Annotated in this window: 57 protein-coding genes and 5 pseudogenes (2 of these 62 running past the window's edge); 32 read left to right on the forward strand and 30 right to left on the reverse strand. The window is 72.5% G+C overall.

Translation table 11 applies throughout. The annotated features are described in order from the left end of the window. Both ACPXCS_RS33900 and ACPXCS_RS33905 read left to right on the forward strand, forming a co-directional pair. Positions 1–188 carry the final stretch of a threonine/serine dehydratase gene (locus ACPXCS_RS33900; protein WP_425951352.1) on the forward strand. Its footprint begins 772 nt before the window's first position, so only the last 188 of its 960 coding nucleotides appear in the window; its start codon lies beyond the left edge, outside the window; it ends in the stop codon at positions 186–188. Positions 189–484: 296 nt separating this feature from the next. After that, positions 485–2134 carry a serine/threonine protein kinase gene (locus ACPXCS_RS33905; protein ID WP_425951353.1) on the forward strand — a complete coding sequence of 550 codons (1650 nt, stop codon included), beginning with the start codon at positions 485–487 and terminating at the stop codon, positions 2132–2134. Here ACPXCS_RS33905 and ACPXCS_RS33910 read toward each other — a convergent pair. Continuing rightward, complete coding sequence (locus ACPXCS_RS33910) at positions 2126–3568, reverse strand: serine hydrolase domain-containing protein (protein ID WP_425951354.1); 1443 nt, start codon at positions 3566–3568, stop codon at positions 2126–2128. The genes ACPXCS_RS33905 and ACPXCS_RS33910 overlap by 9 nt on opposite strands. Positions 3569–3641: 73 nt before the next feature. On the opposite strand from ACPXCS_RS33910, the gene ACPXCS_RS33915 reads away from it, so the two are divergent. The 3 genes from ACPXCS_RS33915 to ACPXCS_RS33925 all read left to right on the forward strand — a co-directional run bounded on the left by ACPXCS_RS33915 (position 3642) and on the right by ACPXCS_RS33925 (position 6431). Further along, entirely contained in the window at positions 3642–4613 is a 972-nt protein-coding gene (locus tag ACPXCS_RS33915; RefSeq protein ID WP_425951355.1) for an LLM class F420-dependent oxidoreductase, read from the forward strand. A 289-nt stretch (positions 4614–4902) separates the two neighbouring features. Further along, positions 4903–5943 carry a hypothetical protein gene (locus tag ACPXCS_RS33920; RefSeq protein WP_425951356.1) on the forward strand — a complete coding sequence of 347 codons (1041 nt, stop codon included), beginning with the start codon at positions 4903–4905 and terminating at the stop codon, positions 5941–5943. A 62-nt stretch (positions 5944–6005) separates the two neighbouring features. Next, a complete protein-coding gene (locus ACPXCS_RS33925) occupies positions 6006–6431 on the forward strand; it encodes an SsgA family sporulation/cell division regulator (protein ID WP_425951357.1) in 426 nt (141 codons plus the stop codon). 68 nt (positions 6432–6499) lie between these two features. Here the strand turns inward: ACPXCS_RS33925 and ACPXCS_RS33930 are convergent, their stop codons facing one another. Next, positions 6500–6925 (reverse strand): DUF6328 family protein, encoded by a 426-nt coding sequence (locus tag ACPXCS_RS33930; protein WP_425951415.1) that lies wholly within the window; start codon positions 6923–6925, stop codon positions 6500–6502. 218 nt (positions 6926–7143) lie between these two features. Between ACPXCS_RS33930 and ACPXCS_RS33935 the strand changes: the two genes are divergently transcribed. After that, the gene (locus tag ACPXCS_RS33935) at positions 7144–7491 is read left to right on the forward strand and encodes a hypothetical protein (protein ID WP_425951358.1); all 348 of its coding nucleotides are present in this window, start codon (positions 7144–7146) and stop codon (positions 7489–7491) included. A gap of 15 nt (positions 7492–7506) precedes the next feature. Here the strand turns inward: ACPXCS_RS33935 and ACPXCS_RS33940 are convergent, their stop codons facing one another. Further along, positions 7507–8490: an aldo/keto reductase gene (locus ACPXCS_RS33940; RefSeq protein ID WP_425951359.1), complete on the reverse strand. Its 984-nt coding sequence runs from the start codon at positions 8488–8490 to the stop codon at positions 7507–7509. 139 nt (positions 8491–8629) lie between these two features. On the opposite strand from ACPXCS_RS33940, the gene ACPXCS_RS33945 reads away from it, so the two are divergent. Beyond that, a complete protein-coding gene (locus ACPXCS_RS33945; RefSeq protein ID WP_425951360.1) occupies positions 8630–10369 on the forward strand; it encodes a cholesterol oxidase substrate-binding domain-containing protein in 1740 nt (579 codons plus the stop codon). Positions 10370–10514: 145 nt separating this feature from the next. Here ACPXCS_RS33945 and ACPXCS_RS33950 read toward each other — a convergent pair whose 3' ends face one another. Beyond that, positions 10515–11732, reverse strand: a complete 1218-nt coding sequence (locus ACPXCS_RS33950) for an FAD-dependent monooxygenase (protein WP_425951361.1) — start codon at positions 11730–11732, stop codon at positions 10515–10517. 339 nt (positions 11733–12071) lie between these two features. Between ACPXCS_RS33950 and melC1 the strand changes: the two genes are divergently transcribed. Further along, positions 12072–12443 carry an apotyrosinase chaperone MelC1 gene (gene melC1, locus ACPXCS_RS33955; protein WP_425951362.1) on the forward strand — a complete coding sequence of 124 codons (372 nt, stop codon included), beginning with the start codon at positions 12072–12074 and terminating at the stop codon, positions 12441–12443. 32 nt (positions 12444–12475) lie between these two features. Beyond that, complete coding sequence (melC2, locus tag ACPXCS_RS33960; RefSeq protein WP_425951363.1) at positions 12476–13297, forward strand: tyrosinase MelC2; 822 nt, start codon at positions 12476–12478, stop codon at positions 13295–13297. Here melC2 and ACPXCS_RS33965 read toward each other — a convergent pair whose 3' ends face one another. After that, positions 13298–14011 carry a ribonuclease H family protein gene (locus ACPXCS_RS33965; RefSeq protein WP_425951364.1) on the reverse strand — a complete coding sequence of 238 codons (714 nt, stop codon included), beginning with the start codon at positions 14009–14011 and terminating at the stop codon, positions 13298–13300. It abuts the gene before it with no gap. A 41-nt stretch (positions 14012–14052) separates the two neighbouring features. After that, positions 14053–14859 (reverse strand): VOC family protein, encoded by an 807-nt coding sequence (locus ACPXCS_RS33970; RefSeq protein WP_425951365.1) that lies wholly within the window; start codon positions 14857–14859, stop codon positions 14053–14055. Between the two features lie 198 nt (positions 14860–15057). Here ACPXCS_RS33970 and ACPXCS_RS33975 point away from each other — a divergent pair, with 198 nt between their 5' ends. Both ACPXCS_RS33975 and ACPXCS_RS33980 read left to right on the forward strand, forming a co-directional pair. After that, the gene (locus ACPXCS_RS33975) at positions 15058–15975 is read left to right on the forward strand and encodes an SGNH/GDSL hydrolase family protein (RefSeq protein WP_425951366.1); all 918 of its coding nucleotides are present in this window, start codon (positions 15058–15060) and stop codon (positions 15973–15975) included. 18 nt (positions 15976–15993) lie between these two features. Further along, the gene (locus ACPXCS_RS33980; RefSeq protein WP_425951367.1) at positions 15994–16884 is read left to right on the forward strand and encodes an aminoglycoside phosphotransferase family protein; all 891 of its coding nucleotides are present in this window, start codon (positions 15994–15996) and stop codon (positions 16882–16884) included. Positions 16885–16925: 41 nt separating this feature from the next. Here ACPXCS_RS33980 and ACPXCS_RS33985 read toward each other — a convergent pair whose 3' ends face one another. After that, positions 16926–17408, reverse strand: a complete 483-nt coding sequence (locus ACPXCS_RS33985; RefSeq protein WP_425951368.1) for a VOC family protein — start codon at positions 17406–17408, stop codon at positions 16926–16928. 119 nt (positions 17409–17527) lie between these two features. On the opposite strand from ACPXCS_RS33985, the pseudogene ACPXCS_RS33990 reads away from it, so the two are divergent. The 5 genes and pseudogenes from ACPXCS_RS33990 to ACPXCS_RS34010 form a co-directional block, all read left to right on the forward strand. Further along, a pseudogene (locus tag ACPXCS_RS33990) lies at positions 17528–18331 on the forward strand (epoxide hydrolase family protein); the annotation flags it as partial. Positions 18332–18877: 546 nt separating this feature from the next. Continuing rightward, positions 18878–19081, forward strand: coding sequence for a cold-shock protein (locus tag ACPXCS_RS33995; RefSeq protein WP_014145516.1), 204 nt, complete (start codon positions 18878–18880; stop codon positions 19079–19081). Positions 19082–19413: 332 nt separating this feature from the next. Then, complete coding sequence (locus tag ACPXCS_RS34000) at positions 19414–20901, forward strand: DEAD/DEAH box helicase (protein ID WP_425951369.1); 1488 nt, start codon at positions 19414–19416, stop codon at positions 20899–20901. Positions 20902–20948: 47 nt separating this feature from the next. After that, complete coding sequence (locus ACPXCS_RS34005; RefSeq protein WP_425951370.1) at positions 20949–21356, forward strand: CBS domain-containing protein; 408 nt, start codon at positions 20949–20951, stop codon at positions 21354–21356. A 41-nt stretch (positions 21357–21397) separates the two neighbouring features. Beyond that, positions 21398–21706, forward strand: coding sequence for an SCO5918 family protein (locus tag ACPXCS_RS34010; RefSeq protein ID WP_425951371.1), 309 nt, complete (start codon positions 21398–21400; stop codon positions 21704–21706). Positions 21707–21855: 149 nt separating this feature from the next. Here ACPXCS_RS34010 and trhA read toward each other — a convergent pair whose 3' ends face one another. From trhA to ACPXCS_RS34025, 3 genes and pseudogenes are all read right to left on the reverse strand, one after another. Then, the gene (gene trhA / locus ACPXCS_RS34015) at positions 21856–22632 is read right to left on the reverse strand and encodes a PAQR family membrane homeostasis protein TrhA (protein WP_425951372.1); all 777 of its coding nucleotides are present in this window, start codon (positions 22630–22632) and stop codon (positions 21856–21858) included. Positions 22633–23635: 1003 nt separating this feature from the next. Continuing rightward, positions 23636–24115 (reverse strand): annotated as a pseudogene (locus ACPXCS_RS34020) (ATP-binding protein). Between the two features lie 24 nt (positions 24116–24139). Beyond that, positions 24140–24393 (reverse strand): annotated as a pseudogene (locus tag ACPXCS_RS34025) (DUF305 domain-containing protein); the annotation flags it as partial. A 99-nt stretch (positions 24394–24492) separates the two neighbouring features. Here ACPXCS_RS34025 and ACPXCS_RS34030 point away from each other — a divergent pair. Continuing rightward, a complete protein-coding gene (locus tag ACPXCS_RS34030; protein WP_425951373.1) occupies positions 24493–25143 on the forward strand; it encodes a hypothetical protein in 651 nt (216 codons plus the stop codon). A gap of 330 nt (positions 25144–25473) precedes the next feature. Here the strand turns inward: ACPXCS_RS34030 and ACPXCS_RS34035 are convergent, their stop codons facing one another. From ACPXCS_RS34035 to ACPXCS_RS34050, 4 genes are all read right to left on the reverse strand, one after another. Then, positions 25474–25926, reverse strand: coding sequence for a hypothetical protein (locus ACPXCS_RS34035; RefSeq protein ID WP_425951374.1), 453 nt, complete (start codon positions 25924–25926; stop codon positions 25474–25476). Further along, positions 25893–26570: an aldo/keto reductase gene (locus ACPXCS_RS34040; RefSeq protein WP_425951375.1), complete on the reverse strand. Its 678-nt coding sequence runs from the start codon at positions 26568–26570 to the stop codon at positions 25893–25895. The genes ACPXCS_RS34035 and ACPXCS_RS34040 overlap by 34 nt, the downstream gene beginning before the upstream one ends. Beyond that, positions 26567–26737, reverse strand: coding sequence for a winged helix domain-containing protein (locus ACPXCS_RS34045; protein ID WP_425951376.1), 171 nt, complete (start codon positions 26735–26737; stop codon positions 26567–26569). The genes ACPXCS_RS34040 and ACPXCS_RS34045 overlap by 4 nt, the downstream gene beginning before the upstream one ends. Before the next feature lie 154 nt (positions 26738–26891). Next, positions 26892–28130 (reverse strand): PP2C family protein-serine/threonine phosphatase, encoded by a 1239-nt coding sequence (locus ACPXCS_RS34050; RefSeq protein ID WP_425951377.1) that lies wholly within the window; start codon positions 28128–28130, stop codon positions 26892–26894. A gap of 523 nt (positions 28131–28653) precedes the next feature. Here ACPXCS_RS34050 and ACPXCS_RS34055 point away from each other — a divergent pair. Next, a complete protein-coding gene (locus tag ACPXCS_RS34055; protein WP_425951378.1) occupies positions 28654–29307 on the forward strand; it encodes a hypothetical protein in 654 nt (217 codons plus the stop codon). 96 nt (positions 29308–29403) lie between these two features. Here ACPXCS_RS34055 and ACPXCS_RS34060 read toward each other — a convergent pair whose 3' ends face one another. The 5 genes from ACPXCS_RS34060 to ACPXCS_RS34080 all read right to left on the reverse strand — a co-directional run bounded on the left by ACPXCS_RS34060 (position 29404) and on the right by ACPXCS_RS34080 (position 32681). Further along, the gene (locus ACPXCS_RS34060; RefSeq protein WP_425951379.1) at positions 29404–30540 is read right to left on the reverse strand and encodes a hypothetical protein; all 1137 of its coding nucleotides are present in this window, start codon (positions 30538–30540) and stop codon (positions 29404–29406) included. Continuing rightward, a complete protein-coding gene (locus ACPXCS_RS34065) occupies positions 30423–31322 on the reverse strand; it encodes a hypothetical protein (RefSeq protein WP_425951380.1) in 900 nt (299 codons plus the stop codon). The genes ACPXCS_RS34060 and ACPXCS_RS34065 overlap by 118 nt, the downstream gene beginning before the upstream one ends. Before the next feature lie 77 nt (positions 31323–31399). Continuing rightward, on the reverse strand, positions 31400–32005 hold the full coding sequence (locus tag ACPXCS_RS34070) for a hypothetical protein (RefSeq protein WP_425951381.1): 606 nt from the start codon (positions 32003–32005) through the stop codon (positions 31400–31402). A gap of 5 nt (positions 32006–32010) precedes the next feature. After that, on the reverse strand, positions 32011–32313 hold the full coding sequence (locus tag ACPXCS_RS34075) for a hypothetical protein (protein WP_425951382.1): 303 nt from the start codon (positions 32311–32313) through the stop codon (positions 32011–32013). A gap of 29 nt (positions 32314–32342) precedes the next feature. Further along, complete coding sequence (locus ACPXCS_RS34080; RefSeq protein ID WP_425951383.1) at positions 32343–32681, reverse strand: winged helix-turn-helix transcriptional regulator; 339 nt, start codon at positions 32679–32681, stop codon at positions 32343–32345. A 239-nt stretch (positions 32682–32920) separates the two neighbouring features. On the opposite strand from ACPXCS_RS34080, the gene ACPXCS_RS34085 reads away from it, so the two are divergent. Beyond that, positions 32921–33649 carry an SDR family NAD(P)-dependent oxidoreductase gene (locus ACPXCS_RS34085; protein ID WP_425951384.1) on the forward strand — a complete coding sequence of 243 codons (729 nt, stop codon included), beginning with the start codon at positions 32921–32923 and terminating at the stop codon, positions 33647–33649. A 476-nt stretch (positions 33650–34125) separates the two neighbouring features. On the opposite strand, the gene ACPXCS_RS34090 is transcribed toward ACPXCS_RS34085, so the two are convergent. Then, on the reverse strand, positions 34126–34800 hold the full coding sequence (locus tag ACPXCS_RS34090; RefSeq protein WP_425951385.1) for a TetR family transcriptional regulator: 675 nt from the start codon (positions 34798–34800) through the stop codon (positions 34126–34128). 175 nt (positions 34801–34975) lie between these two features. On the opposite strand from ACPXCS_RS34090, the gene ACPXCS_RS34095 reads away from it, so the two are divergent. The 4 genes and pseudogenes from ACPXCS_RS34095 to ACPXCS_RS34110 form a co-directional block, all read left to right on the forward strand. Beyond that, entirely contained in the window at positions 34976–35827 is an 852-nt protein-coding gene (locus ACPXCS_RS34095) for an MBL fold metallo-hydrolase (protein WP_425951386.1), read from the forward strand. 586 nt (positions 35828–36413) lie between these two features. Next, positions 36414–36647: a transposase gene (locus ACPXCS_RS34100; protein ID WP_425951416.1), complete on the forward strand. Its 234-nt coding sequence runs from the start codon at positions 36414–36416 to the stop codon at positions 36645–36647. A gap of 23 nt (positions 36648–36670) precedes the next feature. Beyond that, a protein-coding gene (locus tag ACPXCS_RS34105; RefSeq protein ID WP_425951417.1) for an IS5 family transposase occupies positions 36671–37467 on the forward strand; the annotation gives its coding sequence in 2 pieces (ribosomal slippage) (positions 36671–37004 and positions 37004–37467; 798 coding nt in all). 2 nt (positions 37468–37469) lie between these two features. Further along, positions 37470–37751 (forward strand): annotated as a pseudogene (locus ACPXCS_RS34110) (transposase); the annotation flags it as partial. Between the two features lie 36 nt (positions 37752–37787). Here the strand turns inward: ACPXCS_RS34110 and ACPXCS_RS34115 are convergent. Beyond that, positions 37788–38201, reverse strand: a complete 414-nt coding sequence (locus ACPXCS_RS34115) for a MarR family winged helix-turn-helix transcriptional regulator (RefSeq protein ID WP_425951387.1) — start codon at positions 38199–38201, stop codon at positions 37788–37790. Between the two features lie 54 nt (positions 38202–38255). On the opposite strand from ACPXCS_RS34115, the gene ACPXCS_RS34120 reads away from it, so the two are divergent. Then, the gene (locus ACPXCS_RS34120) at positions 38256–39014 is read left to right on the forward strand and encodes an alpha/beta fold hydrolase (protein ID WP_425951388.1); all 759 of its coding nucleotides are present in this window, start codon (positions 38256–38258) and stop codon (positions 39012–39014) included. A gap of 290 nt (positions 39015–39304) precedes the next feature. Here ACPXCS_RS34120 and ACPXCS_RS34125 read toward each other — a convergent pair whose 3' ends face one another. Next, entirely contained in the window at positions 39305–40174 is an 870-nt protein-coding gene (locus ACPXCS_RS34125; protein WP_425951389.1) for a helix-turn-helix transcriptional regulator, read from the reverse strand. A 114-nt stretch (positions 40175–40288) separates the two neighbouring features. Between ACPXCS_RS34125 and ACPXCS_RS34130 the strand changes: the two genes are divergently transcribed. Continuing rightward, complete coding sequence (locus ACPXCS_RS34130) at positions 40289–40987, forward strand: SDR family NAD(P)-dependent oxidoreductase (protein WP_425951390.1); 699 nt, start codon at positions 40289–40291, stop codon at positions 40985–40987. A gap of 188 nt (positions 40988–41175) precedes the next feature. Next, positions 41176–41553, forward strand: a pseudogene (locus tag ACPXCS_RS34135) (ClpP family protease); the annotation flags it as partial. Between the two features lie 22 nt (positions 41554–41575). Here the strand turns inward: ACPXCS_RS34135 and ACPXCS_RS34140 are convergent. Next, a complete protein-coding gene (locus tag ACPXCS_RS34140) occupies positions 41576–42007 on the reverse strand; it encodes a helix-turn-helix domain-containing protein (protein ID WP_425951391.1) in 432 nt (143 codons plus the stop codon). Positions 42008–42153: 146 nt separating this feature from the next. Here ACPXCS_RS34140 and ACPXCS_RS34145 point away from each other — a divergent pair, with 146 nt between their 5' ends. After that, positions 42154–43041: an RNA polymerase sigma factor SigF gene (locus ACPXCS_RS34145; protein ID WP_425951392.1), complete on the forward strand. Its 888-nt coding sequence runs from the start codon at positions 42154–42156 to the stop codon at positions 43039–43041. Positions 43042–43287: 246 nt separating this feature from the next. Here ACPXCS_RS34145 and ACPXCS_RS34150 read toward each other — a convergent pair whose 3' ends face one another. Beyond that, entirely contained in the window at positions 43288–43743 is a 456-nt protein-coding gene (locus tag ACPXCS_RS34150; RefSeq protein WP_425951393.1) for an ATP-binding protein, read from the reverse strand. A 186-nt stretch (positions 43744–43929) separates the two neighbouring features. Here ACPXCS_RS34150 and ACPXCS_RS34155 point away from each other — a divergent pair, with 186 nt between their 5' ends. The 3 genes from ACPXCS_RS34155 to ACPXCS_RS34165 are packed head-to-tail and all read left to right on the forward strand — an operon-like array spanning position 43930 to position 45061. After that, positions 43930–44070 (forward strand): hypothetical protein, encoded by a 141-nt coding sequence (locus ACPXCS_RS34155; RefSeq protein ID WP_425951394.1) that lies wholly within the window; start codon positions 43930–43932, stop codon positions 44068–44070. Beyond that, positions 44067–44648 (forward strand): PRC-barrel domain-containing protein, encoded by a 582-nt coding sequence (locus tag ACPXCS_RS34160; RefSeq protein WP_425951395.1) that lies wholly within the window; start codon positions 44067–44069, stop codon positions 44646–44648. The genes ACPXCS_RS34155 and ACPXCS_RS34160 overlap by 4 nt, the downstream gene beginning before the upstream one ends. Before the next feature lie 2 nt (positions 44649–44650). Next, positions 44651–45061: a PRC-barrel domain-containing protein gene (locus tag ACPXCS_RS34165; RefSeq protein WP_425951418.1), complete on the forward strand. Its 411-nt coding sequence runs from the start codon at positions 44651–44653 to the stop codon at positions 45059–45061. 17 nt (positions 45062–45078) lie between these two features. Here ACPXCS_RS34165 and ACPXCS_RS34170 read toward each other — a convergent pair whose 3' ends face one another. After that, positions 45079–46299: a DUF6777 domain-containing protein gene (locus ACPXCS_RS34170; protein WP_425951396.1), complete on the reverse strand. Its 1221-nt coding sequence runs from the start codon at positions 46297–46299 to the stop codon at positions 45079–45081. A gap of 179 nt (positions 46300–46478) precedes the next feature. On the opposite strand from ACPXCS_RS34170, the gene ACPXCS_RS34175 reads away from it, so the two are divergent. Then, positions 46479–47798, forward strand: a complete 1320-nt coding sequence (locus tag ACPXCS_RS34175) for a streptophobe family protein (protein WP_425951397.1) — start codon at positions 46479–46481, stop codon at positions 47796–47798. Here the strand turns inward: ACPXCS_RS34175 and ACPXCS_RS34180 are convergent. From ACPXCS_RS34180 to ACPXCS_RS34195, 4 genes are read right to left on the reverse strand one after another with little or no spacing between them, the layout of a single operon-like run. Beyond that, on the reverse strand, positions 47795–48787 hold the full coding sequence (locus ACPXCS_RS34180) for a serine/threonine-protein kinase (RefSeq protein ID WP_425951398.1): 993 nt from the start codon (positions 48785–48787) through the stop codon (positions 47795–47797). The two genes, ACPXCS_RS34175 and ACPXCS_RS34180, sit on opposite strands and share 4 nt — an antisense overlap. Beyond that, positions 48784–50010 carry a hypothetical protein gene (locus tag ACPXCS_RS34185; protein WP_425951399.1) on the reverse strand — a complete coding sequence of 409 codons (1227 nt, stop codon included), beginning with the start codon at positions 50008–50010 and terminating at the stop codon, positions 48784–48786. Before ACPXCS_RS34185 ends, ACPXCS_RS34180 begins: the two co-directional genes overlap by 4 nt. 10 nt (positions 50011–50020) lie before the next feature. After that, positions 50021–52354: an FHA domain-containing protein gene (locus tag ACPXCS_RS34190; RefSeq protein WP_425951400.1), complete on the reverse strand. Its 2334-nt coding sequence runs from the start codon at positions 52352–52354 to the stop codon at positions 50021–50023. A 59-nt stretch (positions 52355–52413) separates the two neighbouring features. Next, on the reverse strand, positions 52414–52824 hold the full coding sequence (locus ACPXCS_RS34195; protein ID WP_425951401.1) for a hypothetical protein: 411 nt from the start codon (positions 52822–52824) through the stop codon (positions 52414–52416). A 374-nt stretch (positions 52825–53198) separates the two neighbouring features. Here ACPXCS_RS34195 and ACPXCS_RS34200 point away from each other — a divergent pair, with 374 nt between their 5' ends. Then, the gene (locus ACPXCS_RS34200) at positions 53199–53486 is read left to right on the forward strand and encodes a DUF1905 domain-containing protein (protein WP_425951402.1); all 288 of its coding nucleotides are present in this window, start codon (positions 53199–53201) and stop codon (positions 53484–53486) included. 92 nt (positions 53487–53578) lie between these two features. Here ACPXCS_RS34200 and mgrA read toward each other — a convergent pair whose 3' ends face one another. Then, a protein-coding gene (mgrA, locus tag ACPXCS_RS34205) for an L-glyceraldehyde 3-phosphate reductase (protein WP_425951403.1) crosses the window boundary here: on the reverse strand, positions 53579–53932 show its final stretch. The gene runs 639 nt beyond the window's last position; the window shows 354 of its 993 coding nt (coding positions 640–993); its start codon lies beyond the right edge, outside the window — the gene reads right to left on this strand; its stop codon occupies positions 53579–53581.

Below are 53932 nucleotides of genomic sequence, written 5' to 3' on the forward strand. Positions count from 1 at the left end.
GAGGCTCGCTCGACCTGGCCGACCACGCCAAGCTCTGGACCGAGCCGGCCGCCGGCTGTCTGCTGCCCGCGGCCCGGCGGGTGCTGGAACGGGTCGGTGACGGCGCCCGGCTCGGCCTCGTGGTGTGCGGGGGCAATGCCACCACCGGCGACATGATCGGCTGGGCCCGGCGCTTCGGCCTGCGCTGAGGATCGGCGCACGCGCGGGGATTCATCCGTTCGAATTCATCGGAGAGTGTCGAGTTCGATCGCCGGACACCTCGGCATTTACCGCCGGTTACGCCGAGGCCGGCGAGGCGAATGGGCGAACTGCCGAGGTGAACGTCCCTGCGGGGCCCGAAAGACTTTTTTCCTCGCACACTTGCTCCCCTGCCTTGAATAAAAGACAGGAATGGGCGGGGAGTTGCGATCCGTTTGAACGGAGGCGGCCCCGCTTCCCGTACCTCTGGAAAAGGTGAGAGCCAGGTTTCCAGCGAGGGATGGCCATGGGCAGGGCGCACGTCTCCAGACACCAGTTGGTCGCCGGCCGGTACCGGCTGCTCGAGATCATCCAGCGCGAGACCAACCGCATCTGCTGGTACGCCGAGGACCTCGGCGCCGGCGAGGTCTCCCGGCCGTGCCTGCTCACCCAGGTCGGGTTGCCCGACGACCCGTCCGGGAACGAGCGCCGCACCGCCGCCCGGCTGCTGCGCGCCTCCGAGAGCATGGCCCTGCTCCGCCCCGGCCGGATCGCCACGGTCGTCGACGCCATGGAGGAGGCCGGTGCCCTGTGGACCGTCAACGAGTGGATCGACGGCACACCGCTCAATGAACTCCTGTCGGAGCAGGGCACGTTCAACTACGTACGGGCCGCGCGCATCGGCCTCGGGGTGCTCGACGTGCTGGACGCGGCGCACGCCGAGGGCATCACGCACGGCGAGCTCAGCCCCGGCCAGGTGTTCGTCCGGGAGGACCAGTCGGTCGTCGTCACCGGCTTCGGCCTGGCCGGCGCCACCCTGGCCCCCCGCCTGACGGCACCCGCCTTCGCCTCTCCCGAGCAGGCGCGCGACGAACGCGTCGGGCCCGCGGCCGACCTGTGGGCGCTGGGCGCGATGCTCTACACGATGGTCGAGGGACGCCCGCCCTTCCGGGACCGGGGGCGCCCGGAGAACACCCTGAAGGGCGTGGACCGGCTGCCGCTGCGCACGCCGATGCGCGCCGGACCGCTCGCGCAGGTCGTGCAGGGACTGCTCCGCAAGGACTCGCGGGAGCGGCTGACCCGCCCGGTGGTCCGCGAGGCACTGACCCGGGCACTGAGCGAGGACCCCGAGACGGCGGCGCTGAGTTCGGTGTCCGTGCCGCGCCTGCGGGGCGTGTACACGTCCGTCCGCCCCGGGAGCACGGGCTGGAGCAGACGGACCATGGTCGTGGGCACCGCCCTGGCCGTCGTCACCGTCGCGGTCGCCGTGCTCGCCGCGACGCACGGGCTGCCCGGCGGCGACACCGGCAGCGACGCCGCCGACACACCGTCCCGGCCGCCCGCCTCCGCCGCCCCTCCGGGCGAGGACACCGGCCAGGACGGCCCCGAGCCGACCGCACCCCCGGGCCCGACCGGCTCCACCGGCCCCGCCCCCACTCCCACGCCGACGCCCACCGGCCCGTCCCCGTCCCCGACGCGGTCCGATCCGGCCGCTCTGCCGCCCGGCTTCCAGCGCTACCAGGCGCCGGAGGGCTTCTCCGTCGCCCTGCCCGAGGGCTGGAAACGGCTGGACACCGACCGTCAGGGCGATCTGGCCTACCGGGTCGTCTTCGGCACCGCCGACCGCACCCTGGCCGTCACCTTCAGCGCCCGCGTCGGCCCCGACCCCGTGGCCGTGTGGCGGGACGACGTCGAACCCGACCTGAAGCGGTCCGGACACTACGAGCGGATCGGCGAGATCAGGGCGACGACGTACCAGGGCCGCGAGGCCGCCGACATGGAGTGGACGTCGGACGACGGCGGGGACCGGGTGCGCACCTTCGGACGGGGCTTCCTGCTGGGCGGGGGCCGGAGCTTCTCGCTGCGCTGGACGGCCCCCGACGCCGACTGGAAGGACGACGCGAACCAGCGGGCGCTGCGCACCGTCCTGGCCACGTTCCGCCCGGGCTCAGCCTGAGCGGCGCGGCGCGCGCCGCGAGGTGAGCCCGCCCCGCTCCAGCGGCTGGGTGCGCCAGCGCGCGGTGACCGTGCCCTCCGCGAGGGAGCAGGTCAGCGCGAGGCGGTGCGGGGTCTCCAGGAACACCACGTCGACGGCGAGCATCCCGGCGTCGGTCCAGCCGCCGCTCACCGCGGTCGGCAGGGGCTCCTCGGCTACCGTCCAGCCCTCGGCCCCGACGCGCAGCCGGACGGGGTCCCCGTCCGGGCGCTCGCCGTCGGTGAGCGTCAGCGTCCAGCCGCCGGTGTCCCGGTCGAGCCGGGCCGCCCGGACGGGCCCGCCGCCCGAGGCCGTGAACGGGGCGGCGGCCCAGTCACCGGCCCGGTCCGGCGGTGCGGACGCGCCGGGGGCGGGCGGCAGGGTGAGCCGGTCGAGACGCTCGCGCAGGCTCGCGTCCGCGTCCTGCCGGCCGGGCAGCGGCTCCGGCCCGAAGGCGGGCAGCAGATGCTCCCAGACCAGGTTGAGGAGGTCCTGCATCCGCTCGGTCGCGGCAGTCGTGGCGATCACCGCGTCGTGCTCGGGCAGCACCAGGCAGAACTGGCCGTAGGCGCCGTCACCCCGGTAACCGTGCCGGGACATCCAGAACTGGTAGCCGTAGCCCCGGTCCCAGTCCTGCCGGTCCGTGTCGCCCATGGCGCCGGCGGTCGGCATGTGGGGCCGGGCGGCCCGGGCCACCCAGCCCTCGGGGAGCAGCCGCTTGCCCTCCCACACGCCGTCGCCGAGGTAGAGCTGGCCGAGCCGGGCGACGGCGTCGGTGGGGGCGTGCAGGCCGCTGAAGCCGATCTCGCGGCCGGTGCGGTCGCGCCGCCAGGACACCTCGCCGATGCCGAGCGGGTCCAGCAGCCGGGGCCGCAGGTAGTCCGAGAGCGACTGCCCGGTCACCCGCTGCACGATCGCGCCGAGGGTGTAGGTGGTGGGCTGGTTGTAGGCGAAGACCGTGCCGGGGTCGCGGTCGGGCGGCAGCAGCAGGAATCCCCGGACGGGCTCGGCGGGATCGCCTCCGAAGGCCTCCTCGACGGTCTCGCGCTCGTGGCCGCTCGCCATGGACGCCACGTGCCGGACCAGCATGGCCCGGCTGCGCGGGTCGGTGATGTCGGCCTCGAACTCGGGGAAGTACGACAGCACGGGCGCGTCGAAGTCCAGCAGCCCCTCGGCCTCGGCCAGGGCGGCGGCGGTCCCGGTGAAGCTCTTGCTGAGCGAGTACAGCAGATGGGGCCGGTGAGCCGCGTACGGCGCCCACCAGCCGGAGGCGACGAGACGGCCGTGCCGCATGATCATCAGGCTGTGGGGTTCGATCTCGGGGGCGGCTTCGAGGGCGTCGAGGAAGGCGTGGACACCGGTGGCGTCGACACCCTGGGCTGCGGGGCCGGAGGACGGCAGGGCGGAGGCACTCATGCGGGCATCCTGCCCCTGACCACCGGCCCTGATCGACCCGTTTCCGCGCCCGACGTCAGGGGACCCGGCGGTTATGGTGCAAATCGGATACACGATGACGACCGAGCAGGCCGGCCCCCGCGAGCTCGTCGACCACGTCGTGCGGGCCGAGGAGGTGGGCTTCGACTTCTCGGTGACCTCCGACCACTACTTCCCGTGGTTGCGCTCGCAGGGCCACTCGCCCTACGCGTGGGCGGTGCTCGGCGCGGCCGCCCAGGCCACGTCCCGTATCCCGCTGATGACGTACGTGACGTGCCCGACGTTCCGCTACCACCCGGCGGTGGTGGCGCAGAAGGCGGCGACGGTGCAGCTGCTGTCCGAGGGGCGCTTCCGGCTCGGCCTCGGCTCGGGCGAGAACCTCAACGAGCACGTGGTGGGCGGCGGCTGGCCGTCCGTGGACGTGCGGCACGAGATGTTCGAGGAGGCCGTGGAGATCATCCGCGCGCTCTTCGAGGGCGGCCACGTCAACCATCGCGGCACCCACTTCGACGTGGAGTCGGCCCGGCTGTGGGACCTGCCGGACGAGGCACCGCCCATCGGCATCGCCGTCTCCGGGGAGCGCTCCTGCCGGCTCGCGGGCCGGCTGGGCGACCTGGTCATCGCCACGGAACCCAAGGCGGGCCTGCTGGAGGCGTTCGACCGGCACGGCGGCGAGGGCAAGCCCCGCGTGGGCCAGTTGCCGGTGTCCTACGACCCCGACCGGGACACGGCCGTCAAGCGCGCGCACTCCCAGTTCCGCTGGTTCGGCAGCGGCTGGAAGGTCAACTCGGAGCTGCCGCACCCGGATTCCTTCGAGGCGGCGACCCAGTTCGTCACGCCGGACGACGTCGCCGCGTCCATCCCGTGCGGCGACGACCCGGACGCCTTCGTCGAGGCCGTCCGCCCGTACGCCGAGGCCGGGTTCACCGAGGTCGCCCTCGTCCAGATCGGCGGCGAGTCGCAGCCGGCGTTCCTGGACTGGTCGGAGAAGACGCTCCTGCCCGCTCTGCGCGAGGCGTTCGGCTGAGCTCCGCCACAGGCTGTTCTGCCAGAAGGGTCCTCCGCCGCGGAGGGCCCTTCTCCAGCCGCGCGCTCAGCCGCCGCGCCTCGGCGGTGGAAGGCAGGAACCCGGCCGGGTACGGCCACGACCCTCTCGGCCGGAGCCCGTTCCGCGTCGGCGAGCCATGCCGGGCCAGGCCCTCGGAACCGTCTCCGACCTGCGAGGAGTGCGTCAGCGCGGGTGCGGCGGCGGGGCCGGTAGGCTGCCGCCGGTACCTCGTGCCCGTCCGATCCGCACCGTCCCAGGAGAGTCGTCCGTGACCGTTGCCCTCACCCCGCCCGAGACGTCCCCCGCGTCCCCGGCACCCCTGTCCGACCTGGTCGCGCGGGACGCGCGGGAGTTCGGGGCGTACGCCCGGACCGGCGGGTGGGCCTTCGGGCTGAAGGTCGCGCGGAGCGTGCGGCCCGGCGGGCAGGGCGCGGACGAGACGCCGAAGATCTCCGCGAAGGAGTTCGCCGAACTGGCCGGGTGCTCCCCGGAGCGGGTCATGCGCTACTACAAGGCGTGGGACCGGGCGGCCGACGACGGGATGGTCCCGCACTTCGAGGCCCTGGCGCCGGGGCAGGAGGTGGACCTGCCGGACGCCGACGTGTGGCTCACCTACTACGTCTCCCGCAGCAGCGCGACGTCCGAGCGGGGCGCCGCGATCACGGAGGCCGCCGAGGCGGAGGGCATCCGGCCGACGAAGGCGCTGGAGGTCGCGGAGAACCCCACCGCGCTGCGCGCCGCGATCCTCGCCGACCCCGCCACCGCCCGAGCGGCCCGCCAGGCCCTGCTGGACCGCGTCCGCGAGGACCCCGGGCTCCAGTCGGAACTGGCCCGGGACGTGGTGCGCACCGATGAGCTGAAGAAAGCCGTCGCCGGCGAGAGCAGGGCGGCCGACCGCATCGGATACGTCCGCCAGATCGCCGAGTCCGGGCAGATCAAGACGCCCGCCGGGCAGACCGTGGACGCGCCCGCCGACCTCCGCCAGGAGGCCGAGCGGCACCTGTCGCTCCTCGACGAACTCGACGAGGGCGAGGACGCGGGCGAGTGGGCCACCGAGGCCTACGACACGATGAAGTCGCTGGTCGTCGAGGCCGTGGAGGCCGACCCGGGGCTGCGGGTGCGGGAGCGGCGCACGAAGTTCTACAGCAGCCTGCAGAAGGCCACGAAGGTGTTCGAGGAGCTGACCTTCGACGACGCCGGGGAGTTCTACGAGGACGACATGGTCGAGCGTCTGGAGGAGCTCCAGCGGGCCGTCGCGGTCTGCATCGCGTCGCTGCGCGGGGCCCGCGGGAATCACCCGGACAGCTGAGCATTTCGCGGGGATCGGGGGTACTAGAGGGCTCTACGTCGGTTCTTCCCGGAGGCCCCCTAGTGAACTCGTTCGTCCACAAGACCCTGGTGGTGCAGCTGCAGGCGGGCGACGCGGACCGTTTCTCCGTGCTCGCCCACCTGAGCTATGACACCGCGGACCCCTTCGCCGTCACGGTCGTCTTCAGCCACGACGGCCGGGTGCTCGCCCGGTGGCAGCTGGACCGGGAGATGCTCGGTGACGCCCTGCGGCGTCCGGTCGGGGTGGGCGACGTGCGGATGCGGCCCGAGTCGCGGGGCATGTGGCAGGAGCTACGCATGGAGTTCTTCGGCGACGCGCGCGCGGACGGCGGCCGCCACCACGCGGTGGTGTTCGCCTGGGCCCCGGCGTTCGCGGCGTTCCTGAGGGAGACGCACGAGCTGGTCCCGCCGGGCCGCGAGGAGGTCCGCGTCGACGACTTCCTGGCGAACGTCATCGCCGGGGGCTGACCGCCCGGGGGACACGGGTGCCCGGGCGCCCCGGCGCGTACGGCTTCCGCGCGCGGGGTGGACCGGCGTCACTGCGAGGTGTGGCGGTACCTGGTCCACAGCGGCAGGACGTACCAGCACAGCAGGTACCAGCCGACCACTCCGGCGACCAGGTAGGGCACAAAACCGTCGTGCGTGGCCACGCGCAGGATCAGCAGCAGTGACGACGTCGTCGTGGCGAGCAGCAGCACCAGGCCGAGCAGGGTCATACGGGAGGCCAGCCGTACCGCCTGCGGCTTGACGCGCCGGCCCGAGACCAGGCGGTGCAGCGACACCGGGCCGATCAGCGCCCCGGTCGCGCACGCGCCGAGCACGACCGTCACCAGGTAGATCGTCTGGTCCGTGCTGGTCAGATCGTCGTACTTCTCGGTGAACACCACGGTCAGCAGGAAGCCGAACAGGATCTGCACGCCCATCTGGGCGACGCGGACCTCCTGGATGAGCTCCTGCCACATCCGGTCCGCTCTCTCGTCCTCCGTCTCGTTGCGCCCCCGGCGCACCGCCCCGCCCTCTGCCGTGTTCGCCACTGCGTCCTCCCGTGGGTGATGCCCTGCCCTCTGCCGTTCCGAGTGCCCCGGAAAAGGCCGTCCTCCCGCGCGCGGCGGTTTGAGCGATCAGCGGACGGTTACACGGACGACTCGAAGGACGCACAGCGCGAGGAGGTCGTGGACGTATGTCCGGTACGCAGCTCACCGTGACGCTCAGCGGCGGAGGCGCCGGCGACGCACGAGCGGTCGTGCGGGCGCTGGAAGGCACGTTCGGCGCGCCGGACGAGTTTCCCGCCGACGAGAACGCGACGGTGCACACGGCGACCTTCGACGGCGACGCGCCGTCGGGTCGCGCGGGAAGCGACGGGGAAGACGGAGGGAGCCTGTCGGCGCCGGTGACGGTGACCGTGCAGGGCTCCCCGGAGGCGGTGCGGCGGGCGAGCGACACGCTCGCCCGGGCCTTCACGGCACGCGACGACGGTGCCGCCTCCGGCGACCAGGAGCAGGAGAGGCAGCTGCTCCTGGAGCCGTGAGCACCCTCCGGTCCGCTACCAGCGGGATTCCACCTGGTCCTTGATCCGCCGCTCGTACAGGTCCCGGACGGCCTCCAGCGTCTCGGCCGGCGGCGTGGGCAGCCGTGCGGCGTCCGCGTTGGCCCGGGCCTGCTCGGGCGAGCGGGCACCGGGGATCACGGTCGTGACGCCGGGCTGCTCGATGATCCAGCGCAGGGCCAGCTGGGCGGGGGTGTACCCCTCGGGGGCGAGCGCCGCGAACTCGGCGGCGGCCTCGACCCCGGTGACGTAGTCCACGCCGGAGAAGGTCTCGCCCACGTCGAAGGACTCGCCGTGCCGGTTGTAGGTGCGGTGGTCGTTCTCCGGGAAGACCGTGTCCCGGGTGTACTTGCCCGACAGAAGGCCGGAGGCGAGCGGTACGCGGGCGATGATGCCGACGCCGGCCTCGCGGGCGGCCGGGAGCACCTCGCGCAGGGGCTTCATGCGGAACGGGTTGAGGATGATCTGCACGCTGGCCACGTTCGGCCGGGCGATCGCGGTCAGCGCCTCGGCGCAGGTCTCGACGCTGACGCCGTAGGCCGCGATGCGCTCCTCCGCCACCAGGGTGTCGAGGGCGTCGAACACCTCGTCCGAGGAGTAGACGGGCGTCGGCGGACAGTGCAGCTGCACCAGGTCGATCCGGTCGACGCCGAGGTTGCGCCGGGAGCGGTCGTTCCAGGCGCGGAAGTTGTCGAGGACGTAGTTCTCGGGGATCTGGTCGACCCGGCGCCCCATCTTGGTGGCGACCAGGACGTGCAGGTCCGGCCTGCCGCTGAGGAAGGCGGCGATGGTCTGCTCGCTGCGGCCGTCGCCGTACACGTCGGCGGTGTCGAAGAAGGTCACCCCGGACTCCGCGGCCGTCTCCAGTACCGCGAGGGCCTCCTTGTCGTCGACGTCTCCCCAGTCGGCACCCAGCTGCCACGTACCGAGACCGACGACGGAGGCGTGCTGACCCGACCTGTCGAATGTGCGCTCGTCCATGGGCGTCAGTCTGTCATCCGCGACGGGTGCGCGCGGACCGTGCCGCTCCGGCTCGCCGACTCCGCCGGGTTCACTCACACGAGTGAAGGAAGGCGGCAGGTATATGTCACGTGTCAGCCGGCCCCTAGCGTGACCCGACGTGACGACTGGTTCCGTGGACAACGACCGCGAGCACGCCCCCCGTTGGTCCCGCCGGGGTTTCCTCCTGTCGGCTGCCGCCCTGGCCGTCGTGCCGGGGCTGCCGGCGGATCCGGCGGTGGCCGCCGCCGAGCTGCCCGGCTTCCCCGCGGACGTCGCGCTGTACCGCTCGGGGTACCGCAACTGGGTCGGCGAGATCACCGCCGACGGACTGTGGGCCTGCGCCCCGGACGGCCCGGACCAGGTGGTCGCGGTCGTCAACTGGGCCTGGCGACAGGGCTGGCGGGTGCGGGCCCGGGGCGCCGCGCACGGCTGGTCGCCCCTGACGGTGACGGAGGGGACCCGCTCCGGTGCGCCCGTCCTGCTCGTCGACACCGCGCCCCACCTCACCGGTCTTTCCCTGCGGGCGCCCGGCGAGGTGCGCGCCGGGACCGGCGTGACCCTGGAGGCCCTGCTCGCCTTCCTGGAGGAACACGGCCTCGGCGTCACGGCCGCCCCCGCCCCCGGTGTCCTCACCCTGGGCGGCGCCCTGGCCGTCGACGCCCACGGCACCGCCGTCCCCGCCCGGGGCGAGCGGCGCCTGCCCGGCCACACCTACGGCTCGCTCAGCAACCTGGTGCTGTCGCTCACGGCCGTGGTGTGGGACGAGCGGTCCGGCTCCTACGCGCTGCGCACGTTCCACCGCGACGAGACGGACGGCGCCGCGCTGCTGGCGCATCTGGGCCGGTCCCTGGTGACCGAGGTGGTGCTGCGGGCGGGCGCGAACACGCACCTGCGGTGCGTGAGCCGCACGGACATCCCGGCCGGGGAGCTGTTCGCCGCGCCCGGCTCGGGTGCGGAGCGCACCCTCGCGCGCTTCCTCGACGAGGCCGGGCGGGTCGAGGCGATCTGGTTCGCCTTCACCGAGCACCCCTGGCTGAAGGTGTGGAGCGTCTCCCCCACCCGGCCGCTGACCTCGCGGGCGGTGACGCGCCCGTACAACTACCCGTTCTCGGACAACGTCCCGTCACCGGTCGCGGAGCTGGTGGGGCGGATGACGTCGGAGGCGGCCTGGTACCTGGCGCCGGTGCTCGGCGCGGCGCAGTACGAGGCGGCCGCGCTCGGGCTGGTGGCGACGCTGTCGGCGGACCTGTGGGGGCCGTCGAAGAACACGCTGCTGTACCTGAAGCCGACGACGCTGCGGGTGCACGCGAACGGCTACGCGGTCCTCACCTCACGGGACCGGGTGCAGCGGGTCGTCGCGGAGTTCGCCGCGTTCTACCGGGAGCGGCTGACCGCGTACGCCGCCCGGGGCAGCTTCCCGGTCAACGGCTCGGTGGAGATCCGGGTGACCGGGCTGGACGACCCGGGGGACGTGGGGGTCGCCGGGGCCCGCGCGCCGCTGCTGTCCGCGCTCCGGCCGCGCGAGGACCACCCCGAGTGGGACACGGCCGTGTGGCTGGACGTGCTGACGCTGCCGGGTACGCCGGACGCGGAGGCCTTCCTGCGGGAGATCGAGCGGTTCCTGCTGCGCACCTTCGACGGCGGGTTCGCGCTGACCCGGGTGGAGTGGTCCAAGGGGTGGGCGTACACGGACGAGGCGGTGTGGAGCGACGCGGAGGTCCTGGGCTCGGTGGTGCCGGCCGCGGTCGGCACGGCCGCGTGGACCGAGGCGGGCGCGGTGCTGGACCGGCTCGATCCGCACCGCGTGTACGGCAACGCCTTCCTGGACCGGCTGTTCGGCGGGAGCGCCACGGGCTGACGCGCACCGCCGGGGCGCGGGAGCCGGGCGGCGCCGGGCGCCACGGGTTGAGGGGCACCGCGGGAGCCGGGCGGCGCCGGGCCGGGCGCCGCCACACCAGAGGGCCCGCCGCCCCACCGGGCGGGGCCCCCTGCCCGCGCCGTGCTCAGGACTGTCGTTCGCCGGAGAGCGTCCGTGCGTGGACGCTCCGCGCCACCCTGGGGCCGAGCCAGCGCTTGAACCGGCGCAGCGGCTCCAGCTGTCCGGCGGCCCGGTCGAGCCGGTAGTACAGCTGCGGCGGCACGTGGGGCAGCAGGGGCGAGTGGCGCTGGCCGAGCAGGGCGAACATGCGCTCGGGAGGCAGGTGGATGTAGCGCGGGAGGTTCTCGTACCACTGGGCGCTGTAGCGGGCTGCGCTCTGCACGGGCAGCAGGGCCGCCCGCCGCTCGCTCTCGTAGCGGGCGAGGGCCTGCGGGAGGGCGGCGTGCTCGCGCAGGGCGGCGGCCAGGGCGATGGCGTCGTCCAGGGCGAGGGTGGTGCCGGCGCCGATCGAGTAGTGCGTGGTGTGCGCGGCGTCGCCGAGCAGGACGAGGTTGCCGTGGTGCCAGGTGCGGTTCGTGAGGGTGCGGAAGGTCTGCCACGGGTTCCCGCCGGGGCGTGCGAGCAGGGGGTGGCCCTCCAGGACGCCGGCGAAGAGCCTCTCCAGCAGGGCCCGCCCGTCCGCCTCGCTCGCGCGGTCGAGGCCGAGTCCGGTCCAGGTCTCCGGAGCGCACTCGACGACGCAGGTGCCGCGGTCGGGCCCGTACCCGTAGCCGTAGCACCAGATCCAGCCGTGGGCGGTCTCCACGAAGGCGAACGTGAAGGCGTCGAAGGACCTGGTGGTGCCGAGCCAGAGGTACCGGTTGCGCCCGGCCGTGAGCCGGGTGCCGAAGTGCGTGGCGTGGCGTGCCCGCAGGTCGCTGTGGACGCCGTCGGCCGCCACGACGAGGTCGGCGTCCGAGGGCAGGTCGGCCGCGGTGACCTCGCGGGCGTACTCCAGGCGCACCCCGAGGTCGCGGGCGCGGGCGGCGAGGATCTCCAGGAGGCGGTGGCGGCCGATGCCGTGCCCCTCGTCGCCGCGGTGCCGGGCCGTGAGGTCACCGATGTGGGCGACGCCGTCGCGCCAGCGGACGGAGTCGGCGCGCAGCGCGCGGGCCGACTCGGGGTCCTGCTCGTGGAGCCGGTCGAGCAGGTCGCGCCAGTAGGTCACGCCCCAGCCGTAGGTCGAGCCCTCCGGGTCGCGTTCGTGGACGGTGATGTCGTGGGACGGGTCCTGCCGCTTGAGCAGGATCGACAGATACAGACCGGCGGGCCCACCGCCGACGCAGGCGACCTTCACGCACACCCCTGAGGACTACCGAGAGCGGTCAATTGCGGACGCAGAGTAGCAGTGCGTCGGCGTCATCGGCCGGAGCGGAATCGCGTCACCTTCGGCGCGTGACCCGCACCACGCGTACCGCGAGGCTCGGGGAGAAACATCCGCCCCAGCACCCCCCTAGGGCGGAACTTCCCCGTCCGCGCGGGTCCGCGCTCACCCGGCAGCAAGATCATCTTGGTTCAAGTCTGCACGACATAAGGGGAATTGCCCGGATCACAGCCAACCGGCTCGCGTGGATTTCTCCCGGAACCGCACGGGCCGATAGGCATGCGGTGCCCTCACCCGAACGAACCGAGGAGATCCCGTATGCCGGAACTCAGCCGTCGCCGTGCGCTCACCGCCGCGGCCGTCCTCGCCGGAACGGCCGGCGCCCTGCCGGCCCTCATGCCGTCGGCCACGGCCGCCGACCACCACCACGGCTCCCCCCAGGCCTTCGACGAGGTCTACAAGGGCCGCCGGATACAGGGCCGGCCGGCCACCGGCTCCGGTCACCACCACCACGGCCCGGGATACGCGGTGTTCGTCGACGGGGTGGAGCTGCACGTGATGCGCAACGCCGACGGCAGCTGGATCAGCGTCGTCAGCCACTACGACCCGGTGCCCACCCCGCGCGCCGCCGCCCGCGCCGCGGTGGACGAGCTGCAGGGCGCGCCCCTGCTGCCCTTCCCCGCCAACTGACCTCCCACGCACGGCACCTGGAGCACCCGCACATGGCAGTCCGCAAGAACCAGTCCGCCCTGACCGCCGACGAGAAGCGGCGTTTCGTCGCCGCGCTGCTCGCACTGAAGCGCAGCGGCCGCTACGACGAGTTCGTCACGACACACAACGCCTTCATCGTCTCCGACACCGACGACGGCGAGCGCACGGGACACCGCTCCCCGTCCTTCCTGCCCTGGCACCGAAGATTCCTCCTGGAGTTCGAGCGGGCGCTGCAGTCGGTGGACGCGTCGGTGACGCTGCCCTACTGGGACTGGACCGTCGACCGGTCGCCGCGCGCCTCGCTGTGGGCCCCCGACTTCCTCGGCGGCACCGGGCGCGAGCGGGACGGACGCGTGTCGGACGGGCCGTTCGCCGCGGCCGCCGGGAACTGGCCGATCAGTGTCCGCGTCGACGGCCGGACGTTCCTGCGCCGCTCGCTCGGCACCGCCGTACGGGAACTGCCGACACGGGCCGAGGTGGAGTCCGTGCTGGCCATGCCGACCTACGACATGGCGCCCTGGAACAGCGCCTCGGACGGCTTCCGCAACCATCTGGAAGGGTGGCGGGGCGTCAACCTGCACAACCGCGTCCACGTGTGGATCGGCGGGCAGATGGCCACCGGCGTCTCGCCCAACGACCCGGTGTTCTGGCTGCACCACGCGTACATAGACAAGCTGTGGGCCGAGTGGCAGCGGCGCCACCCCGGCTCCGGCTACCTGCCGGCCGCGGGCACGCCGAACGTCATCGACCTGCGCGAGACGATGCGGCCCTGGCACGACACGAGCCCGGCGGATCTGCTGGACCACACGCCGCACTACACGTTCGACGCCTGATCAGACCGTTGCGCCCGTACGGCACTCGGGGTGGCCCCAGCCGCTGTCGTTCTTCGCGATGGGCTCGCCGGCCGCGTACGCGCGGCCGCACTGGCAGCGGCCGGGGAACTTCGCCTTGATCGTGCGCGTGGAGCCCTTCGCGACGGACGTCTTCGCCGTCCGGCCGGCGCCGCCGCGCGCACGGGGGCGCGGGGCCTTGGCCGGGACGTCCGGGGCGGGCGGCGGCTCGGGCGAACCGAGGCCGCTGCCCGCGGGCTCCTGCACGGTGGCGGCCTGGCTGGCGGCCCGGTCGGCGAAGTCGTTCAGCCGGTCGCCGTCGACCTGGTGGGCGGGCACGTAACGGAACTCGACCGAGCGGCCGTCGAGCAGTTCGTCGATGCGTACGACGAGCTCCTGGTTGGCGACCGGCTTGCCGGCGGCCGTCTTCCAGCCGTTGCGTTTCCAGCCGGGCAGCCAGGTGGTGACGGCCTTCATGGCGTACTGGGAGTCCATCCGGATCTCCAGCGGCACGTCCGGGTCGACCGCGGCCAGCAGCCGCTCCAGGGCGGTGAGCTCGGCGACGTTGTTGGTGGCCTTGCCGAGCGGCCCGGCCTCCCAGCGCACCGGGCTCCCGGAAGCGTCGGCCACCACCCAGGCCCAGCCGGCGGGCCCCGGGTTTCCCTTCGAAGCCCCGTCGCACGCGGCCACCACACGTTCACGCATGGACCCGATCATGCCATGGCCGCGCCGGCCGCCCGGCCGCCAGGGGCAGGCGGTCAGGACACGTCGGTCAGCTTCGGCATCTCGCCCTCGGTCGTGGTGATGTCGATCAGCGACAGGTGCGCGCCCTGCGGGTCGCTGATCGAGGCGAACCGGCCGAACGGGGTGGTCATCGGGCCGAACCGCAGCACCCCTCCGAGCTCGGTGGCCTTCGCCACGGCCGCGTCGCAGTCCGCCACGGTGAAGTAGACGTTGATGTACGGCGGCATCTCGGGCGGGAACTCCTCCGTCATCCTCATCCGGCCGAGCACGCTGCGTTCGCCCAGGTCGTAGACGCGGAAGTCCGTCTCGCCGTCCTCCATGTCCCGCTGCCGGTAGGAGAAGACCGCGGGGAAGAAGGCGTCGGACGCGGCGGGCTCGCGCGTGAAGACCTCCGCCCAGACGTAGGCGCCCGGTTCGGCCATCGCCTGGAAGCCCTCGTGGGTGCCGGCCTGCCAGAGGCCGAAGACGACGCCGCCCGGGTCGCGGGCCAGGCACATGGTGCCGAAGTCGCCGACCCTCATCGGCTCCATCAGCACCTGGCCGCCGTGGTCGCGGACGCGTGCGGCGGTGGCGGCGGCGTCCTCGGCCGCGAAGTACAGGCACCACTGCGACAGGCCCTCCTCGCCGTCCTGGCCCGGCATGGGCGGGACGACGGCGGCGACGGCCTTGCCGTTCGCGTAGGCCTCGGTGTAGTTGCCGTACTCCGTGGACGACTCGGCGAAGGTCCAGCCGAGAAGGGCGCCGTAGAAGCTCTTGGCCCCTTCCAGGTCACGGAACATCGCGTCGGCCCAGCACGGGCTTCCTTCGGGTTGCACGGCCATGGCTGCGGCCCTCTCCGGACGGGGGAACGGTCCGGTTCCTCACGCTAGTCACCCCGGGTCGGGCCCGCGCGCCGAGCGAGCGGGGACGGCCGGTGCGCGAGCGGCGGATCACGCGGAGTGTCCGGCGGACGCCTTCCCCCCGGCCCCCGGCTGTGCTTGCCTGAGTGCCGTTTCGCTGACCGGGGCGGGAGTTGCCGTATGCGCGGGCCGTGGGTCGTGGGAGTGCTGGTGGCCGGGCTGCTGCTCGGCGGGTGCGGGGATCCGGCGTCGGCACCGGGGGATCCGGTGCCGGCCGCGCCGCGCGCGTCGGCCCCCACCCACCAGCGCGCCCCTGCCTCCCCGGCCTCCCCCGCCTCCCCGGCCGCGAAGCCGCGGAAGGCGCCCCGGGTGCTGTACCTCGGCGACTCGCTGGCGATGGAGAACCAGAAGGTCCTCGGGCAGGAGCTGCGCCGGGAACTGCGGGCCGCCTACACCAGCGCCCCGTACTCCGGGACCACGCTCTGCGACTACCTGGAGGGCACCGCCGAACGGTCCCTGGTGCCGGCCGCCGACAAGGCCGCCGCGCTGGTGCGCCGGCTGCGGCCCGACGTGGTGGTGCTGCAGTTCTGGGGGAACTCCTGGGGCTACACGCCGTGCATGGACGGCATCACCCACGACGGGTCCCCGTCCCGGTACTTCGCCCGGTACGCCGCCGACGCGCGCCGGCTCGCCGGGCAGATCGCCGCGGCCGGGCACGGCACGGGCCCGAGGATCGTGTGGGTGGCGCAGGGCCCCGACCCGATCACCCCCGACCGGGTCCGGCGCGTCAACGCGCTCTACGCGCAGCGGGCGGCGGCCTCCGGCGGGCTGGTGGCGGACGCCGGGAAGGCGGTGAGCCCGGACGGCGGCCGCCACACCTGGACGCAGTACCTGCCCTGCACGGCCTTCGAACGGGCCCGCCCCGGCTACTGCACCCAGCCCGCCCGCGACCGGACGGCCCTGCACCGCGACGACGACCACCTGCACTTCTGCCTCGCACCGACGACGTCCCGGCCGAAGCCCTGCCCGGTGCGCTCCCCCGGCATCCTGCGGATCGTCCGCGAGATCGTGAAAACCGTTCGACAGTCGGCGCGCTGACCGGTCGAATGCTGCGCCATGGGCACGGTACGGATGCACGCGGACGAGGTCGACATCGATGCCCGGCTCGTCCGGCGGCTGGTCGCCGGGCGCTTTCCGCAGTGGGCGGGGCTGCCGCTGCGGCGGCTGGCGTCCTCCGGGACGGAGAACGCCATGTTCCGCCTCGGTGCGGACAAGGTCGTGCGGCTGCCCCGGCACCCGCGCGCCGTCGAGGCCGTCGAGCACGAACTGCGCTGGCTGCCCCGGCTGGGCCCGCGGCTGCCCGTCGCCGCGCCCGTACCCCTGGGCCGGGGTGAGCCCGGCGCGGACTTCCCGTGGCCCTGGTCGGTGTACGGCTGGTTGGACGGGTGCAATCCGGTGCCCGGGGCGCTCGACGCGCCGGAGCTGCTCGCCCGGGACCTGGCGTCGTACGTCGGGGCCCTGCGCCGCGTCGACGCCTCCGACGGGCCGGCCGGCCACCGGGGAGTGCCGCTGGCGGCCCGGGACCGCTCCGTGCGGGAGGCGCTCGCGCTGCTGACCGGGCGGGTCGACACCGCGGCGGTGGTCCGCCGGTGGGAGGAGGCCCTCGGCGCGCCGGAGCACTCCGGGCCGCCGGTGTGGGCGCACTGCGATCTGATGGCCGGGAACCTGCTGGTCACGGGTGGACGGCTGAGCGCCGTGATCGACTACGGGACGGTCGGCACGGGTGATCCGGCCGTCGACCTGATCAGCGCGTGGTGCGTGCTGCCCGCCGCGGTCCGCGGCCTCTTCCGGGAGGCCGTGGGCGCCGGGGACGCCGAGTGGGCGCGCGGCCGCGGCTGGGCCCTGTCCATCGCGGTCGTCGCGCTGCCGTACTACTGGGAGACGAACCCGCCGGTCGCGGAGAACTCCCGGCACGTGATCGCCGAGATCCTGGCCGAGACCGCGTGAGGGACGTGACCGGCGCGGCCGCCCTCGCGACAGGCGGCGGGTCACGCGCCCGCGTAGGCCCTCTCCAGGGCGTCGATGTCGAACTTGCCCATGGCCATGAAGGCCTCGGTGACACGGGCCGCCGTCCGCGGGTCGGCGTCGGTCAGCATCTCGTCGAGCCGGTCCGGGACGACCTGCCAGGACACGCCGTACCTGTCCTTGAGCCAGCCGCAGGGGCCCGGCTCGCCGCCGTCCTCCGTGAGCCTGGTCCAGTAGTAGTCGATCTCCTCCTGGTCGGCGCAGGAGATCACGAAGGAGACCGCCTCGTTGAACCGGAACTGGGGGCCGCCGTTGAGCCCGAGGAACCGGTGGCCGTTGGCCGTGAACTCGACCGTCATCACGCTGCCGGCGGGCTGCCGTGCGCCCTCGGGGTAGCGCGCGACCTTGCCGATGCCGGAGTTCTTGAAGATCGAGACGTAGTGGTGTGCCGCCTCTTCGGCCTGGCCGTCGAACCAGAGGCAGGTGGTGAAGCCGTCGGTCGCCATGGGGTTCCTCCCGGAGCGTGGATCGCTGTCATGGATGTCGACCCTCCGGCGTCCCGGAACTCATCGGCCCGCGGGAAATCCGTTCGGCGGCGCCGAGTCCCGCGCCTAGCATCGCGGCCATGACGATCTCCCCGCCGGACGGCGACGCCATCCGCCCCTTCCGCCTCGACGTCCCGCAGCGCGACCTCGACGACCTCCACGACCGGCTCGACCGCACCCGCTGGCCACAGGAGCTGCCCGGCACGGGGTGGGCGTACGGCGTGCCGACGGGGTATCTGCGGGAGCTGGCGACGTACTGGCGGCACACGTACGACTGGCGGGCGGCGGAGGCCCGGCTGAACGCGTGGCCGCAGTTCACCACCGTCATCGACGGGGCGACGGTCCACTTCGCCCACGTCCGCTCCCCCGAGCCGGACGCCACCCCGCTGATCCTGACGCACGGCTGGCCCGGGTCGATCGTGGAGTTCCTGGACGTGGCCGGGCCGCTGGCCGACCCGGCCGCCCACGGGGGTGATCCGGCCGACGCGTTCCACGTGGTGATGCCCGGCATCCCGGGCTTCGGGCTGTCCGGGCCGACGACCGACACCGGCTGGGAGGCGGGCCGGGTGGCCGACGCCTGGGCCGAGCTGATGCGGCGGCTCGGCTACGAACGGTTCGGCGCGCAGGGCGGCGACTGGGGCGCGGCGATCTCCCGCGAACTGGGGCGGTCCCACCCCGACCGCGTGCTCGGTGTGCATCTCAACCTGCTGCCGGGCGCCCAGGCGGTCACCGAACCGACCGAGGAGGAACTGGAGTCGCTCGGCGCCGAGGAGCGCGAGCGCACCCTGACCTCGTGGCGGCGCTGGCGCGACTGGTCCCGCGACGGCACCGGGTACGCGGTCCTGCAGTCGTCCCGGCCGCAGACCCTCGCGTACGCGCTCACCTAGCAGCAGGCGGCGGCGCAGGGCGGTGGTGTCGCGGGGTCGGGGCGCGGCAAGCGCCTCGTAGGTGGCGTTCCAGGCGGCTTGCCTCTGCATCAGAAATCGGACACGCCCCGACTCGAGCCGTGGTTGGAGGTCGCGACCGGCATGGTCGGCGTCATGGCCGGGCCTGTCTACCTCACAGCGGTGCGACCCGTGCAGTAGCGGAGAGCACGGCGGGGGTGGATCAGGCGAGCGCGGCACGTGAAATATCGCGTCGCCCGGGTGGGGAAATATCTGTGCCCGCGAGCTGAGATTTCACCGGAGTATGCGGATAGATTCTCTGCCGAAATAAGCAGGGTGGCGTTGTTCACCCCACACTGGCTGCTGCGGCGTGCTACTGTCGATCTCAGTTGCAGTTGTGGTTCCCGAAACAAGTGCTCCGGTCGGCCCTGTGTCACTGGAAGCTTTTTGCATCTCCGGTCTTTTTTCCGGGCGGGGTGATCATCGCGGCGACACGTGGTTCGCACGGTGCGGATCCCGTATGTACTGCCCCAAAGGAGAAATGACATGGCTGCTGGTACCGTGAAGTGGTTCAACGCGGAAAAGGGCTTCGGCTTCATCGAGCAGGACGGTGGCGGCGCTGACGTGTTCGCCCACTACTCGAACATCGCCGCCCAGGGCTTCCGCGAGCTGCTGGAGGGCCAGAAGGTGACCTTCGACATCGCGCAGGGCCAGAAGGGCCCGACGGCCGAGAACATCGTTCTCGCCTGACGCTGACTGTCACATACTTGCAGCTGGGGCCCGCATCCCTCGGGGTGCGGGCCCCAGCTGCATGCTTTTCCCGCAGTGATTTCGCCTGCGGATGACAACCCGGACATAGTTGGCTCACCGCCCACGGATCAACCTTCGAGGGTGCAGAAGCATATCTTCTAGCTACAGCGCAGTGACGCTTCTGCTATCGAGGCCACGCCGCCCCCAATCATTCCAGTACCTGCGCCCACACAGCATTCCTGTTGGCCAGACATCGGTTCATTCTTGCAATTCTTTGTGCTGCTCATCGCTCGGGAATTCCTTGATATGTGCCGCATCGAGGAAGGTTCCGCATGAACCGCACACGCACGAACGACCGCTACACCCGCAACGGCAGCACCGACTCGGGAACGGGCGGCAGCCGCTTCGGTTCGTCGACCAGGAGCCGCTCCGGCAGGCCGAGCCGTTCCGGCGGTCAACGCCGGCCCGCCGGGGTTCAGGGGGAGTTCGCGCTGCCCCGGACGATCACGCCCTCGCTTCCCGCCGTGGAGGGCTTCGCCGATCTGGACATGCCCGGGGACCTGCTGGCCGCGCTCGGCAAACAGGCTGTGACCGTGCCGTTCCCGATCCAGGCCGCGACCCTGCCGAACTCCCTAGCCGGCCGCGACGTCCTCGGCCGTGGCCGCACCGGCTCCGGCAAGACCCTAGCCTTCGGCCTGGCCCTGCTGGCCCGCACGGCCGGACGGCGGGCCGAGCCCCGGCAGCCGCTGGGACTGATCCTCGTCCCCACGCGTGAGCTGGCGCAGCAGGTCACCGACGCGCTCACCCCGTACGCCCGCTCCGTGAGGCTGCGGCTGGCCACCGTCGTGGGCGGGATGTCGATCGGCAAGCAGGCGAGCGCGCTGCGCGGTGGCGCCGAGGTCGTCGTCGCCACTCCCGGTCGCCTCAAGGACCTCATCGACCGCGGCGCCTGCCGGTTGGACCAGGTCTCCATCACTGTCCTCGACGAGGCCGACCAGATGGCCGATATGGGCTTTATGCCGCAGGTCACCGCCCTGCTCGACCAGGTCCGCCCGGAGGGCCAGCGCATGCTGTTCTCCGCCACCCTCGACCGCAACGTCGACCTGCTCGTGCGCCGTTACCTCAGCGACCCCGTCGTGCACTCCGTCGACCCCTCGGCGGGCGCCGTCACGACGATGGAGCACCACGTGCTGCACGTCCGCGGTGCTGACAAGCACGCAGCCACCACCGAGATCGCCGCCCGCGACGGCCGCGTGATCATGTTCCTGGACACCAAGCACGCTGTCGACAGGCTGACGCAGGACCTGCTCAACAGCGGGGTACGGGCCGCGGCCCTGCATGGCGGCAAGTCCCAGCCGCAGCGCACCCGCACCCTGGCGCAGTTCAAGGCCGGACACGTCACCGTGCTGGTCGCGATCAACGTCGCGGCGCGCGGCATCCACGTCGACAACCTCGACCTCGTCGTCAACGTCGACCCGCCGAGCGACCACAAGGACTACCTTCATCGCGGCGGCCGCACGGCCCGCGCCGGCGAGGCCGGCAGCGTCGTCACGCTCGTCACACCGAGCCAACGCCGCGGCATGGTCCGTCTCATGTCGGACGCCGGGATCCGGCCGCAGATCACCCAGGTCAGCTCCGGCGACGAGATCCTCAGCCGGATCACCGGAGCCCAGACCCCGACCGGCATCCCGGTCGTCATCACCGCCCCGGTGGTCGAACGCCCCAAGAAGCGCGGCGCCACCTCTCGCGGCCGACGCCGCCCCACCCCGGCTCGCCGTCGTGCCCCCGCACTCCAGTCCGCGGTCGGTGCGGCCGCCTAGAAGTGCCCGTCGGTCTCGAGCCCCGCCCGTCTGCGCAGGAGGCACCCTTGACGCTGGAACAAACGCAAGATCGCTCCGAAAGCGCTCGCCCATCGCACTGCTGCACGGTGATCGACGTCATGGACGCGGCCGGCCCGCAGGTCTGGTACGACATGACCGTCGAGGTGGCGCTGTCCGTCATGGCCGCCGCCCGTGCGCAGCATCTCATCGTCTGCGACGAAGACGCCCGGTGCGTCGGCCTGGTCACCCATGCCCGACTCACCGCCGTCCGGGACAGCTCCGGATACACCGACCGGCTCCGCCTCGGTGACATCACCGACGACAGAGGGCCCTTCATCTCACCCTTGGCCACGAAGGAAGAAGCCGAGAACGCGGTGCCCTTCGGGCGGCTCGGGCTGGTGCCCGTGGTCGACAACCACGGTAGCGCCCTGGGCGTCCTCGCTCTCTCCCGCTGAACCGCGGTCAGCCCCGTTTCCTCTTCTGCCTGTGAGGCATCATGCGCTGTGTCATCGCCCGCTTCCCGTTCGACCTGACCAAGAGCGGCGTGCTGGAATCGATGAAGGGCGTCACACCCGAACCGGTCACCGGCGAGTCCGTGATCATCGGACGACGCCACTACCCCGCCAAACAGGTCGGCCAGGTCATCACCCGCCAGGACCGCCGCGACTTCAGCGCCGGCGAAGTCCTCAGGGCCATGGCCCGGCTCGGCTTCACCTGCCGTACCCTCCCCGAGGCCGCACCCGCCCGCATCGAAAATCCGCTGCAGCGGGCTTCCGCGATGCTCGGCGCCCCCCTGTCCGTCTGACCGCCGCGACAGGCGCGCGCTGACATCAGAACAGCAGTGAGGGCCCGACCGGCGTGCCGGTCGGGCCCTCACTGCATGCCACACTCTCCGGCCGGTGCGCGAGTGGGGGCGACGCCCCCGTGACGCAGGGGCGATTTCTCCAGCTGGGGTCAGTAGACGGCGAGGGAGATGGCTATGTAGTGCGCGGTGAAGGCTGCCACGGTCAGAGCGTGGAACACCTCGTGGAAACCGAACCAGCGCGGCGAGGGGTTGGGGCGCTGAACCGCGTACACCACCGCTCCCGCGCTGTAGAGAAGACCGCCGGTCACTATCAGGGTGACTACGGCCGCTCCGCCGGTGTGCAGGAAGTCGGGCAGGTAACGCACCGGTGCCCATCCCAGGGCCAGGTAGCAGGGGGTGTACAGCCAGCGGGGAGCGTTGACCCACAGGACACGAAAGGCGATACCCGCCAGCGCGCCCGTCCACACGATCCACAGCAGCAAAGCCTGCCGGTCAGGGGAAAGGAGCACGGCCAACGGCGTGCAGGTTCCCGCGATGATCAGGAAGATGTTGGCATGGTCAAGACGCCGCAGAACGGCCTCGCCCAGTGGCCCCCAAGTGCCCAGATGGTAGACGGCGCTCGTTGCGAACAACAGCCAGGCAGTCACGGCGTACACGGCGCAGGCCCAGGTCGCCGGCGTCCGGGCCAGGCAGACCAGGACGATGCCGGCACTCAGCGACGCAGGGACCATCGCGGCGTGGAGCCAGCCACGCAGCTTCGGCTTGACCGGCTCGACCAGGTCCGCCGCCCACCCGGCCAGGTCGGCAACAGGACGAGAGTTCGCCCCGGCATCGCCACGGTGTGATCCGCCCGCGAGGCCGGCTACAGCCTCCCCCGCCACAACTCCCTGTGCTGTCTCGGTCCTATGGGCATCATCGAAAACCATCCGATCATGCTAAAAGTTTGCCCGAAACAGCCTTGCCGAAGGTCGAGCTCCCACCGCCAGACCGCCATCGCCAGGCGGGACGAGTGCTGCCATCAAGGAAAGGCGCCGCTCCCGGCCGCCTGCCACCGCTGGGGCACTGAAAGCCACCCAAGTCGGCTGACCCAGGCCGCGGAACACGGTCGCGGCGTGCGTCTGTCGCCCCTGTGTCCTCGACCTCGTCGCAGAGACCGCTACCCTGCCCCCAGGGCTTGCCGCGTACAGACGGCGCCATGCACCGGGCGCAGACTGGGTACGGATGGTTGCGGTCCATGGGCGACGGCGCATTGTCTGCAGGTCAAACTTTCGGCATCTCGGCCCACACACGGGCGGCCATTGCCTCGGCCTCGTCCTGTGGTGTCCCCGCCCGCACCAAGATGATCCCGCGAGACTGGTCCGGGAACGTGACCTCCCGCATGGCCGTACCCAACGGGCCCGTCGGATCGTCCGACATGACGCCTCCCTTCGGCGGCTGCCGCCCACGTTAAAGGGATGCTGACCGAAAGACGAGGACCCTCGCCCAGACGGAGGACAGCCCTGGGTCGCAGACAGCATGGGATCACCTGCCATCTGACGGACACCCAGCAGCACGGTTCCGGCAAGGACGTCACGCTTTGGACCACGGCCTCCGTCGACGCGATCGTCCCCGCCCACCCCGAGGTCGGGCGGGAGCAGCTGCGCGCGGTCCCCAAGGTCGGCGCTCCCCGCCCGCGACGCTGGCGAAGCAGGCAGCCGCGGCATGACATCGACAGGCCCAGTTCGTTGACGGGACCGCGAAGCAAGGGAGAAGCATCCGGGGCCGGTTGGGCCCGAGGCTCTGTCGTTCCGGCCTTGCTCACGGCAAGGCAGCGGGCGCAGTCCATGCGGCAGGCGTCGGCCGCGCTGACCGAACACGGCTCCGGGCATCTTGGACTGAGTCCCGCATCCGGGAGCTCCGTGGCCAACCGCCACCGGATCTTCGAGGGCGCTACATGGGGCTGCGGCCTGCGATGGCCCCGCCGGGGTCGTCCAGCAAGGCGATGCGTGCGGTGATGCGCTTGCCGACCGGCTCGCGCTGGACCTCGAAGCCCTAAGCGACAGCCATCACGATCTCCAAGCCGTGCTGTCCGACCCGCCCGGCATCCGCGGCCCGGGCCACCGGCAGCACCGGCTCGGAATCCCACACCACCACCTCGACCATGTCGCTGACGATGCGCAGGTCCATCAGCACCGGGCCGGGCGCGTACTTGCGGGCGTTGGTGACCAGCTCGCTGACCACCAGCTGCGTCAGATCCATCGCACGCTGCGAGACGGGCAGGCCCTGCTCGGTCTGCACTCGGGTGAGGAACTGCGATGCCAGGTGGCGGGCCTGGGCGATGACCGTACCGTCACCTTCCAGGGCTACCGTGGTCTGCACAGCCTGCTCGCCTGGTGCGGTGCCGTCCTCATCCACAGGGACTGCTTCCATCACGGCCCGCTTTCGCTACCCCGTTCACACCCCCGCGCGTACCCGCGCCCGCACGGTACACGCATGTCGGCCATGAGTTTGTTGAGCCTCGACCATGCCTTGGGCCAGGCGTTCCTGGGGAGCTGTGCACTGCTGAGCGCAGCCGCGTGCCATGTCGACGCCGCCGTTGTGGTGGTCGGTGAGCGGAGGTAGAGGATCTCGGCGTCTCTGGCGTCGGTCTTGCGTAGTCGGTCGAGTTCGGTGTTGGTAGCCCTCCCAGGCATCAGGGAGCCGTCCCGTTCCTGAACGGCACCCTCACCCCGGCGGAGGTGACCGCCGGGGCCAACGTGCAGGTCTGATGGCTGTGCCCCGCCGGACACGACCCTTGGTCCGCCCAGGTGGCGCACGTGTTCATGGGCAGGCAGGGCTGCCCGCGCTGCCGGAAGCGGACAAGCGTCTCCCGGCAGGAGACGGAACTGTTCGCCGAACTCCAGCTCGTCCTCACCGGCGGAGAGCAGCAGTACCCGCTGCAGACGCCGCACAGCCGCTACCGGCGCGACATGATCTTCCCGGCGGACCACGACCAGGCCGTGGTGGTGGAGTTCGACGGCTCGTACTGGCACCGCGACGCTGAGGAACGCGATCGGCTCAAGGCGGAGGCCGTAGAGCACCACCGGCCTGGCTGGATGGTGGTGCGGGTACGTGAGGAGCCGCTGCGACCAACCCGGCTTGGCGACGTGGTTGTGCCGTACCTGGCCGACCCGTTCACGGCCGCCAGCATCGTTGTCGAGCACCTGATGCCGCTGGCGTCGTGGTCCGACGACACCCGTCAGCGTGCGCGCGCCTATCTCAAGGGCGGCCGCCGTCTGGGAGCTGCGCTGGCCCAGCGTCTGATCAACGAGCGACAATCCGCTGCTCCTCCGGCCGATGACCGACCGGCCCGCGCCTCAGTCCGTCTCAGGGCGGACCGAGGGCGTGCAGTCTGCCTTGTGGTGAGGGCCGGGCTACTCGGCCACGTTGCCGGGGTCAGGCAGCGCTGCATCAGGTGATCGAGGCCGAGCGGGAAGACCGCCAACTGCCGCAGGCCCCGGAGCCGGAGGCGCGGCCAGATCATCTGGTGGACCTGATGGCCGCGCTGCAGGAGTCGGTCGACAAGGCCCGGGCGGCGCGGGGCGAGACGGGCGAGGCGACCAGCGGGAGGCGCCGGCCATACCGGCGAAGGAGGCCGCGGTGCGGAAGAGGCCGGGGAAGGCGACCGCCCGGGCGGCGTCCTCGAGGAGCGCCGCGCCCTCGGGCCTTCAGCGAGGTACACCAGCACGCTGACCTGCCGTGGTCGGGCTGCGCAAGACGCCTGGTACGGCACGTCAGATGCGGCGGGCTTAGCGGCGGCGAAGTTCCTCGGACCAGTCCCGGAGCGGGCCTTCGAGGATGAGGTTGTCCCCGCGGCTCACGGTCTGGAGCAGCTGGGCGCACACGGTCGCTTCGGCGGCGAGGCCGGCCGGGCTGCCCAGGACGGGGAAGGCGTCGCGGACGCGGGTGGCGACGGCTTCCTGGAGCAGCGTGTAGGCGTAGAGCAGGGCGGCGTCGAACTCTTCCGGGGCCTGCCCCCAGCCTTCCCGGTCCAAGATTCGCAGAGGCGCGGTGAGGTTCGCCCACTGCAGGTCGGCGTGGGCGGTGGTCCAGCAGGTGACGGCGGGGGCCGGGATGCCGACGAACTCGGGGATCGTTCGGTCGATGTACTGCTGTCGTACGGCGATGCGGTCAGTGACAGTTGCCGACGCTTTCTCCAGCGTCTTGGTCAGGTCGGCCCACCAGGAGTCCGGCAGCTGCACGTGGTGCTGGAGGATCGGGTCGTCGGACAGGACGGGCTGGTCGAGGACGATCGGCGCATCATCACCAGGCTGACGGGCAGCTGGGCCGCGACCAGGTGGTGCTTTCCGCCGGCGGCTTCGGCGGCCGGAGCGAGCAGCTCCCCCACCGTGAACGCTTCTTCTTCCAGGCCCGCCCAGGTGGCGACCCCGTACCCGGCCACGAGCCCGGCCGTCGTTTCCTCCTCCAGGACCACGAAGGCGTCCCGCATCGCCTGGTGCAGGGCGAGACGGTCGCCGGGGTGGGCCCGCTCGGGGTTGTGCAGCAGGACCAGGTCGAGCCGCTCACGTCCGAGCTGCTCGCGGTTGCGGCGGATCTGCCAGCGCACGTAGCCCGGGGCGAGGCTGTGCCCGGCCACCGCCGGGTCGGCGGTGAGCACCCCGGCGTTCACGGCGTCGGTGCCGGTGGCCGCCGTGAAGTACCCCGCCTTGGTGGAAACCCGCACCGCCGGGTGCGCAGCCAGGGCGGGGGCCAGCAGGGTCTGCGCGCGGCCGGTGGCGTGGTTCGGGGCGGTGTCGATCCACTGCACGCCGGAGGCGGCCGCACAGGCAGCCGCCTCCGGAATCGCCCGGCACCGGTAGGTGCCCAGAGCGAGTTCCGCTGTCACAACAGGCTCCCCACCACGGCGGCCTGCCCGGCAACGAGCTCCTGGACCAGCCCGGCGACGTCCTCCAGGCCGAGGCCGGCTGTTTCCGCGAGCGCGCCCAGGTCGGCGGTGCGGCCGTCGGCCAGCGGACGCAGCACCGCCTCCGCCTCGGGCGCGAACTCGAACACGCTGCGGCAGCGCCTCCGGCCGGTGGCGCCACCCCGCACGCTGGCACCGCGCCCGCCCCGGCCTCTCCCCCGCCGACATCCCGGCCTTCTGACGGCGACGTTGCGCAGCAGGGGCCTCCCGCTGCTTGGCCGGGTCGCCGCCAAACGCCCATGGTCAATGCCCGGGAGTGGTCCGTCCCGCCCTTGACGCGTGTGAGGCGTCGGTGAGGTCGGCGCCGGTGGCGGCGTCCCGCTCGAAGTGGTTGGTGCCGTGCCAGTCCAGGCACATGACGGTCGCGTCGTCCTGCAGGTGGCCCTCGTTGGCGTCGACGATCGCCGCGATGAGGGTGCGGGCGGCCTCGCGGGGATGCAGCGCGCGGGTGCGCACGATCAGGTCGGACAGGTCGAGGCTGCCTGCGTTGTGCTCCAGCATGCCGTCGGTCAGCATCACCAGCCGGTCCCCCGGACGCAGGTCCAGCGACTGGACCCGGTAGGTATGAGGGGCGTCGAAACCGAACGGCATATCGACAGCCGGAGTGATCTCCCGCACCTGACCGTCCCGCATCCGCAGCGGCCAGGGGTGCCCGGCGTTGACGAACTCGGTCCTGCCGTCGATCAGGCTGATACGCAGGAGCTGGCCGGTGACGTAGCCCTTGTGGCCGTGCTCGCGCATGGCCTGGTCGGCCTGGCGGGCCTGTTCGGCGAGATCGGCACCGGCCCGCCGGGCCCGGCGCAGGGCGCCCACCGCAAGGGTGGCCAGCAGCGCGGCCTCGACATCGTGCCCCATGGCATCGGTGACCGAGAGCTGGACGGTGTCCCGGTCGATCGCGTAGTCGAAGGTGTCACCCCCGACGTGGTCGGCCGGCTCCAGCGCCCCGGCCACCGCGAACTGCGCCGCCTCGCACGCCAGCGACGCCGGAAGCAGCCGGTGCTGGATCTCCGCGGCCAGACTCAGGGGCTTGGTCCGGCGGCCCCACTGGTACACGTCGGTGAAGGACCGGTTCGCGATGACGATGTACGCCAGGGCGTGCGCGGTCTCACCGATCTCCCGCATCACCTCCGCGTCCGGCGCCACGGGCAGGAACAGTTCGAGGAGCCCGATGGCGTCCCCGCGGTTGGTCACCGGGGCCACGATCCGCACCAGACCACCCTCGCCCTTGTCCTCCACGCCCGGCCGCTGGGTACGGATCACATCGTCGTACAAGGTGCCCCGCAGCGTGATCCTCCGGGCGGGTTCGTCGGTGTCCACGCTGCCCGCCGCCCCCAGCCGCACGACCGAACTGCCGGTGAAGTCGGTGATCAGGAACGACACCGACACCGCCCCGAGGCGCTCCTGGAGCATGCGCGCGACCACATCGAGCGACTCCACCGGCGCCGCGGCCTCCGCCGCCTCCAACGTCCCCGCCAACGTCAACGCCCTGCCCCGGCCATTTTGGCCCTCGGGAAGCGGAGGGACCCGCCCGCCATCCGGCTCTCCTACAGTCACAGCGACTCCTCCATTGCACGATGCCGCAGGACTTCGCCTGGTGGCGCGGGAAATCAGTACCGATCCTGGTACCCGGACAGGTCACATTGCACCACCGAGCCCGGCGTCTGCCATCTTCATCTGGTCAGCGAGGTGATCCGGAGGAAGGGCGCTGGGAGGACCGAGGTCCGCATCGGCGCCCGCCCCCTGGAGCAGTGGCGGGCTCTCGGCTAGCGGGAGACGGTGGTGTGCTTCTGCTGCTGGCACGGTATCGACACACCCGTGGGCACGAAGGTGCCGCTGCTGGCCCGCGGCCGGATCGGTGGACTGGTCCGGCCGCACTTCGCCCACCCGGCCGGCATGACCCCACCCCGCGGGTACCACCGCGAGACCGTCTGGCACATCAACGCCAAGAACCGGCTCGCCCGCTGGGCGGCTGCCCAGCGGGCGTCGCTCAGGTGCGAATGGAGCGGTGGACCGAGCAGCGCAACCGGCGCGCGGGCGTCCACGTCGTCCTCGACAACGGCGCCGCCTGGCGCTGGAGGCCCAGCGGGAGCTGATCACCGACGAGCTGTGGCAGGCCCGGCACCGCGACTACGCCGCCGGCGTACGTGACGTGTGGTTCATGCGCCCGGACACCCGCATCGGGCACGTGCTGTTCGCCGAGGGCACCCCGGCCTGGACGCTCTATCACCGCGACGAAACAGCCGAAGCCCGGCACGGGGAGCCCCACGAGCGCGGCCCGCTGTGGTGGACGAAGGACCTGCGCCTCTTCGGCCCGCACCACCCGCCCTGCGCCGGCGACCCAACCGTGCGCGAACGCTTCCCGCTCGCCGACCTCGGCCTAGACGCCGACGGCGTGACCTTCCCGCCCGCGATGACCAAGCGCCTGGCAGAACAGGCCGCCCGCGTACGGCAGGAGGCCGACCAGGCCCGACGTCAGCAGGAACAGGCCGAGCGGCGGCGCCACGAAGTCGCCACCCGACCGGCCCGGCCCTGGAAGCCCACTCCGCTGCCCCCCGTGCAGCCGGTGCCCCGGCCCGCGGGCGGAGGCCCGTTCTGCGAGGTCTGCAACCGCCCGCTCGCAGAGTTCCTGCTGCGCTACGGACGGCACATCCTGTGCTGAACAAGGGCCTTGCCAACGGCCTTCGGGGTAGTCGGCAGCGCGTTCGGCAGCCTTCTGCGGCGGTCTACGGCGTGGCCGCTCCCGCCGGACAGTTCGTCAGCCGCCCGTTCCCGGTGCCTCATCCCACGACGACCGCCGCAGCTCCCCTGCGACGAGCAGCCCGCCGACGCTCAAGGAAACGGGCAATCCGGCCAACCGAAGCCACGACGCGGCCGGCGATGGCCTGTGCGAGGAGATCCGGTACAGGGCGGTGCGGTGGACGGCGGTGAAGTCGGGTGCGTAGCGGTGCAGGGCGGGCAGCCGTACGCCGATTGAGGTGGCCACCGCGTCCTGGACGGCGGCCGTGGGAAGGGCGTCGCCACCGCCGGGGAGCACCTCGGCCAGCATCTGCGCGGGCCTGGTGGACGGCGTGCTCGAGCAGGCACCCCAGTGCCCGCACCCGCGGATCCGACCCCAGCAGTGCCGGATCCTCCCGGCTCCCGGCCGCGGGGGCAGGGCCCGGGCCGGCCGGGTCGCCGGCAGAAGCCAGGCCTTCCCCAGCCTGTTGGGAGCGGGCGGTGTGTCGGGGGCTGGCCGGGCCAAGGCGGCCGCCAGGGCGTGCAGGTGGGCCAGGACCTCCTGCTCCTGGCCGGCGTCCAGGGCGGTGTCCGTGCGCCATGCGGTGGTGAGCAGGTCGAACAGGGCCTGGTCGACGAAGAGCCGCCCGTCGGCCCGGCCTGCGGCAGCCGGCTGGACGGCGGGCGGGCGGCCAACGGCGCGGACGAGGCCGAGGGCCGCGGTGACGGCGCCGGCGAGCGCTTCGCCGGGGAAGGCGCCGGGGCGGTCGGCCTGGCACGCCGCCGCAGCGAGGGAGAACGCGCCGAGCTTTGGGGCCTTGAGGGCATTCAGGACCGCGGGCACTTCGCTCGTCCACGCGGCCGGGTCGGCGGCGACGAGTCGGTGCAGGACCATCGCGTAGCCGCCGTCGCTGGCGTCCGGCGCCGAGGCCAGCGCGGCGGCGCCGGCCGTCGGCCCACGGGATTCGGGCAGCTCGGCCAGGTCCTCGGCGGTCAGGATGGTCGCCGTGACCGGCACTGACGCGGGGACGGTGCGCGGGTCCGCAGGTCCGGCGGGCTTCAGGCGGCGCACCCGCGCCAGCACCGGCTCCCAGCCGGCCAGTACGCGCTCGGGTAGGAGCGACGACCAGGCCCACACCCGCAGCCACGAGGCGAGCGGCTCCTTGGTGCCGCCCACCTGCCGGCGCCAGTGGGAAGGGCACTCTCCAGCTCGGCGGACGGAGGAGGCGCACCGAACGCGGTGCGCACCCGTGTCCCCAACTCCCCAGCGCGCTCGGGCGGGCAGGCGCCGAAGACTAGAGAAGCCAGGCGGGCCGGCTCCGGTGCGGCCCCGGCGGCCACCAGGCGTGGTGTGAGGGCGATCGCCTGCTCCCACCATGTGTTCCCGTCCCCGGCGCCGGCGGTCGCTGGGGACGGGCCAGCCGCGGGGTGCGGGTGGCCGGGAGGCGAGGCGGCCATCAGGCGGTCGTGGAGCCGGGCTTCGACGCCGGCCAGCCGGCAAAAGGCGCGCGTGCGCGCCGGCCTCGGCCCGCCGTAGGCGGCCGAATCACTGGCGTGCACCCGGGTTAGGTCGCCACCGAAGACCAGCGACCGGGACGCGGCCGGCAGCAGGGCGACGTCGCGGGCGAGCAGGCCAGCCAGCACCGCCCAGATCATCGCGACGTCCCGGTGCGCGGGGTTGCCGCGGTCGGCCGGGTAGGCCGTCACCGCCAGCTCACGCAGCAGCACCACCACCTCGGAACCGGGCAGCCGGGCCGCGGCTGCCTCGGTCATCTGCTCCCGCAGCTTCTTCTCGTGCGCCTGCGCGGCCGCCATCGCCGCTTCGGCGGCGGCCGGATCCCCTGCCACCGCCTGCTCCTTGGCGGCGTCCTCGGCGGCGGCCACCCGCTCGGCGACGGCCCGCAGCGAAAGGTGGCCGGTGTGCTCGTCTTCGACAGCGCGGGCCAGCAGCCCCTCCACCGCGATAATCCCATCCCGTGTCCGTCCGGCCCGCGGGACCGTACGGGCGCAGCGGGCAGCCCGGCGCAGCGTCGCCCCTACCGCAGGGCCCCCGCCGACGCGCACCGCTGCGGAGTCGGCCAGGACGGCGCGCATCGCCGCGGTGCCGACGACATCGCCGTGGCGCAGCGCGAGGCCCAGCAGCGCGTCCAGAGCCGAGCGGCCGGCCGCGGCCACCTGCTGCGCCCGGCTGACCGTCGGGTCCTGGCCAGCCGGCGCGGCGGGCCACGCCCGTACGGCGTCCGGGTCGGCGCCGGCAACGTGCTCGAGGAACGGCGCGGCCGGCCACTGCCCGCCGGCCGCCCGGTCCGCAGCAGCAGATGCGGGGCGTGCTCGGCCAGGACGCCCAGCCACACCGGCGCCGGGCCGGAGCGGAAGAAGTGCGCCTCGGCGCGCGGGTCCGCCCAGCGGGCGAGCTCGGCCGCCTCGCCCGCGCCCGGCTGCATCAGGGCGGTGAGCTCAAGGACCCGGGCCGCGCGCTCGGGCAGATGCACCAGCAGCTCCCGGGCCGCGTGCAGGAGTTCGGTGCAGAGCAGGACGGCGTCCTCGCGGCCGGCGCTACGGCCGTGCAGAATGCCCGACGCCGGCCCATGGACGACACCCCACACGTCAAGTGCCCTCTCCTGGGCCGCGCCCAGTGTCACGCCCGTCAGCCGCTCGATGACGCCGCGGGCTCGGCCCCGGTGGGGTAGCCGCCCGGGCGTTCCAGCTCACCGCGTAGCACCGTGGCCGCTCCCGCAACCCGGTCCCACACCGGGCCCACCGCCGCCAAGCCTGTCGGAGCACTGGAGTTGTCGGCGGCGCCTGAGGCCGGCGGCCGGACAGCGTCCAGCAGGTCCTGCGCCGCGGCCTGCAAGCCCCCGCTCTCCGGGGCGCCGGGCAGTTTCAGCAGCGTGCCCGCCGCGGACCGCACACACGCCGCAGCGAGAGCGGCGAGGATGACCTGCAGCATCTCTGCGGAGTAGGGGCCTGGGGCGGGGATCAGGGCTGTGTTCGTGCTGAGTGGGCGTCGTAGCGGCGTCGGTTGTTGTTGATCTCTTGTCGGTGTGTGGTGGCCCATTCGGCGAGGGCGGCGACGGAGTCGAGCAGCGTTGCTCCGAGTGGAGTGAGTGCGTAGTCGACGCGCGGTGGAACGCTGGGGTGCACGGTCCGGGTGAGGAGACCGTCGCGCTCGAGTTGCCGCAGGGTCAGGGTGAGCATGCGCTGTGAGATCCCTGTGACCGCGCGGTGCAGTTCGCTGAAGCGCAGTGTTCGGTCGCGGAGTTGTCCGATGACCAGGATGCTCCACTTGTCGCCGATCAGGGCGAGAATCTGCAGCACCTGTCGGCATACCTCGTCGTCCGGCTCGCGACCGCCTGCGTCTTCTTGCGACCTGGCCGGCGAGGTGCTCCCGGGGGGCGTCATGGGTTACCTCCATGTGCGTCACCGACATGAATGTGCCGTCTTGTCACCGGCCGGGCGGTGACAAATCATGCTGCTACTAACAAAGAGTAACTGCCTGGCGGTCTAGTCGCGGCTGTGTACCCAGCCCAACCGCTGTGGCGGGAGGGGACGTTGTGGTGGCGAGGACGCTCGTTATTGTCGGTGCCGGCCCGGGGCTGGGGAGGGGCGTGGCCCGGGCTTTCGGCCGCCACGGCTTCCAGGTCGGACTGATTGCCAGAAGCAAGGACACCTTGGACGCTCTGGTGGGCGAGTTGGCCGAGTTCGGCGTCACAGCCGCGGCGTTTCCCGCCGATATCCGGGACCGTGACGCGCTGACCGGTGCCCTCGGCAGTGCCGCAGCGGAGCTGGGACCGGTCGATGTCCTGGAGTACAGCCCCAGCCCGACCGGAGCGATCACGGCCGCCGCGCAGACCACTGCGGCCTCTGCCATCGCGCAGTTCGAGCTGCATGTGCTGGGCGCGGTGACGGCCGTAGGACACGTACTGCCGCAGATGCGCGCCCGTGGCGTAGGGACACTGCTGCTGACCACCGGCGTGTCCTCCACGATCGCCGCACCGTTCCTGGCCAACGTAGGCCTGGCCATGGCTGGCTTGCGCAACTGGGCACATGCCCTGCACGCCGAACTTGGCCCCGAGGGAATTCACGCGGCCACGGTGACGATCGCCTCCGGTGTCATCCCCGGCGACGAAGTGGCCGATCCTGATGCCATCGGTGCGCGCTACTACAGCCTGTACCAGCAGCGGGACCGCGTGGAAGAGGTCATTGGCGACCTGGAGGCATTCCGCGCCCTCGTCGCCAAGCGGGCAGACGGGCATGGCTCGCCGGCTACGGCAGCGGCAGGCTAGGCGGCATCCTCGCCTCGCCACAGCGTTCGACGGAACGCTGTGTTCGAGACCATGAGCGACGGCCATGGTGAACGCCTCGCGGTCCGCGGGATGCCGGGCGGGATCGGACAACACGGGGATCGTCGCCCTGTGCTGGTCGTGGGAGGCTCGTACTCGAACGCTCCGAGAAGCACCCGCTCCTGCAACTACGGATGAGGCCGGCTTGGCGCTGTCGTCCGCGGCGCCAGGTCGACCCGTGCAGAACGTCGTCGACGGGTGCGGGCCGGCGGTCGGCGAGGCGGATGATCAGGCGGTCGGATCTCGAGGGGACTCGGGCACCCTCCTCGTGCCCGCCCCCCGCTTGCGCAGCAGGTGGGCGGGTTCCTTCCCCGAGCGCCGTCACCGCTGGGAGCGAGTGGCCTGCGGAGGGGTGCCGGGGCGTCGGCCTGTGCGGCCGGTGTGGAACACGTCGAGGCCGGCCGGGGGCTCGGGGACGGTCACGGTGCGGCCGTGGTGAGGGTGCCCGCGATCAGGGTGGTCACCATGTCTTCGAGAGTGGGGACGAAGTCCATGCGCAGGACCGCGAGCGAGGGATCGGCCTCGTAGGCGGCGAGCATGGCCTTGGAGGACTGGGCGTGGGTCCACACCGCGCCGATCACCAGGACGGTCTCGGCGCACAGGCGCTCGGTGTGGCCGTCCAGTTCGGGCAGATGGTGACGGGCCAGGGCGGAGAGGGCGGCGACGTTGGCGAGGGCGGCGCGCTTGTAGCGGGCGGCCACGTCGGGGGAGACGTTGTGTTCCAGGACGCCGGCCTGGGCGCTGAGCAGGTCGCACAGCACCCTGTTCTGTGCGAGAGAGCGGGCCATGACGGAGGCGAAGGCGCGGCCGCGCTGGAGCACCGGGGCGTCCGCCGGGAGGGCGGCGTCCAGCCGTCCGGGCAGCTCGGCCGTCCACCGCTGCCAGTCGCGGTCCAGCAGTTCCAGCAGGATGGCCTCGCGGGACTCGAAGTAGCGCAGCACGTTGGACTTGGCCAGGCCTACCCGCCGGCTCAGCTCGTTGAGGCTGACCGCGCTCACCGGCATCTCGTCGAGCATGGCTGCCGCGGTGTCGAGGATGGCGCGCCGCCGGATCTCGCGCTGTTCCTCGTTGCGGGCGCGCTGGAATTCCACCATGCCCCCATGTTACAGACCGTCGGCCCGTTGACAGGAGACCGACGGTCTTTTAATCTCCAACGGTAGAGACCGCCGGTCTGATGTATCGGTGGCTCACGGCTTCCCCTTACCGGGCCCGGGGCGTGGGCGGACCGCTCGGCTCCGCGCCGGACCCGTACCAGGAAAGGACCTGATCATGGCGACGTCCCTCAAGGTCGGCGGCATCACCGTCACCGCGCTCAGCGACGGAGTGAGCCACCTGCCCCCGCTGTTCTACCCGGGTCTGGACTTCGGCGCCCGCCCCGGTCTTCTGCAGGCCGACGGCACCCACCACATCCCCGCAGGTTGCTTCCTGATCCGCGGCGACGGGTTCACGGTGCTGGTGGACGCCGGCATCGGGCCGGCGGACATCCCCTTCCCCGCCGAACTGGCGGCCGCCACCGGCCTGGACCCTGCCCCGGAGACCATCGCGGCCGGCGGGGCACTGCCCGACGCGCTCGCGGCGGAAGGTGTGACACCGCAGGACGTGACCACGGTCTTCCTCACCCACCTGCACGCCGACCACGTCGGCTGGGTGGCCCCCGGCGGGAAGCCGTTCTTCCCGAATGCCACAGTCGTCTACGGAGCAGCCGACTGGGACGCTCTGATCGCGCCCGCGCCTGCCGAAGACCCCGCCCGGAAAGGGATGGAAGGTGCAAGGGCCGCCGGTGTCCTGCGGCCCGTCGACACCCCGACGGTGCAGATCGCCCCCGGGGTCGTCGCCCATCACACTCCCGGTCACACCCCCGGCCACTACATCGTGCGGATCGCCGACGGAGGCCAGGAGGCATACCTCCTCGGGGACGCCGTCCACCACCCGCTCCAGCTCAACGACACCGGCATCTCCTTCCTCTCCGACGCCGACGCCGAGCACGCCCTGAAGACCCGTGAGGAACTCCTCGCCAGGCTCGCCGGACACGATGTGGCCATCGGCATGGACCACTTCCCCGGCCTGGACTTCCAGCGCATCGGCCTGGGCGAGGACGGACGGGTCTGGATCGACGCGTGAAGCCCTTACGGCCGCGTCGCACCACGCCCCGGACGGCGAAGGCCCCGCCCTCGCGCACAGTCCGGCCCACGGGCCGGCTCCCGAAGCGCGACCGGGGCGGCATGCCGTGATCTCGGCGCTTCGGCCGGTGAGTCCAGGGCGTCACCGGCGAGCGGAGCGAACGCTGCCGGCCCGGCCGGTCCCGCGAAGTCACTGCCCGGACCGGAAGCGCGTCGTCACGGGGACGAGGGGCGAGCCGCGGACGGCCCGCTCGCCGGCCGCGGCAGTCCGTGGCCAGGGCGAGCAACTGCCCCACCGTGTGAGCCTCTTCTTCCAGGCCCGCCCCGGTGGCATCGCCGCAACCCGCCACGCTTGCGGCCGCCGCCTCCGTCTCCGTCCCCCGGACGACGCCGGGGGGCCGGTGACTGAGCTTGTCATGTAACGACCGGCGTCGAAGCCGGCTCGAACTTGATCAGCGTTTCCGCAGTTCGGCGGACGTGTAGGCGGCCTTCGTCTGATCCTGTGCTCCGTCACAGAGTGGATCAGCGCGAAGGCCGTGGTCGTGAGTTTGGTGCATCAGGAAGCCCTGCGGGAAGCGTTCGCGGAAGTGTCACACTTCCGGTCGGAACTGTACGCGTGCCTGACCGCGCGGGGCGACGCGTTATTCGAGTTGTGCGACGCGCTGCTGTGCACGGACGGGCCGGTACGGACGCTGGTCGATCTCGCGCTCGCGCCTGAACACCGCTGTGGGCAAGGGGCTCTGTACGGAGGGCTTAGAGGTCCTAACGGAATGCGGGTGAGTCGTGACCTCTGGCTGGAGGACGCAGTTGCTTGGGTGTGAGGAAGCGTGATCCCCAACCGTGGCTGGTCGATGACGAGTTGTGGTCGCGAATCGAGCCGTTGCTGCCTGTGCGACAGCGTCGGCATCGGCACCCTGGCCGGAAGGCACTGGATGACCGCAAGGTGCTGTGCGGCATCCTGTTCGTCCTCTACACGGGTATCCGGTGGGAGTGGCTGCCCGCCGAGCTGGGCTTCGGCTCCGGCATGACGTGCTGGCGCAGGCTGCGGGACTGGAACAACGCCGGGGTCTGGCAGCGCCTGCACGAGGTGCTGCTGGCAGAGCTGCGGGCCGCCGACCGGCTGGACATGTCGAGGGCGGTGATCGACAGCTCCCACATTCGGGCGCTCAAGGGCGGCCCAAAACCGGTCGGAGCCCGGTCGACCGGGGACGGCCGGGCTCCAAGCACCACGTGATCTGCGACGCCACCGGCATCCCGCTCGCGATGACGCTGACCGGCGGCAACCGCAATGACGTTACCCAGCTCATGCCGCTTCTGCAGGCGGTCCCACCGATCCGCGGCAAGCGGGGGCGGCCGCGGCAGCGACCGCGGGAGCTCTACGCAGACCGCGGCTACGACCATGACTGCTACCGCCGCCAGGTCTGGGCGAAGGGCATCAAGCCCGTGATCGCCCGCCGCGGCACCGACCACGGTTCTGGCCTGGGCACCAAGCGGTGGGTGGTCGAGCAGACGATCGCGCTGCTGCACTGGTTCGGCCGTCTGCGCATCCGCTGGGAGATCCGCGATGACATCCACGAGGCGTTCCTCAAGCTCGCCTGTTCGCTGATCTGCTGGCGACGCCTGCGAACCGCATTCCGTTAGGAGCTCTTAACCACGGCAGGATCGACGTCGCCCGGCTGCGTCGGGCCCTGGCCGGGGTGCCGTTGCCGCGGGCGGCGGACGGCCGGCTCGTGCTGGCGGTGGACGTCTCGCCGTGGCTGCGACCGGACGCCAACACGTGCGCTGACCGGGCCTTTTGCCACACGCTCGGCCGGGGCGAGGGCAAGCACCAAATGGTGCCCGGCTGGCCGTATTCGGTGGTGGCCGCTCTGGAGACTGGCCGCACCTCGTGGACGGCGGTGACCGCCGCGGCAACCGTTCCTCCACGTGGAAGGCTCCTGCAGACCGCCAGCGATGTCTTGTCAGGCCTCCCCGGTGAGTTCCCGCAGGATTCGAAGCAGTTGCGCGCGTTGTGCCTCGTCGAGAGGTGCGAAGAGGTCGTGCAGCACGCCGATCGCCAACTGCCGCCCCTCCATGAGTGCTGCACGCCCCGCTTCGGTGAGGGCATGCTTTAGCCGTCGCCCGCGGCCTGCGGACCGAGCGATGAGTCCAAGGTCCACGAGCCGGTTCGCGAGGGTGCCGAACGCCTGATCGCTCTGGAAGGTCGCGACAGCAAGCTCGTGTCCGGAGGCGCCCGGCATGCGCTCGATGGCACGCAAAGCGTCCCACTGGACGAGGCTGACCCCGATGTCGCGCAGCGCGGCGTCCATCGTGCGGTGGTTGCGGTACTGCGCACGCTTGATCGCTTGCCCGAGGGCTTCTAGGTCGGTCGTCATGGTGCTACGGTATCAACAAGTTTAAATAAACATGTTGATTCATCGAGGAGCATCATGCACATCCCCGTCGTTCAGGCCGGCGCCCCCGGGTCACGCACGGCACTCGTGCTGCACGGCGGTGGCGGGCCCCGCACCGTCCTGCCCATCGTGGAGCACCTCGCGGCCACCACACACGCCTTCGCGCCGACGCACCCCGGCTGGGACGGCACCGCGCGACCCGACTCCATCGGCTCGGTCGCGCAGCTGGCGGCCGCCTACCTCGCGCGCCTGCTGGAGCACGGTGAGCGAGACGTCGTTCTGATCGGTTCCTCGATCGGCGGGTGGATCGCACTCGAGATGGCAATTCAGGCCGCCGGAGACGAGCGGTACGCCGGACTGATCGCGTCGGTGGTCGACATCGACGGCGTCGGTGCGGTCGTGGAAGGCGAGCCCGTCGCGGACTTCTTCGCCCTCGACGCCCGCGGGCTCGCCGAAGCCGCCTGGCACGACCCGGAGCGCGGATACGTCGACCCGGCCGGCTTCACCGATGAGCAGCGCGCGATTCAGCAGGCGAACGGACGCACGATGGCCGCCGTCGCCGGCACGAGCATGAGCGACCCGACGCTGCTCGGCCGGCTCGATGCGGTGAACGTTCCGACGCTGGTGGCATGGGGCGCTAGCGACCGGATCGTCACACCGGCATACGGACGGGCTGTCGCGCAGGCGATACCGGGCGCGCAGTTCGTGGAGATCCCGGCAGCCGGGCACCTCCCCCACCTGGAGGCCCCCGACGCGACCTGGGCGGCGATCGACCCATTCCTGGCGAAGTCATAACCAGAGCGCGGAACGGGTCAGAGCTGGCCCGGCACCGAGGCGGGGCAGCGGTCAGGTCAGGGGTGCGCACAGCACGGCTACATCACCGCGGGCTTGTGCAGGTGCGTCCGGAGGCGGCGCGCGCTCCGGCCTCGGCCGCGCGGCCTTGCACGTCCGACACGTCGAATACGAAGCGGCGGCGGACGGCGCTTCGCCAGAAGCGAGAGGCGCTCCTGTGTAGTACAGCAGGAGATCCGGCCTGCCTCGGGCCTCAGCCGCCGCGTTCCACGGTGGCCGGGGCCGGTGACGGATCAGTTGCCGAGTGTGCTGACCGGATGGCCGGCGACGATGGCGAGTCGCAGCTTGGTCTCGTCCTCGGTGCCGGGGGCTGCGGTCATGATGACGATCTTCAGGTCGGAGTCGCCGTCGGTCAGGACGTCGCAGTCCACCGTGACCGAGCCAACCGACGGGTGGTCGATTCTCTTGTGGTCCTCGCGATGTGCGGCCACCTGTCCGGTCGCCCACAGCTCGGCGAACCTCTCGTTGCCCGCCTTCAATCCACGGATCAGTGCGGCCAGGCGCTGGTCCTTCGGGTAGCGGCCGGTGGCGCGGCGCAGGTCGGAGACCACAGCGGCGTCGGTGGTGTCACGGTCCGTCTCGGTGACCGGCCACATCGCGAGGCGAGCGGGACCCTCGTCAACGGGGAATCTGTCGCGGGCGAAGTTGCGCAGTTGCGGCGGCGCGGTGGACGGGTCGCCCAGCAGGGCGGCCCATCCGCGGTTCCACCACACCAGTTGCCAGTCCGCCGCGAACACGGCGACCGCCACATCACCGAGGCGGGCGAGGACCCGCTGCACGCCGGGCGGCAGATGGTCGGAGATCACGCCGTCCGCCGGCGGCACGAGCTGGGCCAACCGGTACAGGTGGTCGCGCTCTGCGGTTGACAGCATGAGGGCGCGGGCCAGGGACGCCACCACCGATGCCGAGGGTGTGGTGGCCCGCCCCTGCTCCAAGCGCACGATGTAGTCGACCGAGACCCCGGCCAGATCGGCCAGTTCCTCGCGCCGCAGACCGGCCGCCCGGCGGCCGTGGGCCACCGGCAGTCCGGCGGCCGACGGGGGCAGCCGGTTGCGCCACGTGCGGATCATCGGCCCCAGTCCGGTTGCGGGTGTCGTCGCCATGCAGTCCATCCTTGCCCATGCCCGGCCCCTCGCACGTGCGCCAGGGTGGTACTGGCCCTCCTACCGTCGAAGCGTCCCTGGCCCGCCTGCTCGCCCGCAGCCACGATGGAACGCATGACGATCACCTTCATCACCGGAGCCAACAAGGGTCTCGGCCGAGAGACCGCCCGCCGCCTGATCGAGCACGGCCACACCGTGCTCGTCGGAGCCCGCAACCGTGAACAGGGCGAGGAGGCCGCCGCAGCGCTCGGCGCGCGCTACGTCCCCATCGACGTAACCGACGACGAGTCCGTGACCGCCGCGGCCGCGAACGTCGCCGAACACGAGGGCAGGATCGACGTTCTGATCAACAACGCCGGGATATCCGGCCCGCTAGGCGATCCCAGCGACCTCACCGCCGCCGACGCCCTGGCCGTCCTCGACGTCAACGTCATCGGCGTCGTCCGCACCACCACCGCCTTCCTGCCGCTGCTGCGCCGCTCGGCGGATCCCGTCATCGTCAACGTCAGCAGCGGCATGGGCCACCTCGCTTTCACCCACGACCCCGACCGGCCCGAGTCGCACGTCGTCGCGCCGCTGTACACGGCCTCGAAGGCGGCCCTGACGATGCTGACCACGCAGTACGCCAAGGGACTGAAGGGCATCCGCGTCAACGCAGCCGACCCCGGCTACACCGCGACCGACTTCAACGGCCACAGCGGCTTCCAGACCGTCACCGAGGGCACGGACGCGATCGTCGAACTTGCCACCGAAGGACCCAGCGCCGGCACCGGACGCTTCATCTCCCGCCACGGTGAGATCACCTGGTCCTGACGCCCGCCCGGCTCGAGACCGGAGACCGTAACCTGCCACGGCCGGAGTCACGGTTGTCGCACGGGCGGCTGAACGGCTCAACGCCAGCTTCAGGGCGGCGATGCCCGCGTTGCAGCAGGCCCAGGCATGGACGCGGGACACCAGCCGAAGAAATCGGGTTCTCCGCGGAGTACGTACTGCCACGTAAACTGATGGCGATCTACGACACCATGTCGTTCGTGCGGGCGCCCATCTCGACGTGCTGCGTCGGGCAGGCGGCCTCCACCGCGGCCGTGCTGCTGGCCGGCGGTGACCCCGGGCGGCGCTTCGTGCTGGAGCACGCGCGCGTGCTGCTCGGCCAGCCGGCCACCGGCGGGCAGCGCGGCATGGTCTCCGACCTATCCCTGCACGCCAAGGAGATGGTGCGGATCCGCTCCCAGGTGGAGGAGGTGCTCGCCCGGCACACCCACCACGACGTGGCGACCCTGCGGGCCGACATGGACCGCGACAAGGTGTTCACCGCGCAGGAGGCGGTGGCCTACGGGCTGGCCGACGAGGTGCTGAGCCGGCGCCCGCAGACGGTCTGAGGCGCCGGCCCGCCGAACCGGCTCAGGCGACCAGGCACAGTCCGTCGTGCGACGAGGGGGACGCCCCGCGGCGGCGGCTGCCCGCGTACCGCGAGGTGACGCGCAGCAGTTCGCCCCGGGCCCGGGACAGCAGGTCGCCGAGGCCCAGTCCGAGGGCGTGGGCCGCGGCCGCGAGGACCTCCGAGGAGGCCTCTTTGCGGCCGCGCTCCACTTCCGACAGGTACGGCATGGAGATCCGCGCCGCGTCGGCGACGTCCTTGAGCGTGCGCTCCTGCGCGAGGCGTTCCCGGCGCAGAACGTCCCCCACCAGGTCCCGCCACAGGGGCTCCTTCGCGGCGGGGGCGGGCGGCGGCCCCGGGCGCGGCGGGGCCGCGGCGGGCCGCTCGCCGCGGGGCCGGGCGCCGTGCGGACGCAGGGGGATGACGCGGGCTTCGTTCGGCACGTGATCGGTCACCGCTCCAGCCTAGGAAGCCCGGCGGCCAGGGGAAGGGCCCCGCGTTGCGCCCTCGGTGAATTCGGGGGGCATGGTGCGCGTTCTTCCGGGTACCCGCAACCCGGGAGTACCTATGCGAATGTCCGCCGTGACTGTCGGGAGAGGTAATGGAGACCGCCGTGATCCGGTCGAAGGCGCAGGTCGTCGAAGAGAACACCGAGGCCAGCACGGGTGACGGAGCACTGCCGGGAGTCGTGGACCCGCGGTCCGTGGCCCCGCGGGACGCCAGGGCGCTGTCCCGCCAGTTCTTCCAGCGCCTGACGGAGCTCGAAGAAGGCACGCACGAGTACCAGTACGCGCGCAACACCCTCATCGAGATGAACATGTCGCTCGTACGGTTCGCGGCCGGGCGGTTCCGGGGCCGCGGCGACGACATGGAGGACATCGTCCAGACCGGCATGATCGGCCTGATCAAGGCGATCGACCGGTTCGAGCTCTCGCGCGAGGTCGAGTTCACCTCCTTCGCGCTGCCGTACATCGTCGGCGAGATCAAGCGGTTCTTCCGGGACACCACCTGGGCGGTGCACGTGCCGCGGCGGCTGCAGGAGCTGCGCGTGGAACTCGCCAAGGCCCGCGAGGAGCTCGCCAGCCGGCTGGACCGCGAGCCGACGGTCGCCGAGCTGGCCACGCTGATGAACATCTCCGAGAGCGAGGTCGTCGAGGGGCAGATCGCGGCGAACGGGTACAACTCGTCGTCGCTGGACGCCGCGCTCACGGGCGACGGGCCCGAGGGCGGCGAGGCCGTCCTGGCCGACTTCATCGGTGTCGAGGAGGACGGGCTGCGGCTGGTGGAGGACTTCCACTCGCTGGCCCCGCTCATGGCCGAGCTCAGCGAACGCGACCGGCAGATCATCCACATGCGGTTCGTGGAGGAGGCCACGCAGGCGGAGATCGGCGAGCGGCTCGGCTGCTCCCAGATGCACGTCTCCCGCCTCATCAAGCGGATCATCACCCGGCTGCGGCAGGGCATGCTGGGCGAGCTCGGCTGCGCCTGACGCCGACGGCGGACCGGAGGACGACGGACCAGCGGGTGCCGTCCCACATGCGGGAGTGGGACGGCACCCGCTTTCTGCGCTTCCGGTCGCCCGGGATCCTGCGCTTCTGATCGTCTGATCGTCCGGGATCGCTCGCGGCCGGAGCGGACTCCCCCGCGACGGCGTGCGCGCCCGCAGCCGTGACGGCATGCGGGCGGAGCGCGGACGAGACCGGTTCTCTGCGGGCGGATCCGGGACGCGGCCGGTTCACTCGGCGGACAGCGGCAGCACGGCGCGTACCCGCTTGCCCACCGGCACCCGCTCCACGCTGACCTGCTCCGCGAGCGCGTGGACGATCTCCAGGCCGTGCCGGCCGATGCGCTCGGGGTTGCGCGGGAAGATGCGGGGCAGGGCGGAGCTGCTGTCGTACACCGAGACGGTCACCGCCGTGTCGGTGCCGACGAGCTCCAGGATGTACGGCCCGTTGCTGTGCCGGTCGGCGTTGGTGACCAGCTCGCTCACCACGAGCAGCACGGCACCGTCGACGCGCTCGTCGACCCGCGCGCACCACTCGGTCCTGAGCTGTTCGAGGAAGAGCGCCGCGAACGACCGCGCCTCGGCGATGCATCCCTGCTCGCCGGAGTAGTGCGCCGCCCGCCTCAGCGGTTCCACGGGCACGTCGAAACCAGTCGGTATCACTGCCCCGTCCACGTGGTCGATCATACTTTTCTCTCTGGGATGCCGGACTGGCCGGATGCTCTGCACCAGTGCTCGTACCCCGAGTCGCGCTGCGCAGTCCTGGCAGTCTCGGCCCGTCGGACCCCCGGGGCATTGTCCCCCGGCCGCGGGGCACACGGTAGGACATCGGGGCCGGCCGACGGCGGCCGGGCGGATCACCGGAGGTGCGCGGTGGCCTGGTGGGTATGGCTGGTCATAGTGGTCGCGGCGCTCGCCGCGCTCGTCGTCGGGACACTCGCCGTGCAGGCCGGGCGGCGGTCCGGGACGGTGATCGCGGTACGGCGCAGGCCCGGCGGGAAGGGGCTGCGATGAACGAGCTGATGGCGGCGCGGAGCCTGACGACCCTGCCGGTGGTCACCCTCGGCGGGGAGGCCGTCGCCCAGATCAAGGACACCGTCTTCGACGCCGCCGCCGGGCGGGTCACCGGTTTCACGCTCAGCGGCCGCGGGTTGCTGTCGGGCCCGCTCAAGCAGAGCCTGCCCTGGCCGGCGGTGCACTCGCTGGGCCGGGACGCCGTCATGGTCCGCGACGCCCGGGCCCTTCAGGACACGTCCGCCGTGGTGGCGCGCCGCGAGGCCCAGCAGGGCCGGGTGCTGCACGCCAGGGTGCTGACCGACGAGGGCGCCGAGGTCGGCACGGTGCTCGACGTGATCGTCGAGGGCGGCACCTCCGGCCGGGTCGTGGGCTTCCGCATCGCCGCGGCCAGGACGCTGGTGAAGGGCTCCAGACGGCGGCGGCACCGGGTGTACGTGCCACGCGGCGAGACGCTCGCCGTCTCCGGCCGGGCCCTGGTCGTCCCCGCCGACGCCGTCCGCCACGTCGCCGACGACCTGACCGAGTTCGCGGCCCGGGTCGGCGCCTTCCGGGACGAGCACGGGGGGACGCCATGACGATGCTGTTCTCCGAGACGCGAGGGCTGCCGGTACTGACGCTGGACGACGCGCAGGAACTCGGCACCGTGCGGTCGCTGACGGTCGACACCGTGTCCGGTGTGGTCACCCACGTCCGGGTACGGGGCCGGCACCGCAGGGAGACCGTGCTGCCCTGGGGCGCCCTGCACGCCCTCGGCCCCGACGCCGTGCTGGTGCGCTCGACCGCGGCACCGGCCGAGGTGCCGCCCCACCACGAGCTGCCGGGGCTGCGGATCCTCGCCGAGACGGGCGACCATCTGGGCACGGTCCAGGACGTCGCGTTCGAACCCGGCACCGGCCGTCTGGAGGCGGTCCTCACCGCCCAGGGCGACCTGCCGCCCGACCGCCTGCTCGGCCTCGGCGCCTACGCCCTGGTCGTACGGGCCGGCTGAGGCAGACCCCGCAGGGCTCAGGACGCCGGGGGCTGGTCCGTCGTGCCGCTGTCGGTGCCGCTGTCGGTGCCGGGGCCGGGGCCGGTGTCGCTGCCGTCCCCGGTGCCGCTCCCGGTGCCGCTGCCCGTGTCACTGCCCGGGTCACTGCCGGGTGGCGGCGTGGACTCGGACGAGGGCGGCTCGCTCGGCGGCTCCTGCGAGGTCTCCGCGTCCGTCTCCGACGACGGCGGCTCGGTCGTCGGCGGCCCCGTCGAGGTCGAGTCGGTCGGCGCCGTCGGCGTGGTGACGCTCACCGAGGGGGACGGCTTGTCCGGCTTCTCGGTCTTGCGGTCCTTCTTGCCGGTGTCGCCCTGGTGCCGCTCGAACCACTCGCCGTCGGGCTCGCACATCACGAAGACGTCGACCGGCTCCGGAGCGGGCGTGACCACGACCACGTTGGCGTTGTCGTAACCCGGCCACTCCTCGCCAGTCGTCTTCGGCGCGGTCTGCTGGGCGACCGGCGGGGTGAGCGGGTTGCCGCAGGCGCAGCGCACCCGGGGCACACCGCGGTCGTCGACGAGGACGGCCGTGCCGGTCTGCAGGACGGCCTGGTAACTGGTGGCGGCACCGTCCTTGTAGCCGTGGTTGGTGACGCGGGTGTCCATGCGCAGCTGCACGGGCGTGAGCGAGCGCAGGTACGCGGGGACGTCCGGGGTGTCGACACGGGCGACCGAGGCGAAGGCCCGCTGCTTGTCCGGGGCCCCCTCGAAGTACGTGATCTGCTTCTCGATGTCACAGCTGGCCACGTTGCGGGTGCCGCCGTACAGGCCGGGTGCGCCGCCCTGCACGCCCTGCACGGTGTTGCGCGGGGCCAGCTCGGTGGGCGAGGGCGAGACCGGCGAGGCGGAGCTCTCCTCGGCCGTCGACTCGGTGAACGGGTCGGGCCCGGTGTCGGCGGCGGGCTGCAGGAAGATCTCGCCCTGGGACGTGCTGGTGCCGCCGTCGGACGCGCCGGTACCGCCGCCGTCCGGCCGGGACAGCACCACGGCGAGGATCACGGCGGCCACGACCGCGGTGGCGACGATCGCGACCCGGGGCACCGACCCCCACCAGGGGCGGCGGGGCTCCGGTCCCTCGCCGCCCCCGCCGCCGGTCGGCTCGGAGGGCGGGCCGCCTCCGGGCGGCGGCTGGGAGGGGCCCGACAGAGGGCCGGAGGGAGGTCCTGTGGGGCGGCCGGACGACGGCGGTTCGACGCTCACGAGCTCTTCTTCCCGCGTGGGTTCTCTGCGGCCTGCACACACTCGGGGTGAGACATCCCGGTTCATGCCGCTTTTTCCACTACGTTTCATTGTGTGCTCCGGCCCCATGGGCCCCGCAAGCCGACGCGGACGGACCCGCCCGGCGGGCGCCCGGGGCGGGTGCTGCTTAGCGTGGCAGCGTGAGTTCGCGCACCCCTTCCGGCCAGGCCCGTACGTCCGGCGAGCGGGCCGTCGCCCGCCACGGCTGGGCGCACGCCCTCCTCACGGTGGCCGGTGCGCTGCTCGCCATGGCGGTGGTGTCCGCCCTCGGCCTGTGGGCGGCCGGGGCCGCGGATCTTCCCGACGGCGCGTTCGCACCCGTGGTCGCGGCGACCGTGGTCACCGCCGTCGGCGGCACCGTCCGACTCTCCGGGAACGCCGGCGACCTCGCCGGCACACAGGCCGACCTGACGGTGATCCCGCTGTCCGTCACGCTCACCGGGGCGCTGATCATCGCCTGGGGCTTCCTGCGGCCGCTGCGGCACCGCGCGGTCGCGGGCGCGGCCGAACTGGCCGGCTGGGCCGCCCGTGTCGCCGCCCTCTGGCTGCTCGCGCTGATCGGCGTGACCCTCGCCGCGCGCCACACCTTCGACATCTCCCTGGGCGACGACGCGCTGGGCGAACTCGGCGACCTGTTCGGCGCCTCGCCCCGGATCGGCTTCACCACCGACGTGCCGCTGTCGGTGTTCGTCGGGGTGGTGTGGCTGGCCGGCGTGCTGGTGCTCGCTCTGCTGGTGTCGCGCGGGGCGCCGCTGCCGGGCGGGCTGCTGCGCTTCCAGGCGTCCGTGCGGCCGGCCGCGTACGCGATGGTCGCGCTGCTGCTCGCGTACGTCGCGATCGGGGTGGTGATCGCCCTGATCGTCGCGGTGACCCGGGGGCACGCGGCGGAGACCTTCGCGGTGATCCTGCTGGGGCTGCCCAACCTGGTGTGGCCGGCGCTGACGATCGGCATGGGCGCCACCTGGAACGGCAGGGTCGAGGGCCCGTTCGGGCTGCCGATGCCGCATGTGCTGGACGAGGTGCTGCGCACCCCGGACGTCTCCGAACTGAACCTCCGGACGCTCGCGGAGTACGACGGCCGGGTGTGGTGGCTGCTCGTCGCCGCCGCGGTGCTGCTGCCGGCCGCCGCGTTCGTGATGGCGGCCCGGTCGCCCGCGCGGGTGCGGGCCTGGCAGCACGCCGTGCACATGGCGGTGGCGCTGGCGCTGACGGTCTTCATGATCTGCCTCGTCGGCCGCGTCTCCGCGCACTACGGGCTGTCCGTGCTCGGCATCGGCGACCTGGGCGGCGGCCTCGGGGGCGACCTGTTCCTGCGGCCCCGGTTGTGGGGGGCGGTCGGGCTGGCCGTGCCGTGGGGGCTGGTGACCGGGTTCGTGGGGGCGCTGCTGGCGCGGCACGTCCGGCGGCGGGGCCAGGTGCGCCCGGACGGCCGGACGGCCGGGCCCGGCACCGGGGACTAGCCGCGCCGCACGAAGACCGGTTCGGCCCAGCGCGGGGGCTGCCTGGCCGGTTCCGGCCCACCCCGCGCCCGCCCCTCCAGGCCCACGGGCGGCGGTACGGTTCCCGCCTCGCCGCCGGTCGTCGCTGCCCGCAGCGCGGCGACGAAGGCCAGGCAGGACGGGTACCGGTCGTCGGGACTCTTGGCGAGGGCCCGGGCGAAGACCGGGTCGGCCTGCGGGGCGATGCCGGGCCGGGCCTCGGTCAGCGGGGGCGGCTGGTCGTACTGGTGCGCCCACAGCAGGGCCATGTCGTCGTCGCGGAGGAAGGGCGGATGCCCGGCCAGGACCTCGTAGACGACGCAGGCGAAGCCGTAGACGTCGCAGCGGGCGTCGACCGGTTTGCCCGAGATCTGCTCGGGGGCGACGTAGTCGAGGGTGCCGACGAACTGGCCGACCGTGGTGAAGCCGGTCAGCGACAGCGACTTCTTCGTCAGGCCGAAGTCGGTGAGGTAGACGTGCTCGGGGTGGTCGCTGTCGGTGCCGCGGGCGACCAGGATGTTGCCGGGTTTGACGTCCCGGTGCACCAGGCCGTGGTCATGGGCCGCGTCGAGCGCGGAGGCGACCTGCGCGGCGACGCGGACGGCGGTGGCGGGCGGCAGCGGGCCCTCCCGGTCGAGGAGGTGCCGCAGGTCGCTGCCGGGGACGTACCGCATGGCGATGTACAGCACGCCGTCCGTCTCGCCGGCCTCGAAGACGGGCACGATGTGCGGGTGGTCGATGGCGGCCGCCGCCCGGGACTCGTGGGTGAAGCGCCGCCGGAAGGTGTCGTTGCGGGCGAGTTCCGGGGCGAGGAGCTTCAGGGCGACGGTGCGTTCCAGACGCAGGTCGCGGGCCCGGTAGACGACGGCCATGCCGCCGCGCCCGATCTCCTGCTCGATGCGGTAGCCGGCGATCTGCCGCCCGACCAGCTCGGACGGCCGCCCCGAGAACAGGCTCGTCTCCCGGGTCAACGGCCGTCACCCTCGGGCGTGACGATACGCGTGGGTTCCCGCCCCACGCCCCGCGCGGCCGTCGCCCCACCGGCACGCTCCGCTTCCTCGGCCGCCTCCATCTCCTCGGCGGACACGACGCGGGTGGGCTCGGGGAGCGCGGCGCCGGCAGGGGACGCGTGAGCATCGGGCGACACGACCCGCGTCGGCTCAGGAGCCGACGGAACCTCCCCGGGCGACACGACCCGCGTCGGCGGCGGGGCCGCCGGCCCCTCGGCGGACACCACACGCGTCGGATCGTGGCCCCCGGAAGCCTCGGGTGGCACCACCCCGCTCGGCCCGGCAGCCGGAAGGCCCTCCCCGGGCGACACCACCCGCGTCGGCTCAGCACCCGCGGGCCTCTCACTCGGCACCGTCCGGGGCGGCTCAGGAGCCGACGGAACCTCGCCGGGCGACACCACCCGCGTCGGCGGCGGGGCCGCCGGCCCCTCGGCGGACACCACACGCGTCGGATCGTGGCCCCCGGGGGCCTCGGGTGGCACCACCCGGGTCGGATCGTGGCCCTGCGGGGCCTCGGGTGTCACCCCGCGCGCCGGGTCGGGGGCCGCCGGGGGGCCGTCCGGTACCACCCGGGTCGGTGGTGCGTCCGGTGGCCGGGACGGCTGTTCGGCGCGGGACGGCGCCGCGGGGTCGTCCGGGGGGACCACCCGGGTGGGTGGACGCGCCGGTGGGGTCCCGGCCTGGCGGTGCCCCGGGTCACTGCGGGGTGTCTCGTCCGTCGCGTACGGCGTGAGCCGTGTGCCGTCGGCGTACACCCAGTGCCCGTGCGCGGCGTCGTAGAGCCACATGGACTCGCCGTCGATGACGACGCCGATCCGCAGTCCCCGGGTACGGGTGCGGAAGGTCTCGCCGTCGAGCCCGTGCGCGAGGTCCTCGACCGCGGACCGGTAGCGCGACAGGGCCTCCTCCGCGCGGGCCAGCAGCGGACGCGGATCGGCGGTGCGGGTGAGGGGTCCGTCGGTGGTGGGCGGATCCTGCGGCACGGCGACCAGCCGGCGCCCGTCGACCCAGGCCGACCAGCCGTTGAAGCACAGCACGTGCCCCCAGTCGCCCTGCCGTTCCAGGAGCTGCACCGGCAGCAGCGGGTCGAGGTCGGCGGTGGGCCGTGCCGTGTCGGGAGCCTCCCAGGCCGGCATCCCGTGCTGCGGGACGACGTGCGTGGGCCGGAAGCCGGGGGTCGTCATGGGCCGGCCCTCACTGCTTCCGCATCACGGCCGGTTCGTGCCGGCGCAGCAGCCTGGACACCAGGAAGCCGAAGAGCACCGACAGCACGACCAGCATGCCGACGTCGATCAGCCAGGTGCCCGCCGAGTGCTCGAAGAGCGGGTCGTCGGTCAGGTCGTCCGGCACGATCCGGGACAGACCGACCGTGCCCGCCATCGCGGCCAGTGCCCACCGCGCCGGCACCAGCCAGCCCAGTTGCTCGAGCCCGGGCACGCCGTCCAGTTTCAGCAGGGCACCGCAGAAGACGACCTGGACGATGGCGATGAGCACGAGCAGCGGCATCGTCACCTCCTCCTTGCGCACCAGCGCGGAGACGAGCAGGCCGAGCATCATCGCGGTGAAGGCGAGCAGGGCGACGGCGACGGTGATCTCCACCAGGGGCGGCATCAGCACGCCCTCGCCGCCCGGTGCGTTGAGGTCCACGCCGAGCAGCGCGACCAGGGTCAGCACCACCGCCTGCAGCACGGTGACGACGCCCAGGACGACGACCTTGGACATCAGGTACGCCGATCTGGACAGGCCCACCGCCCGCTCACGCTGGTAGATCACCCGTTCCTTGACGAGTTCGCGCACGGCGTTGGCCGCGCCGGTGAGCACCGCGCCGACGCACAGGATGAGCAGCGCGTTCATCGCCGTGTCGGAGGTGAGTTTGCCGCCCGCGAGGGCGCGGGCCATCACGCCCATGACGAACGGCAGGGCGATCATGATGATCAGGAAGGTGCGGTCGGCGCTCAGCGCGGATCCGTACCGGCGTACCAGCGTGCCGAGTTGCGCGGAACGGCTGCGGGGCCGGGGCGGCGGGGTGATGACGACGGGCTCGGAACGGGGCTGCGTGGGCTGGGCGGTGGCGTCGGCGACGTAGCGGCGGTGGAAGGCGGAGGCGAGGTAGTCCCCGGCCCAGTCCCGCTCGGTGTCGCGTTCGAAGGCCTCGAAGGCCTCCGGCCACTGCTCGAAGCCGAAGTACGGCAGGGCGTCCTCGGGCGGCCCGTAGTAGGCGATCTTCCCGCCGGGCGCGAGGACGAGGAGCCGGTCGCACACGTCCAGGCTGAGCACGCTGTGGGTGACGACGATGACGGTGCGGCCGTCGTCGGCGAGGCCGCGCAGCATGTGCATCACCGAGCGGTCCATGCCGGGATCGAGGCCGGAGGTCGGCTCGTCGAGGAAGAGCAGGGACGGTTTGGTCAGCAACTCCAGGGCCACGCTGACGCGCTTGCGCTGGCCGCCGGAGAGGCTGTGCACGGGCTGGTCGGCGCGCTGCTCCAGGCCCAGCTCGCGGATCACCTCGTCGACCCGGGCACGTCGTTCGGCCTTGGCCGTGTCCTGCGGGAAGCGCAGTTCGGCCGCGTAGGTAAGGGCCTTCCGGACGGTCAGCTGGGCGTGCAGGATGTCGTCCTGCGGGACGAGGCCGATGCGCTGGCGCAGCTCGGCGTAGTCGCGGTACAGGTCGCGGCCGTCGTAGAGGACGGTGCCGTGGCCGGCGGGCCGCTGGCCGGTGAGGGCGTTGAGGAGCGTGGACTTGCCCGCGCCGCTCGGACCGACCACGGCGAGCAGGCACTTCTCCCCCACCGGGAACGACACGTGGTCCAGCAGCGTCCTGCGGCCGCGGTCGACGGAGACGGCGAGGTCCTGCACGTCCAGGGAGACCTCTCCGGTGTCGACGTACTCCTGGAGTTCGTCGCCGACGAGGCAGAACGCCGAGTGGCCGATGCCGACGATGTCGCCCTGGCCGACCGGGGCGGTGGTGACCGGACTGCCGTTGAGGTAGGTGCCGTTGTGGCTGCCGAGGTCGGTGATCTCGTACGTGCCGTCGGGCAGGGCGCGCAGTTCGGCGTGACGGCGGGAGACCACGAGGTCGTCGATGACGAGGTCGTTGTCGCTCGCGCGGCCGATGCGGATGGTGCGCGAGGGCAGCGGCCGTACGGTCGTGGGGGCCCGGTAGGTGCCGGTCAGGGCGGGCATGGAGACGGCGGAGGGGCGTTCGGGGGCCGGTGCGGCGCGGCCCGTGATCACCACGCGCGGTCCGTCGGCGGGGCTGCCGAAGCGGATGACGCTGCCGGGCCCGACGTCCCGGGCGTGCACGCGGTGGCCGTCGGCGTAGGTGCCGTTGGTGCTGTTCTCGTCCTCCAGGGTCCAGTGGCCGTCCTCCGGCCGCAGCACCGCGTGGTGCCAGGACACCCGGTCGTCGTCGAGGACGATGTCGCTCGACGGGTCGCGTCCCACGTGGTAGTCGCGGCCCGGGATCATCACGGTGGAACCCGTCTCCGTCTCCAGGACGAGCTGCGGTGCTACCGATGGCTGCGCCATGGTCAAGATTCTACCGATATGGGCTTATATGCGCCTCGGCAGGCGGAGCGGGCGGCAGGTCAGGCCACCGGCACGCCCAGCAGGCGGGCGGTGCGCTGCATCCGCAGGGCGTCCACGGACTCGGCGAGCAGTTCGTACTCGGTCGTCTCGTCGCTGGTGGCGATGCGCACCAGCCGTCCGGCCGCCAGTTCCTCGGCGACGCGCTCCTGCTGGGCGGGGTCGGCGCACCAGGCGCGCAGCAGCATGGGCACGTCGGGCACGGTGTCGGCGACCGGCACGAGCGCGCCCGGCGGTAAGTGCTCGGCGTCGGGCTGGGGATCGAGGCGCTGGGCGATCCAGGAGGCGCGGTCGCGCAGCCACCACAGCGCGAGGGCGAGGGTGGGCGCGCGGTAGGTACCGAGGGGCACTCCGATGCGGCGGCCGTCGCAGACTCCGTACGCCGTGACGTGGCACAGGAACTCGTCGTGCACGTGTACCTCCCCCGCTGCTCCGCCCGCCTGCCCGGTCCCGCTCTTCCCGTAGCTCGCGTGCTGTGCGTGAGGGCGCCGTCGCTGGATGTGAAAACGCTCTCGCAGGTCAGTATGTTCACTACTGAAACAGTGTCACCATGACTTTCCGGCCACTCTCCTGGCATATTCACCGCCCGAGTTGGCCGAAATCCGCCGGACGTTCCGCCGCGGGTCCCCCGCGCGTGGGGAACCGGGCCCTGACCAGCGAAGTCGGCACCCGCGGGCGGGCCGGACGCGAGTGTGCCGGACGGGCGGGACGGGCCGGCCCCGATGAGTTCCGCGGTCTGCGGCGGTCTGGGTGGGAAAGAGACCGCCGAGCACCCGAGGACGACACCATGAACACAGCCGGAGCACTGGAGGCGGAGTTCACCGCCGTCCTGCGCAAGAGCCCCGCCGAGGGCGGCTGGACCTATCTGGTCTGGCCCGAGTCCGTCGCCTTCTTCGGCACCCGCGGTCTGGTCAAGGTCCGCGGGACGATCGACGGGCACCCGTTCCGCAGCTCGTTCATGGCCCTGGGCGACGGCACGCACAAGCTGCCGGTGAAGGCCGAGGTGCGCCGGGCCATCGGCAAGGAGGAGGGCGACTCGGTGACCGTGCGCCTGGAGGAGCGGCTCGGCTCCTGAGGCTCGGCTCCTGAGGCTCGGCCTCCGAGGCTCCTGACGCTCGGCTCCGGAAGCCGGGCCCGGGGGCATCCGCCCCCGGGCGGCGGGATCCGCTACTGCCTGACGATCGCGTCGATGCGGGCGAGCTCGTCCGCGTCGAAGTCGAGGTGGGCGATCGCGCCGACGCTGTCCTCGACCTGCTGCGGGCTGCTCGCGCCGACCAACGCCGAGGTGACCCGGCCACCGCGCAGCACCCAGGCCAGCGCCATCTGGGCCAGGGTCTGGCCGCGCTCCTTGGCGATGTCGTTCAGGTCGCGCAGCCGGCCCACCAGCTCCTCGGTGACGGCGTCGGACTGCAGGAACGGGCTGTCGCTCGCGGCCCGGGAACCCTCGGGGATGCCGTCGAGGTAGCGGGCGGAGAGCAGCCCCTGCTCCAGCGGGGAGAAGACGATGGAGCCGACCTGGAG

Origin of the sequence: Streptomyces sp. DT190 (assembly GCF_049846985.1) — a bacterium.
Lineage (GTDB): Bacteria > Actinomycetota > Actinomycetes > Streptomycetales > Streptomycetaceae > Streptomyces.

Excerpts from the sequence above, each read along its gene's own strand:
- ACPXCS_RS34190 (WP_425951400.1), bottom strand. The coding sequence starts at position 52,354 with ATGGCGCAGCCATCGGTAGCACCGCAGCTCGTCCTGGAGACGGAGACG.
- ACPXCS_RS33975 (WP_425951366.1), top strand. The coding sequence starts at position 15,058 with ATGCGCGGGCCGTGGGTCGTGGGAGTGCTGGTGGCCGGGCTGCTGCTC.
- ACPXCS_RS33940 (WP_425951359.1), bottom strand. The coding sequence starts at position 8,490 with ATGGACGAGCGCACATTCGACAGGTCGGGTCAGCACGCCTCCGTCGTC.
- ACPXCS_RS33905 (WP_425951353.1), top strand. The coding sequence starts at position 485 with ATGGGCAGGGCGCACGTCTCCAGACACCAGTTGGTCGCCGGCCGGTAC.
- ACPXCS_RS34130 (WP_425951390.1), top strand. The coding sequence starts at position 40,289 with ATGACGATCACCTTCATCACCGGAGCCAACAAGGGTCTCGGCCGAGAG.
- ACPXCS_RS34165 (WP_425951418.1), top strand. The coding sequence starts at position 44,651 with ATGCTGTTCTCCGAGACGCGAGGGCTGCCGGTACTGACGCTGGACGAC.
- ACPXCS_RS33930 (WP_425951415.1), bottom strand. The coding sequence starts at position 6,925 with ATGTGGCAGGAGCTCATCCAGGAGGTCCGCGTCGCCCAGATGGGCGTG.
- ACPXCS_RS33965 (WP_425951364.1), bottom strand. The coding sequence starts at position 14,011 with ATGATCGGGTCCATGCGTGAACGTGTGGTGGCCGCGTGCGACGGGGCT.
- ACPXCS_RS33970 (WP_425951365.1), bottom strand. The coding sequence starts at position 14,859 with ATGGCCGTGCAACCCGAAGGAAGCCCGTGCTGGGCCGACGCGATGTTC.
- ACPXCS_RS34010 (WP_425951371.1), top strand. The coding sequence starts at position 21,398 with ATGCGCTGTGTCATCGCCCGCTTCCCGTTCGACCTGACCAAGAGCGGC.
- ACPXCS_RS34075 (WP_425951382.1), bottom strand. The coding sequence starts at position 32,313 with ATGCTGCAGGTCATCCTCGCCGCTCTCGCTGCGGCGTGTGTGCGGTCC.
- ACPXCS_RS33915 (WP_425951355.1), top strand. The coding sequence starts at position 3,642 with ATGGTGCAAATCGGATACACGATGACGACCGAGCAGGCCGGCCCCCGC.
- ACPXCS_RS34145 (WP_425951392.1), top strand. The coding sequence starts at position 42,154 with ATGGAGACCGCCGTGATCCGGTCGAAGGCGCAGGTCGTCGAAGAGAAC.
- ACPXCS_RS34090 (WP_425951385.1), bottom strand. The coding sequence starts at position 34,800 with ATGGTGGAATTCCAGCGCGCCCGCAACGAGGAACAGCGCGAGATCCGG.
- ACPXCS_RS34160 (WP_425951395.1), top strand. The coding sequence starts at position 44,067 with ATGAACGAGCTGATGGCGGCGCGGAGCCTGACGACCCTGCCGGTGGTC.
- ACPXCS_RS33985 (WP_425951368.1), bottom strand. The coding sequence starts at position 17,408 with ATGGCGACCGACGGCTTCACCACCTGCCTCTGGTTCGACGGCCAGGCC.
- ACPXCS_RS33980 (WP_425951367.1), top strand. The coding sequence starts at position 15,994 with ATGGGCACGGTACGGATGCACGCGGACGAGGTCGACATCGATGCCCGG.
- ACPXCS_RS34185 (WP_425951399.1), bottom strand. The coding sequence starts at position 50,010 with ATGACGACCCCCGGCTTCCGGCCCACGCACGTCGTCCCGCAGCACGGG.
- ACPXCS_RS34125 (WP_425951389.1), bottom strand. The coding sequence starts at position 40,174 with ATGGCGACGACACCCGCAACCGGACTGGGGCCGATGATCCGCACGTGG.
- ACPXCS_RS33935 (WP_425951358.1), top strand. The coding sequence starts at position 7,144 with ATGTCCGGTACGCAGCTCACCGTGACGCTCAGCGGCGGAGGCGCCGGC.
- ACPXCS_RS34200 (WP_425951402.1), top strand. The coding sequence starts at position 53,199 with ATGAACACAGCCGGAGCACTGGAGGCGGAGTTCACCGCCGTCCTGCGC.
- ACPXCS_RS34150 (WP_425951393.1), bottom strand. The coding sequence starts at position 43,743 with ATGATCGACCACGTGGACGGGGCAGTGATACCGACTGGTTTCGACGTG.
- ACPXCS_RS34095 (WP_425951386.1), top strand. The coding sequence starts at position 34,976 with ATGGCGACGTCCCTCAAGGTCGGCGGCATCACCGTCACCGCGCTCAGC.
- melC2 (WP_425951363.1), top strand. The coding sequence starts at position 12,476 with ATGGCAGTCCGCAAGAACCAGTCCGCCCTGACCGCCGACGAGAAGCGG.
- trhA (WP_425951372.1), bottom strand. The coding sequence starts at position 22,632 with ATGGTTTTCGATGATGCCCATAGGACCGAGACAGCACAGGGAGTTGTG.
- ACPXCS_RS34000 (WP_425951369.1), top strand. The coding sequence starts at position 19,414 with ATGAACCGCACACGCACGAACGACCGCTACACCCGCAACGGCAGCACC.
- ACPXCS_RS34120 (WP_425951388.1), top strand. The coding sequence starts at position 38,256 with ATGCACATCCCCGTCGTTCAGGCCGGCGCCCCCGGGTCACGCACGGCA.
- ACPXCS_RS34115 (WP_425951387.1), bottom strand. The coding sequence starts at position 38,201 with ATGACGACCGACCTAGAAGCCCTCGGGCAAGCGATCAAGCGTGCGCAG.
- melC1 (WP_425951362.1), top strand. The coding sequence starts at position 12,072 with ATGCCGGAACTCAGCCGTCGCCGTGCGCTCACCGCCGCGGCCGTCCTC.
- ACPXCS_RS33995 (WP_014145516.1), top strand. The coding sequence starts at position 18,878 with ATGGCTGCTGGTACCGTGAAGTGGTTCAACGCGGAAAAGGGCTTCGGC.
- ACPXCS_RS33910 (WP_425951354.1), bottom strand. The coding sequence starts at position 3,568 with ATGAGTGCCTCCGCCCTGCCGTCCTCCGGCCCCGCAGCCCAGGGTGTC.